Here is a 56841-nt window from a genome sequence, read left to right as displayed (position 1 = left end):
CATGGCCGGACTGGTCGTCTGCACCCTGGCCTGGGCCGGCAATGCGCTGGTCGCCCGGGCCAGCGCTGGGATGCTGCCGCCAGTGGGGCTGTCGTTCTGGCGCTGGTTCACTGCACTGTGCCTGGTGTTGCCTTTCACCGCGCGTGGTCTATGGCGTTACCGCGAGGTATTGCTCGCGCACTGGAAGCAGATTGTCGTGCTGGCTGCGGCCAGTATCACCAGCTACAACACGCTGTTGTATCTGGCGGCGCAGAGCACCACGGCGATTAATATCACGCTGGTCAATACCGGCTTGCCGGTATCGGCGTTTATCTGGACGCTGATTCTCCTGCACCAACTGCCCACGCGCGCTACGCTGCTGGGCACCCTGCTGTCGTTCATTGGCCTGCTGGTCATTCTCACCACTGGCGATCCGTCCCGCCTGCTGGCCCTGGAGTTCAACACCGGGGATTTGATCATGGTGATAGCAGTGCTCACCTGGGGCCTTTATTCAGTATTGCTGAGGCGCTGGCCGATGCCGTTGCCTGGCTTGATTCAACTGGCCGCCATGTTGCTATGTGGCGTGCCGCTGCTCTTGCCGTTTTACCTGTGGGAGTACAGTCAGCTGGGCGGCATGCCGCTGACCTGGCACGCCGCCGGTGCGATAGCCTATACCGCCGTCATAGCTTCGCTGGTTGCCTATCTGGCCTGGAATAATGGTGTGAAGGTGCTTGGTCCTGCTACCGCTTCGCTATTCAGTTATCTGATGCCGGTATTTGCGGCGCTGCTCGGCGTTGCGCTATTGGGTGAGTCGTTGCATTGGTATCACGTTGTGGGTGGCGCGTTGACCTTTCTTGGATTGGTGCTGGCTACGTGGGAAGGGCGCCGGTCATGACGCGTTTATGCGTCATTCCCGGCGATGGCATTGGCCCGGAAGTCGTGCCGGTGGCGGTGAAGGTATTGGAGCGGTTATTACCCGACCTGCAGGTTATAGAGGCCGAGGCCGGCTGGGAGTGTTTCAAGCATCACGGTCAATCGGTTCCGGAGTCCACCTTGCAGACCATGCGCGATTGCGGCGCCGGCCTGTTTGGCGCTGTGTCGTCACCTCTGCAAGCCGTCGCTGGTTACCGCAGCGCGATATTGACCTTACGTCAGAAACTGGCATTGGCCGTCAATCTGCGGCCGGTACGCAGTTGGCCCGGCCTTTCGGAAAAGCTCGGAGTGGACCTGCTGATCCTGCGCGAGAACAGTGAAGGGCTCTACGTTGGCAAGGAATACATGGCGAGCGCAGACTTGGCCATCGCCGAACGCCACATCAGTCGTCAAGCCAGCGAGCACATCGCCCAGCGCGCCAGCGATATCGCCAGATTGCGCGGCAGCCGGCGCATTACCTTAGTGCACAAGGCTAACGTGCTGCCGTTGACCTGCGGCTTATTCCGCGATAGCTGCCGCAAGGTGCTGGAAGCGAATGGATTATCTGCCCTGGTCGACGAGCGTCTTGTCGATGTGGCGGCTCTGCAACTGGTCGAGCGGCCCGAGGAGTTCGATCTGATCGTCACCACCAACCTGTTTGGCGACGTGCTGTCGGATCTGGCCAGTCATTGGGGTGGCGGCTTAGGTCTGGCGCCGTCGCTGAACTGGGGGCAGGGCATTGCCTTGGCCGAACCGGTGCATGGTAGCGCGCCGGATATCGCTGGTAGCGGCCGGGCGAATCCGCTGGCCGCAGTACTCAGCGCCGGCCTGCTGTTGCGTTATCACTGGCAACGCATTGAGCAGGCGGACCAGCTTGATCAGGCAGTCGCGAGTTTATTGCAAGAGGTTGGCAAGGCGGACTGGGGCGAACAGACCACCCGGCGGTTCGAGCAGGAGCTGCTGGCGCGGCTTTAGCTGATAAAAGCGGCACGTAAAAAAAAGGGCTAGCCGAAGCTAACCCTTTGAAATTGTTGGTGGCTACACCTGGACTTGAACCAGGGACCCCAGCATTATGAATGCTGTGCTCTAACCAACTGAGCTATGTAGCCATCCGAGGCTGCGCATTATTCAGTTGCGCGGGATGAAAGTCAAGCGCTCCGGGCGTTTTATTTGCGTGTCTAATCAATCGGTTAACTTTGCAACCACAGCAGTGTGATGGCGGCGGTGCGGGCGTGCGGGTATTGACTAGTCGCTGCCCAATTCCAGCTTGGTGAACACTTGGTCGCCTTCCGCTTGAGCCTGGGTGCCCACATCCAATAGATAGACGCGAGAGGCTTCCAGGCCGGCGTTGTCGACTAGGTAGGCCTTGATAGCATCGTTGCGCTGCTGGGCCAGTCTGCGCAGAATGGCGGTGTTCTGGCCCCATTGGGAGGTGATCGCCTGACGCAGATTGTTTTCGCGCTCTTCAGTTGACAAGGCCTGCCAAGCGTCGGGAATCTCCTGCTTCAGCCTGGCCTGGTAGATGTCTTCGAGCATGTCACTTTTGTCTTTATCGGCCACGCTGATGTGGCTGGCGTCCTCGGGTACTTGTTCGCCGCGCTCCTGGAGTTGACGGAACCAGCGTTGCTGGAACTCGCGCTCCAGGCGCTGCTCGCCCAGCAATGGGCCGTCGTGCGCCGGGGCGCTCATGCCTTCGATCTCAAGCAGCAAGCCTGGACGGTCCCGCAAGGCGATCGCTAGCGTGTCCAGCGACTGTCTTGCCTGGTCATCCAGTTCTGCGCTGCCGGGTTGGAAGCCGATCTGGCTGAGATCGGCGTCGCTGCCGCCACTGACTAGGCCGGCAAGCAACTTGAAGGGTGCTTGCACGGCTCGTTGCATCAGGTTGCCGAGGGCTTGCCAGACAATCGGCAAGACGCTGAATTCCGGGTTGTTCAAGTCGCCGCTGATCGGTAGCTCGATATCGATGTTGCCACGCGAATCCTTGAGCAGTGCGATAGCTAGGCGCACCGGTAGATCAATGGCGTCGGGGCTATCGACCCGCTCACCCAGTTGCAGGTCTTCGAGCAGTAGTTTGTTTTCGGCGCTGAGGAGGCCTTGCTCGATGCGGTAGTGCAGGTCGAGATTAAGGCGGCCTTTGCGGATGCGGTAACCGGCGAATTTGCTGGAGTAGGGCGTTAGGGTAGTGAGTTCGACGTTGCGAAAACGGGTGGTGATGTCTAGGCTGTTTAGTGGATCGAACGGCGTGACACTGCCCTGGATGGTGACGGGCGCATAGCGGTCGACATTGCCGGTGATATCAACCTCGGCTGGCCGGGTACTTTGATTGTCCAACGTCCCTATCTGGCCGTTGAGCTGCTCGACAGCGGTGCCAAAGGGCGGGCTGAGACTGAAGTCGGCGAAGTTGGCGGAACCATCCTCGATCTGAATGCTGCCGATGCGCAAGGCCAGTGGCTCGGCAGCGCCCTGTGGCTCTTGCGTGTCGGATCGGTCAATGATCAGCGCGGCGATATTGGTGCTCAGATCCTGGTTGATGATGAAGCGCCCGTAGGGCTGTCGCAGGCTTGCGCGTTCTATCGCCAACCTATTGTCTGCATAGTCGATGCCGAAGAGTTGCAGTGCGTCCCATTTGAGCAGGTCGCGGTTGGCTATGGTATCCAGGACGTGTAGCTGATTCACTGTCGCGGTCCCGGTGACGCTTAAGTCCAGAGGTTCAACGGCGGCCAGTGTTACATCCAGCGCGCTGTCCAAACGGCCGCTGCGCAACTCCATTCGGACGAAGGGGGCCAGGTAAGTCTGGGCCAGACGCAGGTCAAGGTCCTGGGTAGATACGTTCAAACGCGCGTTTGCTGGGTTAATCTGCGCCTGACCTGTGGCGCTGAGCTTGCCGCGTTGGCCGACGCCGGTGTTCAGCTCCAGATTGAAGGGGGTGTCGCCCTGGCTGTCGAACTGACTGAGGGTCAAATCCAGCGGACCCAGCTCCAGCTCCACATTATTATTGGGCTGCTGATCACGCAGATGCAGTTGATATTGACTCAGTTGTGCCTGATTCACTTGCACGCGCCAGGGGGCTCGAGCTGAATCCCCCTTGGTGGTGGGCCGAGACTCGAACAGGCTCAGCCAATTCAGTTCGCCATTTTCAGCGCGCTCAATCCAGGCTTCCAAGGCGGTACTGCGCACTGCGCCAATGCGGACCTGGCGGCTGGCCAGGTCGACCGCTGTATCAGCGATCTCGACACGTTCCAGCTGCAGCAGGGGCGCCTCGTCAGTGGTCTGCAGGGCAAGGTCGTGCAGGTGCAGCCTGGCATTGTCTAGCCTGAGTTCAAGGGTACTCGACAGGTCTAGCTCATAGTGGCTGCTGAAGCCAAATAGACCGTCTACAAGCCTCAATGGCAACTGATCGCGTGCGTAGGGCCAGAAGGTGCGCAGTTCAGTGTCGGCTATGCTCAGGTGCCCTCTGGAAGCTAGCGGGATCAAACTCAAACTACCTTGCCAATCCAGCTCGGCGCCGTCCGGGCCGCTGGCAGTGAGAGACATTTCGGCATTATCTTCGGACGCCGTGCTCAGGTGCTGCAGTTCCAGATTGATGCTGTCGTAGGTGAAGGTCACGGGTTCCGAGGGGCGCCGGTCGCGAAAGTGAAGTCCGTTCTCCACCAGAATGAGGCGTTCTATGCGCACCGGGAAGGGTTCGGCTGGAACGGCCTCTTCCTCGAGCGGTTCTGAGCGGGCGTCGGGCTCGGAAGGCTGCAGCATCTGCGTCAGGTTCAGATTACCCTGCTCGTCAAAGAGTATCCGGACCTGGGCGCGCTCCAATCGCAGATCTGCCAGGTGCAACGCACCCGTCCACAGTGATTTCCATTCCAGGTTGGCGTAAAGCCGCCGCCAGACCAGATCCGGCTCTGCGTCGTCCCCAATATGCAGCGAGCCCGCGTCAAGCTCCAGGGTAAAGGGGTTGAATTCCAGGCTCTTAAGCTGCGCAGGCGCTGATACGCGCTGCTGCAATTGCTGATTGATCAGATGCAATGCGGCGCCGGGCAACAGCAGAAAACCTATCAATGAGTAGATAAACAGGCCGATCACTAGTGATACGGCAATAGTTTTTGCTCGTTTTGGCATGGAGTGCTGACAACCTCTAGGCGCAAATGTAGGCGAAGTATGGCACGGGTTGCTCTAGGCTGCGGTTGTGCGGGCAAAAAAATCCCCCGCAGCAAAGGCGGGGGACGGGTTACTGCGAGGCTGCAGGTCAGACGTTGAAACGGAAGTGCATTACGTCGCCGTCCTTGACGATGTATTCCTTGCCTTCCAGGCGCCATTTGCCGGCTTCTTTGGCGCCAGCTTCGCCGTTGTACTTGATGAAGTCCTCATAGGCGATGACTTCGGCACGGATAAAGCCTTTTTCAAAATCGGTGTGAATCGCGGCGGCCGACTGCGGCGCAGTGGCGCCGACCTTGACGGTCCAGGCGCGGACTTCCTTCACGCCGGCGGTAAAGTAAGTCTGCAGGTCCAGCAATTGGTAACCGGCGCGTATCACGCGGTTCAGGCCAGGCTCTTCCAGGCCCAGGGATTCGAGGAACATGTCCTTTTCCTCGCCATCGTCCAGCTCGGCGATTTCTGCTTCGATCTTGTTGCACACCGGCACCACGATCGCGCCTTCTTCGGCTGCGATGGCGTTGACCACGTCCAGGTGTGGATTGTTCTCGAAGCCATCTTCGGCCACGTTGGCAATGTACATGACCGGCTTGCTGGTCAGCAGGTGGAAGCTCTTGATCAGCTGCTTGTCTTCCGCACCCAGATCCTTGATCAGTGAGCGGGCAGGTTTGCCTTCGCTGAAGTGCGGGATGAGCTTTTCCAGCAGGGCTTTCTGCGCTACTGCTTCCTTATCGCCACCCTTGGCGTTGCGCGCGACCTTGTACAGCTGCTTTTCGCAGCTGTCGAGGTCGGCGAAGATCAGTTCAAGGTCAATGATTTCGATGTCGCGTTTGGGGTCGACGCTATTGGACACGTGGATGACGTTGTCGTCTTCAAAGCAGCGTACCACGTGGGCGATGGCGTCAGTTTCGCGAATATTGGCGAGAAATTTGTTGCCCAGGCCCTCGCCTTTTGAGGCGCCCGCCACCAGGCCGGCGATGTCGACGAACTCCATGGTGGTCGGCAGGACTTTCTGCGGCTTGACGATGGCAGACAGGGCGTCCAGGCGTGGGTCGGGCATGGGCACGATGCCGCTGTTCGGCTCAATGGTACAGAAAGGAAAGTTTTCTGCTGCGATGCCGGATTTGGTCAGCGCATTGAACAGGGTGGATTTGCCAACGTTAGGCAGACCGACGATACCGCAATTGAATCCCATACTGGTGTCCTCTGCCGCACGGCGGCGAATAATGTAATCAGGCTTTGAAGCTGTGTAGGCGCTGCATGACCTTGGTCCAGTCGCCATCGATAATGCCTGGAAGTTCGCGGATGGCTTCATCAACGCAAGCTTCCAGGGCTTCCTGTTCGGCTTTGGGCGCGCGGCCCAGTACAAAGCCGGTCACCTGCGAGCTGTGGCCGGGATGGCCGATGCCGAGTCGCAAGCGATAAAAGGTATTCTGATTGCCCATGCGGGCAAGTATGTCTTTCAGACCGTTGTGCCCACCGGTGCCGCCGCCCTGTTTGCACTTGACCACGCCAGGTGGCAAGTCCAGTTCATCATGGGCAACCAGTATTTCTTCGGGGGCAATGCGGTAGAACCCAGCCAGCGCGGCGACAGCCTGACCGCTGCGGTTCATAAAGGTGGTGGGAATGAGCAGGCGTACATCCTGACCCTGGAGGCTCAGGCGGCCAGTCAGCCCGTAGAACTTACTTTCCATACGCAGGGCGACATTATGCTTGTCTGCCAAGCGCTCAATAAAAAGGGCGCCAGCGTTGTGACGGGTCAGTTCATATTCAGGTCCTGGATTTCCCAGGCCGACGATCAACTTGATTCCCTGTGTCACAACGCGGCGCCCCTCTGGGTATCAGCGGGAAATTACTCCGCAGATTCCTCGCCTTCAACCTTCGGTTCGCTCGCAGTGCTGTCTTCTTCGTCAGACACAACACGTGGCGCGTGAACGTTGGCTACTGGCAGATCGTGATCTGTGCCTTGAGCCAGAGCAACAATGCTCACGCCCTTTGGCAGTTGCAGATCGGTCAGGTGAACGATGCCGCCCAGCTCGATCTTTGCCATGTCCACTTCGATGAACTCAGGCAGGTCTTTCGGCAGGCAAGTCACTTCCACATCAGTCATGGTGTGAGAGATGATGCCGCCGCCTTGCTTGATGCCAACGCAGGTATCTTCGTTGATGAAGTGCAGGGGTACATGCACGGTCACTTCGTGGCCGGCAACAACGCGCAGCAGGTCAGCGTGCATCACGTGGCCTTTGGCCGGGTGACGCTGCAGAGCCTTGATCAACACGTCCTGCTTCTTGCCATCAACGTTCAACTTGATGACGTGTGAAAAGAAGGCTTCGTTTTCAAGCGCTTTCTTCAGTTCACGGGCTTCCAGGGAAACGCTCTGGGGAGCCTTTTCGCCACCGTATACAATGGCAGGTACCATATCGGCGTTACGACGCAGGCGGCGGCTCGCACCTTTCCCCAGATCATCACGCGCTATCGCTTTAAGAGTGAAGTCGACCATAGTTAGTCTCCTTGCTGAACATCCGGGCACTTGCGACCAGCGCGTCGGATGATTGATATAAACCCGGCTGTCATCAGCCGGGCTGTTTACCCAGTGCCCTGTTCCTAGCGGAACATGGCACTGATGGATTCTTCATTACTGATTCGGCGCATCGCCTCGGCGATAATCGGTGCCATATCCAGCTGGCGAATACGGTCACAGGCTGCGCTTGGACCGGTCAGCGGGATAGTGTTGGTCACGACCAGTTCGTCGAGCATTGAATTGGTAATATTATCTATCGCCTTGCCCGAGAGGACGGCATGCGTGGCGTAGGCAAAGACTTTGTCTGCGCCGTGGTCCTTCAGGGCCTTGGCTGCATGACACAAGGTGCCGGCAGTATCGACCATGTCGTCGATCAGAATGCAATTGCGGCCTTCCACATCGCCGATGATGTGCATGACTTCAGACTGGTTGGCCTTGGGTCGACGTTTGTCGATAATCGCCAGGTCTGCACCGATCTGCTTGGCTACAGCGCGGGCGCGGACTACACCGCCGATATCTGGGGATACGATCATCAGATTATCGTGACGCTGACTGATCAGGTCGTCGACCAGTACCGGTGAGCCATAGATGTTGTCGACGGGGATATCAAAGAAACCCTGAATCTGGTCAGCGTGCAAGTCGACGGTGAGAACTCTGTCGACGCCGACGGTGCCGAGCATGTCGGCCACCACTTTGGCGCTGATGGCAACGCGCGCCGAACGCGGACGGCGGTCTTGGCGGGCGTAACCGAAGTAGGGCATAACGGCAGTGATACGTGACGCCGAGGAGCGGCGCAGGGCATCGGCCATGATCACCAGTTCCATCAGGTTGTCATTGGTCGGTGCGCAAGTGGGCTGGATGATAAAAACATCCTTACCGCGAACGTTTTCGTTAAGCTCGACAGTGACTTCACCGTCGCTAAAGCGACCAACCGAGGCGTCGCCTAGGGGAATGTGCAACTGACGCACGACGCGTCGTGCCAGATCGGGGTTGGCGTTCCCCGCAAAAACCATCATCTTGGACACGCTGCATTACCTTTTTTGGGTAGTGGTCAGTGCGAATGAATCCGCGGCACGGCCATGCAGATGCATTGGACCCGAAGCGGATTCAAAATGTAGTGGTTGCTGCCGGAAAAAATGGCAGGGGCGGCTGGATTCGAACCAACGCATGGCGGGATCAAAACCCGCTGCCTTACCGCTTGGCTACGCCCCTGTAACTGTCCGGATGCACGGCTGCATCCTTATTGCGCGTCTTTGTTGAGCATTTGGTGTAACGGTGATCTGTTACATCCGTGTGCGACAAAGCTTTGCAGAGTGGCTGGCAACCGGGCGCGAACTTTATCAGCTTCGCGTTCGTTTGGGAAGGCCCCAAACACACAACTGCCAGTTCCGGTCATCTTAGCCTCACAATAATTGTTTAGCAAGATCAAAGCGTTACGTATTTCAGGATAACGCTCTTCCGCGACCGGCAGGCAATCATTACGACCGCCTTGTTCTCGGAAGGCCGCTAATGTAATGGGCTGGGTATCACGCGTCAACCTTTGATCAGAAAATATCTCTGCGGTGCTGACCTGGCAGGCCGGCACAATGACCAAATACCAGGGCTCATCGAGCTCTACCGGGGTGATTTTTTCGCCCACCCCTTCCGCCCAAGCGGCGCTGCCAAGCACGAAAACCGGCACGTCGGCGCCCAGTTGCAGGCCTAGTACAGCAAGCTCTGCGGGTGTTACGCCGGTCTGCCACAGGTGATTGAGACCGACCAGTGTGGTTGCGGCGTCCGAACTGCCGCCGCCGAGTCCTCCGCCCATCGGCAAGCGCTTGTGCAGCACAATATCAGCACCCAGTGATGTGCCTGTGTGTTGTTGCAGCAGGCGGGCGGCACGGGTGATGAGGTTGTCGTCCGTTGCTACGCCTGCCAGCTCGCTGTGAAGCAGAATCTGATTATCTGAGCGGCAGGTGATGTCCAAGGTGTCGGCGATGTCCAGAAACTGAAACAACGTCTGCAGGGTATGGTAGCCGTCGGCGCGGCGCCCGGTGATATGCAAAAACAGGTTGAGTTTGGCTGGTGCTGGCAAGCTCAGAGAGGTGGGGCTCATGGCAGCGTGCGTGGCTCCCAGCTGGTGACTACCAAGGTCAGCAGCACGTCATGGCCGGATAACTGCATGCGCTGTGGCAACTGCATATTCCCGACTGTTTGATAACGGCTATATTCGATCGTCCAGCCGGACTGATTGAGTCTTGCCAGCCGACTGTCTGTATCAAGCTGCAAGCGGCTCGGGCTATCAGGCGCGGGCAGGCCGCGGACCCACCAGAGCAGGTGCTCGACCGGCAGCCGCCAGCCTATCTGTTGTTCGAGTAGCTGTTCCGCCGAGGCGGCGCGCATGGTGGGCTGGCCGGCGATATCCAGGACGATACCGTTACTATCGCCTTGCAGTTGCGTCGCGCCACGGCCCAGCGGGCCGGACAGGCGGATGTCGTAGCGCTCCTGCTGTTGCTCCCAATACAGGGTGCCGCTGCCGGACTCTTGGGGTGAGCGTACGCCGAGCTTACCGTGGATCAGCCAGGCGTCGAGTGATACCACGCTCTGGCGGTGTAGCTGCCAGGCTTGGCTGTCACCGCCCAGTTCGAGGGTTTCGCGTTGATGCAGGTTGCTACAGGCGGCGAGGGTGGTGATTATTATCAGCAGTGACAGGTTACGAAGCAGGCGCATGGGCTCAGTGGCTTTCCAGACGTTGGCGAGTAGCGGGGACAATGTCATTCTCCGGATCGGCTTTCAGGGACTTGTCCCAGATTTTTCGGGCTTCCCTGTGTTTGCCTTGGGCCCAGAGAACTTCTCCCAGGTGTGCGGCCACTTCCGGATCGGGATAAGCTGTGTAGGCTTTGCGCAGATACTCTTCGGCAAGTTCAAGATTGCCCAGGCGGTAATGTACCCAACCCAGGCTATCGGTGATCGCCGGGTCGTCGGGGTTAAGCGCGGCGGCCTTCTCAATCAACTGCAAGGCTTCATCCAGACTCTCATTACGATCAGCCAGCGTGTAGCCCAGCGCATTTAGCGCCATGCTGTTCTCCGGTTCGCGCTCAATGATCGTGCGTAAATCGACTTTCAGTTGCTCAGGCTGGCCTACTTTTTCTGCCAGCATGGCGCGGGTGTACAACAGGTTACTGTCAAACTCATAGCGTTGCAGGGCGTCGTTTGCCCGCTGCATCGCCAGGGCCGGGTTGCTCGGTGCGAGCGACTCTATCTCGATCAAATACAGCTGCAAGGCCGCATCTGGCCTGGCTGCGCGGTCGGCTTCCAGGCGCGTGGCGAGCTCGTCGACACGCCCTTGATCAGCCATCAGTTGGCTGATGCGCAAGCGAGAAGTGAGAAAATCACGTTCACCCTGAACGCCCTGCCACGCCTCTAATGCTTTTTCTGGCTGGTCCAGCTGCTGATAGGCGATACCCAGATGGTAGCGCGCCGTATCGTTGTTCGGATCAGCGTCCAGTAAGCGTTCAAAATGCTCAGCTGCGGCGGCAAATTGCTCCCCTTCCAAGTTGATCAGGGCCAGGGACAGCAGCAGATCCAGGTCGTCAGGGTTGTGTTGTGTGAGCAGTGTGAACTGCGCAGCGGCAGCATCCAGCTCACCTTCGGAGACCAGCAGGCGGGCTAGCAGTAGGCGCATGCGGCTGTCGTCCGGACTCTGTCTCAAGCCTTCCTGAAGCAGGCTGATGGCCTCATCAGTTTGGCCGTCGGCAGCGAGTAGGCGGCTGTGCAGCATTAATGCTTGCGGGGCGGAGGCGGCGACCGGGTTACGGTTTAGTAGCACCAGCGCTTCATCCTCACGTTCATCCTGTTGCAATAGCAAGGCATTGGCGAACAGCAACTGAGCGTTCTCCGGGTTGGCTGCCACCAGCCGTTCAATGCTGTGCAACAACGCTTTGCGCGTGTGGCTATCGCTTTGGGCCGCCGCCAGGGCGAGAAAGTCAAAATGGGTTTCGCCCTGCATGGCCAGCACTGTCTGCATCGCCTGCATGGCCTCTTCATGCTGGCCGGCGCGGGCCAGATGCAAGGCAGCAGAGCGGAATGCGTCGGGATTCTGTGGGTCTACGTCGGTCCAGAGCATGGCCATATCCAACGCCGGACGATGGGCGCCTAGAAATTCGGCCACCCGCATGGCTCGCTCGACCACACCGGGGTCACGGGTTTGCTCCGCTTGCAGCAGGTAATTACCCAGCGCCACGTCATATCGATTACGCTGCCCGGCAATTTCCGCCGTCAGCAGGTCATAAAGCGTATCCTTGCGGAAGTTGCCATAGACGACAGGCGCTTCAGCGGCCTTGATCTCTTCGGCCTGACTGGTAGGCGCGGGCTCAGGTGCCGTCGGGCTGGTGCCTGTTGCGGCGCAGCCGGTCAGAATCAGGCCCAGGCCGAGGCTCAGCAACGGGCGTTGGAGGACTGCCTTGATGGGTTGGCTCATGCGTACTCTGGAGTTGTTCGGCGGAGACTTCATCATGACACAGGATCTGTTGCAAACCCACTGGGTCAAGGGAATTGATCGCCACCGGTATACATAGGACAATTGCACGTTATGTGGAGATAAACGGGATACCATGGGCTTCCTCGCGTTCGGGATCAATCACAAGACTGCAGCTGTCGATCTGCGTGAGCGGGTGGCGTTTGCCCCCGAGCAACTGGCTGGTGCGTTGCAGCGGCTGCGTGATGAGACTATGACCCAAGAAGTGGCGATTCTATCCACGTGCAATCGTACTGAAATATATTGCTCGCAGGATCACCCCGACGCCGAGCGCTTACTCGCCTGGTTTGCGGCCTTCCACGGCTTGACGATTGACGAGCTGCGCGGTTGCAGTTACCTGCACAGCGATGCTGGCGCGGTGACGCATATGATGCGCGTCGCTGCCGGGCTGGATTCGATGGTGTTGGGCGAACCGCAAATTCTCGGGCAGATGAAAGATGCCTGGCAGTCGGCGCGCACCGCCGGCACCTTGGGGCCTTATCTGGATCGGCTGTTCCAGAGCACCTTCAACACCGCCAAGCAGGTACGCACCGATACGGCTATAGGCGAGAACCCGGTGTCGGTGGCTTTTGCTGCCGTCAGCCTGTCACGGCAGATATTCAGTGATCTCAAGCGCAGCACTGCGCTGCTTATCGGTGCTGGGGAAACCATTGCGCTAGTCGCCAGGCATTTGTTCGAGCAGGGCGTAGGCAGGATCATTGTGGCCAATCGGACCCTGGAGCGTGCCGAACTGCTCAGCGAGCCGCTGGGCGGCCAGGCGATTTTGCTTAACCAGATCCCGGATTTTCTTGCCCAGTGCGACATCGTCATTAGCTCCACCGCCAGCCCGCTGCCGATTCTGGGTAAGGGTGCGGTTGAGCGTGCGCTGAAGCAGCGTCGGCATAAACCTATGTTTATGGTGGATATCGCCGTGCCGCGGGATATCGAGCCCGAGGTCGGCGGTCTGGCGGATGTCTATTTGTATACCGTTGACGACCTGCACGAGGTGATTGAAGACAACCTGCGCTCACGTCAGGATGCCGCAGAAGCCGCCGAACGGCTGATTGATTTGGGTACTAATGAATTCATGCAGCGCCTGCGCGCCCTGGCAGCGGTGGACGTACTGCGGCGCTATCGGCTCAAAGCTGAAAGCCTGCGCGATCAAGAGCTGGCCAAGGCCCAGGCGCGCCTGGAACGCGGTGCTGACGCTTCAGTGGTGATGGCCGAAATGGCCCGTGCGCTGACCAACAAACTGCTGCACGATCCCAGTGTGCAGCTGAAACAGATGAGCGCCGAGGGCCGTGCCGAGGCCCTGGCGCTGGCCCAGGAGCTGTTTGCCCTGGACGATGTGACTACCACGCAAGGCAAACCATGAAGGCATCTTTATTAAATCGGCTGGATATCATGCAGGAGCGCTTCGAGGAACTCTCGGCGCAGCTCAGCGATGCCGAAGTGATCAGCGATCAGACCCGTTTTCGCGCCTATTCCAAGGAATATGCCGATCTGGACGCGACCATCCAGTGTTATATCGGTTGGCAGAAGGTACAGGCTGATCTGCTCGAAGCACGCAGCCTGCTCAAGGACAGCGATCCGGACGTGCGCGAGATGGCCGAGGAAGATGCCGCCGACTGCGCTTCGCGCCTGGAAGCAATCGAAGAACGGCTGAATTTTCTGTTGCTGCCCAAAGATCCCAACGACGAGCGCAACGTGTTTCTCGAAGTGCGCGCCGGGACCGGCGGTGACGAGGCGGCCATTTTCGCCGGTGATTTGTTCCGCATGTACAGTAAATACGCCGAGCGGCAGGGCTGGCGTATTGAGATACTCTCGGAGAATACCGGTGAGCATGGCGGCTATAAAGAAGTCATCGCCCGGGTGGAGGGGCAGGGCGTGTATGCCCGTTTGAAATTCGAGTCCGGTGCCCATCGCGTACAGCGCGTGCCCGAGACTGAATCCCAGGGCCGTATTCATACCTCGGCCTGTACTGTGGCTATCATGCCCGAGGCTGACGAGCAGGCGCAGATCGAAATCAACGCCGGGGACTTGCGCGTCGATACCTATCGCTCCTCAGGCGCAGGCGGTCAGCACGTGAACAAAACCGACTCGGCTATTCGCTTGACGCATTTGCCCACCGGTATTGTTGTCGAGTGCCAGGAAGAGCGCTCTCAGCACAAGAACCGGGCCAAGGCCATGAGCTTGCTGCAGGCCAGGCTGGATAACCGCCAGCGCGAGGCGCAGGAAAAGGAAATGTCTGATACGCGACGCTCGTTGGTCGGCTCGGGTGACCGCTCCGAACGCATTCGCACCTATAACTTCCCGCAGGGACGCCTTACCGATCACCGCATCAACCTGACCCTTTATAGCCTCGATGACGTAGTGCAGGGCAATCTGGATCAGGTGATCGAGCCGCTGCTGCGTGAGTACCAGGCAGACCAATTGGCTTCGCTGGAACAGGTCTAATGGCCTGCATTGCCGACGTGCTGGCGCAGGTAGCGTTGCCGGGTTCGACGACGCCGGATCTGGATGCGCAGTTGCTGTTGGCCAAGGTATTGGGCAAGTCGCAAAGCTATCTGCGAACCTGGCCGGAGCGTGAGCTGGATGCTGACCAGCTTGCGGCTTACGAATTGCTGATGGCGCGTCGGCGCGAAGGCGAGCCTGTGGCTTATCTGCTGGGCCAGCAGGGCTTCTGGAGTCTGGATTTACACGTCAGCCCGGCTACCTTGATACCCCGTGCCGATACCGAGCGGCTAGTCGAGCTGGCGCTGGAGCTGGGGCCTGCCGGCCATGCGCGGGTGCTGGATCTGGGTACTGGTACCGGTGCTATTGCCCTGGCGCTGGCCAGTGAACGCGCTGACTGGCAGATACTCGGCTGCGACAGCATAGCGCAAGCAGTGGAGTTGGCTGAACGCAATCGGCTGGCGCATCAGTTGGTTAATGCCCGCTTTGTGCAAAGCGACTGGTTTACTGCACTGACCGCAGAGGCTTTTGATCTGATTGTCAGCAACCCGCCTTATATCGCTACCGCAGACCCGCATTTGCAGCAAGGCGATGTCCGATTCGAGCCGGCCAGTGCGCTGGTCAGCGGTGTCGACGGGCTCGATGCCATCAGGCATATCGTCGATCAGGCGCCAGACTATTTGCAGCGCAAGGGTTGGCTGTTGATTGAGCACGGTTGGGACCAAGCTGCTGCGGTGCGCGAGCTGCTGCGGCAGCGCGAATTTGCTGCGGTGCAGTCCTGGCAGGATTTGGTTGGGCACCAGCGAGTCAGTGGAGGGCAATGGTGTGGATGATGAACAGCTGCTGCGTTACAGCCGGCAAATTCTGTTGCCGCAGATTGACATCGATGGCCAGCAACGGTTGCTCGACAGCCAGGTATTGATTGTCGGTCTGGGTGGCCTTGGTGCGCCGGTGGCTTTGTATCTGGCTGCTGCGGGGGTCGGGACCCTGGTGCTCGCGGATCACGATCAGGTCGACCTGACCAACCTGCAACGGCAGATCATTCATCATACTACCGATATCGGCCGGCCCAAGGTTGAGTCTGCATCTGAGCATCTGTTGGCGCTTAACCCGCAGATCCAGATTCGCCGCTTGCAGCAGGCGCTGGCCGATACGGCGCTGCATGACGCGGTCGCTGCGGTGGATCTGGTGCTCGATTGTTCGGACAATTTCTCCACCCGGCAGGCGGTCAACGCCGCCTGCGTAGCCCTGGGCAAGCCCCTGGTGTCCGGTGCCGCCATTCGGCTGGAGGGGCAGCTGAGCGTGTTTGATCCGCGCAACCCCGAGAGCCCCTGCTATCAATGCCTGTACGGAACCGGCGGCGAAGACGCGCTGAGCTGCAGTGAGGCGGGCGTGATCGGTCCGCTGGTGGGTCTTGTGGGTAGCCTGCAGGCGCTGGAAGCCTTGAAGCTATTGGCTGGTTTCGGCGAGCCGTTGGTGGGGCGTTTGCTGTTGATCGATGCGCTGAGCAGTCGTTTTCGTGAGATGCGCATTCGGCGCGACAGCGCCTGCGCCTGCTGTGGAGCTCGTCCGTGAATGCGGCCCCAGTAGGTGTATTCGATTCCGGCGTTGGCGGCTTATCGGTATTGCACGAAATTCGGCGACAATTGCCCAATGAATCGCTGGTATACGTCGCCGACAGCGGCTACGTTCCCTACGGAGAGAAAAGCCCCGAGCAAATACGTCAGCGCAGCCGGGCGATCGCCGGCTTTCTGCTTGGGCAGGGCGCCAAGGCCCTAGTCGTCGCCTGTAACACCGCCACCGCCGCGGCGGTAAATGATCTGCGCAGCCTTTATGACCTGCCGATCATCGGCATGGAGCCAGCGGTCAAGCCCGCGGCACAGGCGACGCGCAGCGGCATCGTTGGCGTGCTCGCGACCACCGGGACCTTGCAAAGTGCCAAGTTTGCCGCGTTGTTGGACCGCTTCGCTGGTTCGGTAAAGGTGATAACCCAACCCTGCCCTGGACTGGTTGAGCTGATCGAGCAAGGCGAGTTGCAAGGTCCACGGATCGAAGCCTTGTTGCGCGGTTTTACCGCACCTTTGCTGGCTGCTGGCTGCGATACGCTGATCCTGGGCTGCACTCATTACCCTTTTGTTCGGCAGGTTTTGCAACACTTGCTCCCGCCAGAGGTCAATCTAGTCGATACCGGTGCCGCCGTGGCCAGGTATTTGCAGGACAGGTTGGTGGAAGCCAATCTGCTCGCCGCCGGTCCAGCCGCAGTCGAGCGATTCTGGACCAGTGGCGATGTTAAGCTGATGCACAAGGTGTTGCCGGTGCTATGGGGGCGTGATGCCAACGTGGAATGGTTGCCGGTTTAAATTCGACCAAGCTTTGAGCATGAAGTCTTGGTCACTTTTGCCAAACGTCTCTTTAGGAATGGATAGATGAAGAAAAGCAGTCTTTGGGTAATGGCCGGCCTCAGCGCCGCGCTGCTGACACAGCCGGCATTTGCCGATCGCGGTTTTACCTTGGAACTGGGCCAGAGCTCGGAGTCCGAACTAACCTACCGAGCGGGTCTGGAATTCGACTTTGGGAAACCTATTTGGCAGAGTGATACTGGAGCGGTAGTGCTGGACGGATACTGGGATGCGGGTTTGACCTATTGGGATGGTATTGACGCGTTCAGCGCCTCTCTGGCTCCGATGTTTCAGTTTAATTTCCCCCGCGCCATGAATGATGTGACCCCTTTTGTCGAGGCGGGTATCGGCGCAGCGCTGTTCTCGAAGACCGATTTGGCTCACGGCGCTGACATTGGCTCGGCTTTTCAGTTTGAGGATCGTATCGGCCTGGGTATGCGTTTTGCTTCTGGCTCTGAGCTGGGCGTGCGCTACTACCATTACTCCAACGCCAGCCTCAAACAGCCCAATCAAGGTATCAACAAGACAGCGCTTTACTACCGGGTCAACTTCTAAGTTTGCCAAGCTGATTTCCGCCCGGCCAGCCGTTGATATTGCTGTGCCGAGGTGGGGCTCTTGCGGGAGATTACCGCCGCTTAGCGATTGTTCTGCACCTGCTGGCGTAGCCGAAGTTGCTCGCGATACAGATGCGAGAAGCCGTGCAATAGCGGGTAGATGACCGCCCAGCACAGTGCCAGGATAATCAAGCTGGTCTGGGTGCCGAGTGGCAATCCGACATCCGCCAGGCTTGCGCCGGCGAAGTATGAGAGCGGCCCGGCGATAGCGCCCAATAGGCAGGCGCGCCACACGGGTTTGGCACTCCAGGCCAAGCAATGATTCAGTGTGGTGCCCAGCATTGCCCAGAGCAGTACCAGCCACAAGGGTGCCAACAGTGGGTCACCAGAGAAGCTGAAAACCCCCATCTGCAGCAGAAACGAATCCACTGCAGTGCCTGCCAGCATGACGCTGACCACCAGTTTACCTTCCGCCGCCCAGGAGCTGATCCAGGTGAAGTGAATAATGAGCGCTGCTAGCGGAATCAGCAACCAGCCGCTGGTACCGCCCAGTACGCAGGCAAACCAGCCAGCCTGGAACAGCAGTGCATTGGCGATCAACTTCACGGGCATATATCAGGCTCCCAGATTGTACAGGTCGAGCTCCGGCCGGGCGTCGGGCTTGCTCAGTAGTATCTGCGCTGTGCCGATCGAGCGCTCCAGAAAGCCACCCTCGCAGTAACACAGGTAGAATTCCCAGAGCCGGAAGAAGTAGTCATCATACCCCAGCTGCTCAAGGTGACTGCGCGCGGTTTTTAGATTCTCGTGCCAGAAGCGCAGGGTGCGGGCGTAGTGGCTGCCGATGTCTTCCAGGTGCAGCATGGACAGATCCGTGTGCTTGCGAGTCAGTTCACCAATCAGGCTGACCGAGGGCAGTGAGCCGCCGGGAAAGATATAGCGCTGGATAAAATCGACGCTGCGTCGAGCTTGATCGTAGCGCTGATCGCGTATGGTGATCGCCTGCAGTAGCATCATGCCGTGGGGCTTGAGCAATTTAGCGCAGGTTTCGAAATAGGTACGGAAGTACTCATGGCCGACCGCCTCGACCATTTCGATCGAGACCAGCTTGTCGTACTCGCCGGTTAGCTCGCGGTAATCTTTAAGCAGCAGGGTGACCCGGTCCTGCAGTCCCAGCTCCTCGACCTTGGCGCTGGCATAAGCCAATTGCTCTTTCGACAGGGTCGTGGTCGTCACGCGACAGCCATAATGCTGAGCCGCATAGATGGCCATAGTGCCCCAGCCGGTACCGATCTCCAGCAAGTGGTCGTCCGCGCTCAGCTCGAGTTTACGGCAGATGCGTTGCAGTTTGTTGAGTTGAGCCTGTTCCAGATTGTCGCCCTGCGGCGGGAAGACCGCGGCGGAGTACATCATGGTCGGGTCGAGAAAGTTCTCGAACAACTCGTTACCCAGATCATAGTGAGCCTGAATGTTGCGCCGTGAACCGCTTAGCGTATTGCGATTGAACCGCTGCAGGGCTTTGAGCGCGGGCAGGCCTAGCCGGGCAACGCCTCTCTCCATCGCGTCAAGCACCTCCAGATTGCGCACGAATATCTTGCTCACGGCGGTCAGGTCGGGCGTAGTCCAAAAGCGATGAATGTAGGCTTCCCCCGAGCCGATGCTGCCGTTGGTGGCAATCATCGGGTATGCCGCATGGCTGTGCATATGGATCTCGGCATGCAGACCATCCACGTCAGGTTGGCCGAAATGCATGATTTCGCCCTGATCATGCACAGTGATGGTGCCGCGTTGGATGGCCTTGAGCTGCTTGAGAACCAGCGTGCGGCTCAGGCGCACCAGCCAGCTGCGCCGGGTCTTGTCTTCCTCGTTGAGGTTGCGGGTATTGCCCAGTAGTGCCCGGGTACGTTCACCGACATCGGGGCTGATGGGGTCACAACAGCTGGCGGTTGACTCACATCGGCTATTTTTCATCGGACTGCTCCTTTACCTGAGTCGCTGAGGCTGCCGCCGTCCGTGTGGAGGGCGCGCGATGATCGAAAATGGGAATCCGCTTGAAGGCCAGACGCACCGCCTGCCAGTAAATCCCCAGTACGGTTTTGCTGACCATGAAGGGGAAGGACAATGCTTCGCGGCGCAGCAACGCGGCGCTGAGCGGCTGACGTGAGAGTGTCAGAGTGGCGTCGAACAGCCGTGTCTCGTGTTGCCAGTCTTCCATGTGCACCATCAGCGTTTCGGCTGGCTGATTGAAGCGCATGCGATAGGTCAGTTCCTGGGGCAGAAAAGGCGATACATGGAAGGCTTTGTCCAGCTCGAAATACTGCAGCGGCTGCGCCGGATTGGTTGCCATGACGTAGCAGAAACGCTCGCGCCACGGTGTGTTGGAGACTTCGGCGATAATCGCCTGCAGTTGGTCTTGGCAGTCGTGGCAATAAAAAAACGAGACGGGGTTGAACAGCATGCCGAAGCTGCGAACCTGCGTCAGCAGTCGAACCGGTCCGTCAAGCTGCTTGCCTAGGTGCTCGCTAACCAGGCGCCGCGCGGCATCACTCAGTGTTTCACCGGCAGCACGCTGGTTTTTGAGGTAATCACGTTCGCGAAAGCACATGGGTGACCACCAGCGCCCTGACCATAGCCCGCTGATCGAAAATACGCGCTGTTGCTCGCTAAGGTCTAGCCAAAGCAGGCTGATCCGGTAGCGGAAATGGTGCTCCTGCGGGGCGTGTCGCCGGTGGCGAATTACCCCGGTGTAGAGCGCGCTGTGCAGGGACATTACAAGGTCTCCCCTAAGGCTTCGGTTACCCGCAGTGCACTCATTACACCGTCTTCATGGAAACCATTGGCCCAGTAAGCACCGCAGAAATAGCTGTGGTTGGCGCCGAGCAATTCTTGCCAGCGCGCTTGTGCGGCAGCCGCCACCAGGCTGAACTGCGGGTGCGCATAGCTGAACTGGCCGAGTATTTTCGTCGGGTCAATGGCCGCGGTCTGATTAAGGCTGACGCAGAAGGTGGTGTCGGAGTCGATGCCTTGCAGGATGTTCATGTTGTAAGTCACGGCTGCGGCGCGTTGCTGCGTGCTGTTGGGCGTAGCGTCGAGGCGGTAATTCCAGCTGGCCCAGGCCAGCTTGCGGCGGGGCAGCAGGCGGGTATCGGTATGCAGCACCACGTCGTTATCGGCATAGCCGATGGCGCCGAGAATGGACTGCTCTGCTGCGGTTGGCTGGGCCAGCAGACGCAGCGCTTGACCGCTATGGCAGGCGAAAATGATCTTGTCGAAGCGTTCTTCCCCTCTCGGGCTGATCAGGCTGACGCCGTGCTTATCGCGAATGACGCTCTGCACGCGGCAATTAAGCCGGATCGCATCCTTGAACGGGGCTATTAGTGGCTCGATATAAGAGCGCGAACCACCGCTGATAACCCGCCACTGCGGCCGGTCGCTGACCGACAACAAACCATGATTCTTGAAAAAGCGAACGAAGAACGCGAGTGGAAACGCCAGCATATCGGCCAGTGACATTGACCAGATGGCGGCGCCCATCGGGATGATGTAATGGTTGATAAAGCGCTGCCCGTAACCTTTGGCCTTTAGGTAGTCGCCCAAGGTGGTTTCGGCGTGAATGCGGCCCGACTCCAGGTCGTCTAATGCCTCACGGTTGAAGCGCAGAATATCGCGGACCATGCCGATAAAGCCGGGCGAGAACAGGTTGCTACGCTGGGCAAACAGGCTGTTGATGCTGTGCCCGTTGTACTCCAATCCCGTGACGGGCTGGTTAACCGAGAAGCTCATTTCAGTTTCGTTCGATGCAACGCCCAACTGATCCATCAAACGAATAAAGTTCGGATAGGTCCAGTCGTTGAAGACGATAAAACCGGTGTCTATCGCGTAGCCCTTGCCATCGACTTCGACATCCACCGTATGGGTGTGCCCGCCGATCCAGTCTGCCGCTTCGAACACGGTAACTTCGTGCTGGCGGGATAGCAGACGGGCACTGACCAGTCCGGAAATACCGGAACCAACGACGGCGATACGCATTATGAGGCTTCCTTGTTTGAGGTCGGACGTGCCATGCCCTTGGTCAGCGCGAAACGCAGCCAATTGGGCAAGCGGCCCATTAGCTTGAGCACGGCAATGAAGGGGCCGGGGAAGCTGATTTCCCGCTTGCCCTGGTGCATGCCTTTGATAATGATGGCGGCGGCTTCGTCGCTACTGACCTGCATTGGCATGGGGAAGTCATTGGCTGCGGTTAGTGGTGTTTCCACAAAGCCGGGGCTGACCAGGGTCACGCCGATATTCCACTGGGCCAGGTCCAGTTCAAGTGACTGGAACAGATAGCGGATCGCCGCTTTGGAAGCACCGTAGGCAGCCGCGCGAGGCAGCGGACAGAAAGTCACGCTGCTACCAACCCCGACCAGGCGCGGCTGGATGCCTTTGCGTAGCAGGGGTAGAGCAGCTTCGATGCACTGCACTGTGCCCTGGACGTTAGCCTGCATGACGCGCTGAAACATTGCCGATTCGAAATTGGCGACGTCGACGTATTCACAGGTGCCGGCATTCAGGATTGCCCAGTCGAGTGCGCCCCAGGCCTGGGTGATCCGTTGTCCGACCTGTTGCACTGCCTCGACATCGGTCATGTCCACGGGCAATACCAATATCTGTCCGGGAAAGCGCTCGGCTAGTGCCTGAAGCGGCTCCGCGCGGCGTGCGCTAACCGCTAACAGATGACCCTTGGCGGCCAACTGCGCGGCAATGGCTTGGCCAATGCCGCTAGAGGCGCCCGTCAGCCAGATCCTTTTTTGTACGCTCATGCCAGTCTTCCTTTCAGCCAGTGGATGATTGGGCCCAGCACAGGAATATGCTCATAGAGCAGGGCGCCGGCATCGTAATAATCGATATGTCGAGATACGCGCTGATCGTGAAAAAAGAGGCAGCTGCAGCCTTCCACTTTTATTTCCCGGCCCTTGTTCAGGCGCGGGTGGCAAAAGGTCATGGTCCAGCGCAGCAGGGCCTGGCCCTCGCGCACGGTGTCGCATTGATGGAAATCAAAGCCGATATGCGTCACGTTGGCGTACATCTGTTCAAAGTATTCACGCATGGCATCCAGGCCGCGTACGTCGTGCAGCGGATCGGTGAAATGGATGTCAGCGGCATAAATGTCTGCCAAACGATCAAGGTTGTGCTTGTCCAGCTGGGCAAAGGTTTTGGCGAAAAACAGCGGAAAATCATGAGTCATGTTGTTCTCCCTGGCGCTTGAACACCTGCAGTGCACGTCTGCGGCTTTGACCCAGATCGACAATCGGAGCCGGATAAGTCGCTGTGGCAAATAAATCGGCTACGGGAGGTTGGTGAATCTGCTTGATGGAGAGGTGGCTGATCTCCGGCACCCAGGTGCGAATGAAGTCGCCCTGCGGGTCGAATTTGCGCGCCTGGGTAACCGCGTTGAATATGCGGAAGTAGGGTGCTGAATCGGTGCCGGTCGAAGCGCTCCATTGCCAGCCACCGTTATTGGCCGCCAGGTCGCCGTCGATCAGGTGCTGCATAAACCAGCGCTCGCCATGCTGCCAGTCGATCAACAGATTCTTGGTCAGGAACATGGCGGTCAGCATGCGCAGGCGGTTGTGCATCCAGCCGGTGGACAGCAGTTGGCGCATTGCCGCGTCAATGATCGGGATGCCTGTGCGCCCCTGCTGCCAAGCCGCCAACGATTGGGAATCATCTCTCCAGGGGATATGCTGCATATCCGGGCGAAAGGCACGGTGCTTTGACACACGGGGGTAACAGACCAGTATGTGCTTGTAGAACTCGCGCCACAGCAACTCGTTGACCCAGGTAACGGCACCCGGATTGCCCGAGTCGAATTCACCTTGGTTCGCGGCTAGCGCAGCATGCAGGCACTGACGCGGGGAGAGTACGCCTGAGACAAGATACGCCGAGAGGCGGCTGGTGCCGTCGATATCAGGGCGGTCGCGGGCGCTGTCATAGTCGGCCATGATCTGCTCGGCGAATAGCGCCAAGCGTTCGTTGGCTGCCGCTTCACCGGCCGGCCAAAGCGACTGTTGTTGGCTGCTGGCAGGCTGGTAACCAGCGATCTGCTCCGGCACCGCATCGGCCTGGATACCGGTAGCGGATTGTTCTTTCGGCGCGGGCAGGCAAGTGGGTAACCCGTTGTGCAGCCGTCGGTAAGCTTGTTTGCGGAATTGGCTGTAAACCTTGAACATGCTGCCGGACTGGGTCAGAAGACTGCCGGGTTTGAACAGAATCAGATCGGTAAAACGCTGGCAGGTCAGACCCTGTGCGCTAAAGGCGTCGGCTACTGCGTCATCACGTTGTTGTTCGTGCGCGCCATATTCGTTATTGAAAAACAGTGCCTGAGCATTCAACTCGGTTGCCAGATCCTGCAACTGCTGCGCTGCGGTTGCCCAGTTCTCGCCGTTAAGTACTCGTAGCGGAATGTTCAGGGCCTTGAGTTGCTCGCCGAGTTGCTGCAGATTGCGCCGCCAGAAGTCGACTTTTACCGGTGCGTCATCATGCTCCAGCCAGGTGCTCGGGGTCAGCAAGCAAACCACCACTACCGGACCGCTTTGGCTGGCATGCCAGAGAGCGTGGTTGTCATGCAGGCGCAGATCGTTGCGCAGCCAGCATAGTTGTATTGCACTCATTGTAATGTCCGCAGTTGGTCAAGCAGAAGAGGGTAGGCCAGGCTGGCGCGCTCCGGCAGGGTCAGAACGCCGAGCTCCATGAGTACCTGTTGATGAATCGCAGCAGCAGGGCCAGCGAGCATGACCGGGAGAGGTTGGTGCTGAACCAGTTTGGGTAATTGCCGGCGTAATTGGTGGGCGGATAATGCACGGCCACTGAAAAGCACTATGGCCGCAGCGCTGCAACGCTCGGTTATTAACGACAGCTCGCTTGCCGGCACTTCCCATTCGAGCATCGCATAGCGGATGCCGTCGGCATTCAACATCATGGCCAACAGCCAGAGGCTCGGCTCACAGGGTTGTTCGGACAAATTGACCAGCAGTACCGGCTCTCCGCACAGCTGTTGATTGATTTCGTATAACTGGGTGGCCATGCGGTTGTGTAGCCAGGTATGGCAGAAGACCTCTTCAAGATGGCTACCAAATTGCCCCTGCCAACGTTGATGCAGATGCTGCAGTACGGGTTCTAACAAGTGATGAGCGACCTGCTGGGCACTGAAGGTGCGCATGGCATGGCTGAATATCTGCTCCAGCATGGGCGCATCGAAGGTTAGCAAGGCATCGATAAAGTCCTGTTGCCGCTCATGCCAAAACGAGTCGGCGGTACCTATCAAGGGTTGCGGCGCATGCAGCAGTTCCTTTACCTGGCCGACAGCCACACCACGGCTGAGCCAGGTGAGAATAGCCTGAATCTGCTGCACGTTTTCTTCAGTATAAAGGCGGTGGCCTTTGACGGTTCGGTGTGGGGTGATCAATCCATAGCGGCGTTCCCAGGCACGCAGCGTAACCGCGTTGACCCCGGTCACTCGGGACACCTCCCTGATCGGTAGTAGGGCCTCTGGTGAAGCGCTCATGGCTTCACCGTTAAGGCAGGTGCCAGGCAGTGTGATAGCTGAATGGTTAAACAGCGAGACGGGGGCATAGCAACTCCTTCTTATACAGCTTTTTGTCTCTGTATAAGAATTAGTGTACACCAGTTGCTATTTTGTACAAGTATTTGATCGTTTGGCCGCTCAGCGCCAACCCGTCAGCCACAGACTAGAGTCTTGTAGTGCTCGCCATGGCAGGTGCTGACTGCGCTTGGTGAGCACAGCTTGCAGTTCGACGCTGACCACCAGGTCGTGCTCGTCCAGTTGGCACTCAATAACGATAAAGTGCTTTTCTCGGTTGATTGGCTGGCTGGCAGTCCATTTCGACAGTAGCAGCTTGCGCGGGTTGATCTGGTTCACCGCTTGTCCATTAGCGTGCGTGCGGCTTGCTGGCCGCTCAGCCAGGCGTTTTCTATACGTCCGCCGAGACACCAATCACCGCACACGTACAAGCCTTTCTCAGGAGCAGCGAGGGCTCCCCATTGGCAGGGTTCTGTTGGTCGTGCGTATAGCCAGCGGTGAACATGGAGGAAAGCGGGCTCAGGAATCGGGCCTCCGATGATCTGGTTGAACGCCGCGAGCATCAGCCTGGAGACCTCTGATTTGTCTGTCTCCAGGTGGGCGAGCGCCCATTCGGGAGTAGACTGCAGCACCCAGCTGTCCTGGGTGGAGCGTCCAGGTTTGCTACTATTACGCGAAATCCAGTCCAGCGGCCCGGCTCTGACAAAACAGGCTTCGACAGGCGTATTCAGCGGCGTATGGAAAGCCACTGCTAACGTCCAGCCGGGGTCCATCTGGACCTGCGATACCGTGTGTGCCAGTTGCGGCGCCTGTTCGAGCAGGGGGATGGCCTGGGGCGCCGGGGTGGCGACAATAACGCGCTCGAAGGGCCCATGCACTTGATCCTGGTCATCTATCAAAAGCCAGCCACTCTGGTCGTCCTGCCGCAGACGGCTGATGTGGGTCTGACTGACCAGATTTAACCCTGCCAAAAGTTCACGAGACAGCCCGGTCATGCGCGGGTTGCCGACAAAGCGTTGTAGGTCGTCGCTTGAACTATGTAATCCCTGATCATCGTAGGAATACATCGCCGGGTCCCATTCACTCACCCAGCCCTTATCCAGCCAGTCGCGTAACTCGTGGCGAAAATGCGAATCCCGGGCGGTAAAGTATTGGGCGCCCATATCCAGGTCGCCGAACTCTGTCCGTTTGCTACTCATACGCCCACCACTACCACGGCTTTTGTCGAATAACGTGACCAGTTGACCTTCAGCGGCCAGCGCAGTGCCTGCGCTAATGCCGGCCAAGCCTGCGCCAATGATGGCAATAGAGTGAGTGTGCGTCATATCGGTCTGTGTCCTGGCTGGCCAGCGTTTGGAATACGTCGCTGTATGCTTGTTGGTAATTAGTCTCTATTCTACTTAACTTGTACATTAATTAAAGCTTGTATAGCATCGCGCAATTGTGAACTCTGTGCAATTGACCGTAGAGATTGGCTGCTATGCTAGGCGGCGACACTCATTTCGCTGCATATTCAAGCCTTTTACCTTGGCTGGGCACTTCGTACAGTGATGGCCTATGTGACAAGGGCCTGTAAACAGGGCAACGTGAGCAGACGACGGTAGCGAGCTTTCATTTTTGATTACAAGGAGTTGCCATGCGCGTACTCATAACCGGCGGGACAGGGCTCATTGGCAGCGTACTCTGTGGTCGTTTGTTGGCTGACGGTCATCAGGTCACAGTCTGGAGCCGCTCTCCAGATACAGTCAAGGCACGTTGCGGGGAGGCGGTAACGGCTATTGGCGCGCTTGAGGAAATGGACGGTACCCCGGTTCAGGCGGTCATCAATCTGGCGGGTGAGCCCATCGCGGATAAACCCTGGACAGCCAAGCGCAAGGCCGCTTTATGGGCAAGCCGCGTGACTTTGACCGAACAGTTGGTGGCCTGGATGGGGCAGCAAGTGGTCAAACCGCAAGTGCTGATCAGCGGCTCGGCCGTAGGTTGGTACGGCGACGGCGGGGAAAAACGCATCACTGAAGAAAGTTCGGCACGGGCCGAATATACTCATACGCTCTGTGATGCCTGGGAGTCGGCGGCCAAGCGTGCTGCCGCTCACGGCATTAGAGTGTGCCAGCTACGCACCGGGCTGGTGGTAGCGCCCGGCGGTGGATTTTTGCAGCGGCTGTTATTGCCGTTCAAGCTTGGATTGGGTGGCCCCATAGGCTCAGGCCAACAGTACATGCCCTGGGTACACCTTGATGACATGCTCGGGATTATCTTGTTTTTGCTATATCAGGACCAATGCAAGGGGCCTTTTAATGCGACGGCACCCCACCCGGTCACCAATCGCGAATTTGCCAAAACGCTCGGCAAAATGCTCAAACGACCGGCCTTTATGCCGTTGCCGGGCTTTATCCTGAAGGCGACGTTGGGTGAGATGGCTGGGTTGTTGTTGACCGGTCAGAATGCTGTACCTGACAAGCTGCTGAAGGCCGGGTATGTCTTCCAATTTGAATATCTTGATGCGGCCCTGGCCGCCGTTTTAAAAACCGAGGAGTAATTGATGTCTGATCGTGCGGTCTTGCTTGCCAACCTGGGCTCCCCTGCCAGCCCCGAAGTGGCTGATGTGCGCCGTTATCTCAACCAGTTTCTGATGGACCCTTATGTGATTGATCTGCCTTGGCCCGTTCGCCGGCTATTGGTCGGGCTTATCCTGCTGCTGCGGCCAAAGCAGTCGGCTGCCGCCTATGCGTCGATCTGGTGGGAAGAAGGCTCCCCGCTGGTGGTGATCAGCCGGCGTGTACAGCAGGCGCTGCAAGCCAGGCTGGATATGCCGGTTGAATTGGCCATGCGCTACGGCCAGCCGTCGATTGAAAAGGGTTTACTGGCGCTGGCCGCGCGTCCAGGGGTGAAGGAGGTATTGTTCATGCCACAGTACCCTCAGTTTGCCGACAGCACGGTGACGACTTCAATCGTGGAGGCGCGGCGCGTGGTGGCCGAGCATAAACTCGACATCAAGCTTACGGTTGTGTCTTCGTTTCATGACAAACCCGGTTATATTGATGCGTTGGTGGCCAGTGCCGCGCCCCATCTGGAGCAAGGCTTCGACCATCTGTTATTCAGCTACCACGGACTGCCGGAGCGCCATTTGCGCAAAGCGGACCCCACGGGCTCCCACTGCCTGGCCTATCCCGATTGCTGTGACCGTCCATCACCCGCGCACGCTACCTGCTACCGCGCGCAGTGTGTCTCGGTCACCCGCGCCTTCACCGAGCGTTTGGGTTTGCGCGATGGGCAGTGGTCACTGGCCTTTCAGTCGCGGCTGGGCAAAGACAAATGGATCGAGCCCTACACCGAGGCGAGGATTGACGAACTCGCAGCGCAGGGCGTCAAGCGTTTGCTGGTCATGTGCCCGGCCTTTGTCGCCGACTGCATCGAAACCCTGGAAGAGATCGGCGATCGGGCGCGCGAACTGTTTATTGAAGCCGGTGGCGAAGAGCTGGTGTTGGTGCCTTGCTTGAATGACCATCCGCAATGGATCGACACCCTGGCGCACTGGTGCCAGACCGAGCCGAGCGCGGCCTGAATGCTCAGAGTGGTTGGGGCCCGCGCTTCAGCCACTCGCTTAATACCAAGTGCAGGCCAAGGCCGATCAGCACCGTGCCCATCAGACGATCAAACCAGTGCCCGAGTTTACCAAAGCCTTGGCGTACCCGAGCGTGGCTGAACAACAGCGCTACCAGGCAGAACCAAGCGGCGGTTGCCAGTGCCAGATAGAGGCCGTAAAACGCCTGGATGCCCATCGGGGTGAGCGGGCTGATGATCAGGGTAAACAGCGAAAGAAAGAACAGGGTCGCTTTGGGGTTCAGGCCGTTGGTGATAAATCCGTTGGCGAAGGCTTTGCGCGATGAGAGGGTTGACGCTGCCGGCACATCACTATTGAGTGGCTGGGGTCGTGAACGCAGCGCTTTGACGCCCAGGTAGAACAGATAACCAGCGGCCGCGAGCTTGAGCAGATTGAAAAGCCAGGTGGATTGCGAAACGATCAGGCCAATGCCTAGAAGCGAATAGGCTACATGCACCAGAATTCCACAGCCTACCCCCAGGGCAGTGGTTAGGCCGGCTTGCCGGCCGGCACCGACGCTATTGCGAATGACCACAGCGAAGTCCGGCCCAGGACTCATCACCGCGAGCAAATGTACCAGCGCAACCAAAAGAAATTCGTTCAGGTACATGGACGCCCCCGGTTAAAATCGCCATTCTAGACACTGACCTCTCAGCCAAACAGATACAGTCAGCATGAATAATTCGTCTTCCGTTGTTTTTCTCGACCTGGCCTCCCTGGACAAGGATGACCTGGATACCAGTGCATTGCGCCAACGCTCGGCGGAATTCAAGGCCTACCCCAGTACTGCGCCTGAGCAGGTACAGGAGCGTATTGCCGGTCGTACTGTAGTGATTACCAACAAGGTGGTTATCGATGACGCAGCGATGCAGAGCAACCCTGCGCTGCGGCTGATCCTGGTGGCCGCAACCGGTACCAACAATATCGATTTGGTGGCTGCCGAGCGGCTGGGTATTCAAGTGCGCAATTGCCAGGCCTATGGCACGCCTGCGGTAGCACAGCATACGCTGATGCTGATGTTGGTATTGATCACGCGTTTTGAGTCTTATCGTCAGGCAGTGAAAGACGGAGCCTGGCAACGCAGCAGCCAGTTCTGCCTGTTGGATTATCCCATCGCCGAGCTGGCTGGCAAGACCTTGGGGATTCTTGGTTATGGCGAGCTGGGACAGGCGGTTGGTCGTCTGGCCGAGGCGTTCGGTATGCACGTGATTGCCGGCGCGCTGCCGGGCCGCCCGCATGCGGACCGGCCTGAGCTTGCTGCATTACTGCCTCAGGTGGATGTTCTCAGCCTGCATTGCCCGCTTACGGAGCATACCCGCAATATGCTTGATGCCCAGGCGCTGGCGCTGATGAAACCCGGCAGCCTGCTGATCAATGCTGCCCGCGGCGGCCTGGTAGATGAGCAGGCACTGGTTGATAGTTTGCGTAGCGGGCATCTGGGCGGGGCCGCCTGTGACGTACTGAGCGTTGAGCCCCCGGTGGATGGCAATCCGCTGCTGGCAAACGACATCCCCAACCTGGTAATTACCCCGCATTCTGCATGGGGCAGCCGCGAAGCGAGGCAACGTATTGTCGGCCAACTGGCAGATGGCCTGAGTACCGTTGCCGAGTAAAAGCCGCCGTAAAAGGTCTCAGTCATTAAACGCGCAACTGCGTTTTCAGCAGGGTTGCGCAAGTTCTATCTCACCCTTTTGGATGGTTGCCAACCCGTCTGTAAGACGCTAACGTTTTAGCCATCAAGGCCCTGTCGTAGTGTGTACAGGATGTAAATACACACCGTACGTAGCGTGCGCAGATGTCAGCCATGACATCACCAGCCACACCATCGCGTGCACTTCAAGGGACTGAACGATCATGCACGCAAGGATGCGTTCGACACCATATCGCTGCTATTTCTACCCTGGAATAACCTTGTTCCAGCGGTCGGCTGGGCGACAGCGCGGGGTCAGCCTGCTGGAAGTTATGATCGCCGTGCTGGTACTGGCGGTGGGCGTCCTGGGTGCCGCAACACTGCAACTCAATGCTATTCGCTACAACGCCAGTGCCGGTTACAGCACTCAGGCCAGCCTGATCGCTAGTGATCTGCTGGACCGGATGCGTGCCAACTCAGGGCAGTTGAGCCATTATGCGACTGCTTCGGTGGCGGGGGAGTGCACTGCGAGTTCCGGTGGTTCCAGCATTGTTTTGCGGGATATAGCGGATTTTATCGAGTCGGTCACCTGTCATTTGCCGAGGGGGGCCGGCAGCATTGCGGTCAGCGATAACCGGGTGATCATAACCGTCAGTTGGTCTGAAGCCAGGACCCAGACTGGTGAAGATGATACCCGCTTCGTTACTTCCTCGGTGGTCAGGTGATGATGCGCTGGGTCTGCCATCCATTGCACCCAGCACCGTGGCGGCTGGGTATACGCCCGGCAGGCTTCGGGTTGGTCGAGCTGTTGATCGCATTGGCCCTCGGGCTGGTGCTGGTGCTGGGTGTAGTGCAGGTGTTTCTCGCCAGCAAGCAAACATTCATGGTGCAACGCAGCGCTGCAATCTTGCAGGAGGATGCGCGTTATTTGCTGGGTCGCCTGAGCCGGGAATTGCGCATGCTGAACATGTACGGTTGTTTGGATCTGGCTCGTTTGCCGGCCAGTATCCGCGCTACCGTTCCGGCCGCGTTGGAAACGCCTCTTATATATTCCAGTGACAGCGGCCTGGATACTCTGACCCTGATTACCGCTGTGCCCAACAGCGAGTCCTTTATCGTATCGACCACCCGCCGGCCCGGCGATTATGGCGCCCGCTGGTTGATCGTGAGCAATTGTCGCGACACCGCAGATCTGCGTATCTCCGAAGCGGCTGATCTTGTGGTCAGGCCCGGTGATCTGGTTATTCCTCTGCGTCAGGTCGACTATCGGGTCAATGCTCATGCGCTGCAGATAAGGAATAACGGCGTGGGCAACTATCAGACCCTTCTGGATGGAGTGGCAAGCTTGTCCTTGAGCTTTGGATTGGCCGCCACGGCAGGGCAGCGTCAAGTCAGCGGGGCTTATGTGAATGAAGTGGCTGCCCACCAGGGCGAGCTGATTCGCAGTGTCAAGCTTGAGCTGCAGCTGAGCGACACGCCAGCGAGCCCTGAGCAGGGTAGGGTGCTGGCGCAGAATTTCAAGCAGGTGGTGGCTCTGCGCAACAGGATTGAGTAACCGGGATTGAGTAACAAGGACTGGAGCTGATTATGTGGGCAAGGATATTCGATAAAGAACAAGCAGGATCGGCGCTGATTGTCAGTCTGGTGTTCTTGTTGCTGCTGACCCTGGTGGGCGTGGCTGGCATCACCTCAGCGACTCATCAGGAACGCATGGCCGCCAACGTAAAACTCAAGAACGACAGCTTGCAGGCGGCGGAGGCGGCGCTGCAACTGATCCACCAGCAACTGGCGCAGGCAGTGCAGGAAAACAAACCTATGCCCAATCCTTGTCGCGCAGCCGACTGTGCGATCCCCTCGAGTGTGTTTGATATCGACTCCTTTGGCTCACCCGGTGCAGGTTGGGTGCAGATACCTACTTCTGTGGATACCAACCATATGCAGGTCTGGTATCGCATAACCGCTCTGGGCGAGACGCTGGCGCCGGCTCATACCCTGACGGCCAACCCCCCTTATGAGGGGCCGGGCAATCTCTATCGCATAGTGGTGGTGAGTTACCGAGGCTCAACCCGAACGGTATTGGAGGGTGTCTATGTGCATTACGCCGTCTGATCCGTTCTGCATCGCTGGTGTGGCCAGGGCTTGGCTCTGCGGCGCTGCGCTGGGTATCGCGCTGGCGCTGCCAGCGCAGGCGAGCTTCAACCCGCTCAGTGGGCCGATTCTGGCAGCTTCCGCAGTGGCGCCTAATGTGGTCATGGTGTTTGATAACTCATCGAGCATGGTCGTCAATCGCATCGATGGAGAAACCCGGCTGCAGATCGCCCGTGAGGTGGCCAAGGAGGTTATCAGCAATAACCGCGACGTGCGCTTCGGTCTGTTTAGCTTTCGCGAAACCGAGGGCAATGGCACCAGCCGGAATGCGCCGGGTGGTCAACTGCTGGTCGAAGTGGGGGATATTTCACCTGCAAGCAGTGCCGGAATCGCCCGATTCAATGCGTTAAACCGCCAGCTTGATGCCATCGACCCGAGCCCCCATGCTCCGTCGTACACCTATACGCCCTTGGCGGAAACCTACTATGAAGTGACACGCTACATGCGCGGGATGCGTGCGTTTTACCCGCAGTCTGCCAGCGAGGCGAGCCGCGAGCAGTTTTCCAGCCCGATCGAATACCGCTGCCAGAAGAGCTTTGGTCTGATTCTGACCGATGGTCTGCCCACCTACGACTCCGAATTTCCCAATAATGCAGGGATTGAACCGGATATCGACAATCCCGCAGTACCGGGCTCGGTCAATTTGCCGAACTGGGATGGTGATGACCGGGGCGACAGTACCGGTGGTCCTCTGGGGACGGAGGGGAGCCGCTTCTACCTCAATGACATTGCCCGGTTTGCCTATGATATTGATCTGCGTAATACCGATCGCCCTAGTGTAGATAAGGATGCTGCAGGTGCGGGCTGGGACGACCCGGATTACTCACGGCAGAACATGCGCACTTATACCCTGGGCTTTGCGCTGGATGATGCACGCCTACAGGGGGTGGCCGAGGCGGGTGGTGGGAGTTACTACACCGCGTCTGATCGCGAGCAACTGAATGTGGCACTCACCAGCGTATTGCAGGAGATCAATGCCAAGGCAGGCTCAGGCGGGGGCGGCGTTGCCAGCGGGCCAGAGTTGGTGGCTGGTTCGTGGTTTTACCGTTCTCACTATGACCCGCGTGACTGGAGCGGTGTGCTGGAGGCGCTGAGTCTCGATGCCCAGGGCCGGGCTGACAGCCTGGAGTGGACCAGCGATGTGACGGTCAATGCCAACGCCGCAGCGCGTTATCAGACTTGGCGACTGCCGCAGGGTAATAGCCCGGGCGCAGTCATCAGTCTCGGCACCAATACCTACGCGCGTCTCACCATTGGCCAGCGAGACCTGCTCGATCTGGCTGCCGGTGATCAATCAGGGCAGGCGTTGCTGGATTGGAGTCGTGGCGTGGAGGTGAGCGGCTATCGGTCCCGGACGCGTCTGTTGGGCGACGTGGTGAACTCGTCGCTGGTACTGGCTGATTCAGGAGCCGCGCTGACATCCGGGCGCCATGCTGGTTACGCCGATTATCTTGTGGCCAAGCAGAACCGAATGCGCTCGCTATTGCTGGCCGGCGCCAATGACGGTTTTCTGCATGTGTTGGCAGCCGATACGGGTGAGCATCGTTTGGCTTTTTTACCCGCCAGTGCCCACTCAGCCTTGGGTTCCAGGGCCAGGCTGGATGATCTACACGGCGCTCATGTGTCTGGGGTTGATGGCGCTGTAGTAGTAGCGGATGCACCGTTGAATGGGGTCTGGTCGACTTTGGCGGTCGCGGGTATGGGCGCTGGTGGGCGAGCGTTATTGGCACTGCGGCTATTTGACCAGTCGACGGGTAACGCTGCGCTGGGAGGCTTGTGGGAGATCACACCCGCAAGCAGTGGCTTTGACGAGTTAGGCTTCAGTTACGGTAAACCGGTTATCGCACGGTTAAACGGAGAGTCGGTGGCCATCGTCGGCAACGGCTACGGCGGGGCGTCCGGTCAGCCGGTTCTTTACGTGATCCGCCTCAGCGATGGGCTGTTGATCAGGAGCATTGTGGCGGCTGGAGCGAACTCGGCGTCTGGCAATGGCTTGTCCTCGGTGCAGGTGGTTAACAATAGTCTGGGCGAGGTGATAGCCGCTTATGCGGGTGACTTGCAAGGGCGACTGTGGAAGTTTGACCTTGAGGGCGCGCCCTCGGACTGGCGCGTGGCGCTGAATGGCGCACCGCTGTTTACCACTGGGCTGGCTGAGAACGCAATTCAGCCGATCACGGTGCAACCTGTAGTAGTCGAGCATCCGCAGGGCGGTCGAATGATAGTGTTCGGGACTGGCAAATTGATGGAAGCGGCCGACCGACAGGATACTCGGCTACAAGCGGTCTATGCCGTGTGGGATCGGCCTGGGGGCAGCGGAAATCTGACCGCAGCGACCTTGCAACCGCAGTATATTACCAGTGAGTCGAGCGTCGGTAATCGCCGGGTCAGAACCCTGAGCCAAAATCGAGTGAGCTGGAATGGGCCGCGCAGCGATGGCTGGTATCTGCCGCTGATGTTGGGCACAAACCCCCGGGGTGAGCGGGTGACGCGTAATCTGCTGGTTCGAGGTGGGCGGCTTCTATTCAATACCGCCTTGGTGCAGGACGATGGGGATCCCTGTATCCACACGGGCTCTGGCTGGCTGATGTCGATGGATCTGTTTTCCGGTGGCATGCTGCATGTGGCCACGCTGGACAGCAATGATGACGGCATTGTCGATAGTGCCGATACGCCGGTGGCGGGCGTGAGCATCGAAGGCGGTTTGCCAGGCGATCTGGTGGTGCTCGAACAACCGCGGATCCAGCCTGCTGGCGCAGATGAAGAAGCGAACCCGCTTGATCCTTCTGCTCCCGCCGTATGTGACGCGGCGACAACCTTCTGCCCGTGCGATCCCAAGGTGGATGATTGCCGCTGTCAGCCGGGCGATTCCGCGTGTCGGTTTATCTACTGTGGGCAAGAATACAATGTGGCGGCAACAACCACCTCGGTGGACCGAGTGATCGGCGCGGGCAACTGCCGTTTCAACCGCATTATGTGGCGGCAGTTGATGTGATGGCAGGCAGACAATATCAGAAGAGTAACGGCCGATGAACATGACCAGGCAAGCAGGCTTTACCCTGATAGAGCTTATGCTGGTAGTGGCGGTGGTAGGTATTCTGGCGGCTATTGCTTATCCGTCCTATCAGGAACAGGTAAGGCAGACCCGGCGCGCAGAAGTGGCCGCAGTATTGCTGGAAAATGCCCAGCTGTTGGAGCGCTTTTTTACCCGCCACGGTAGTTACGAAGAGGGTGCCGCTGCGCTGATTAGCCAGAGCCCCGCAGCGGGACAGGCGGTGTTTGTTATTACCTCAACGCTGGAGGTTGATACTTACCTGCTAAATGCGCGTGCGGTGCCGGGAGGCGTTATGGCCGGGGATGCCTGTGCGCAATACAGTCTTAATCAAGTTGGGCAGCGCACGCCAGCGGAGATCAAGTGCTGGCGACGCTGAGGCCGGTATTACTCGCCGAGATGGTCCGCGTTTGCCGCGGCGGGTGTCCCTTTGGGCAATACCAAATTGAGGATGATCGCCACTACGCCGCACAGGCTGATGCCCTGCAGACTGAAACTGTCGTTGCCGATAACCAGGCCGCCAATGCCGAACACCAGGGTCACCGATACGATGCACAGGTTGCGCGCCTGCGACAGGTCGACCTGGTGGCGAATCAGCGTATTCATGCCGACCACTGCAATCGAGCCGAACAGCAGGCAGAGAATCCCGCCCATAACGGGTACCGGCATACTCAGCAGCACGGCACCAAACTTGTCGACAAAGGCCAGGCCAATAGCAAAAAAAGCTGCCCAGATCATCACGTTGGGGTTGAAGTTGCGCGTCAGCATGACGGCGCCGGTGACTTCCGAGTAGGTGGTATTGGGTGGCCCACCGAGACAAGCGGCAGCCGAGGTGGCCAGACCATCGCCTAACAGCGTGCGCTGCAAGCCGGGTTTGCGTATGTAGTCCTTGCCGGTCACCGAACCGATCGCCAGTACGTCACCGATATGTTCAATCGCCGGAGCGATGGCCACAGGGATCATGAACAGTATCGCGGCGAGCTTGAATTCGGGGGTGACGAAGCCCGGTACGGCCATCCACTCGGCCTGATCCACGACGCTGAAGTCAACCACGCCCAGCAGCCAAGACAACCCGTAACCGACCAGTACCCCGGCGAGGATTGGAATCAGGCGGAAAATGCCCTTGGCAAACACCGCGACCAGTATCGTGGTAGCCAGTGCCGACATGGAAATAATGATCGCGGTAGAGTATTCGACCAACTGCACACTGCCGTCGCCGGCTTTTCCCATGGCCATGTTCACCGCGACAGAAGCCAGCCCCAAACCAATGACCATGATCACCGGGCCGACCACCACTGGCGGTAACAGGTGCTGGATAAACCCCGGACCGCGCAGGCGCACAATCAGGCTCAGGAGGATATACATGATCCCGGCCGCCAGCAGGCCGCCGAGTGTGGCAGGCAGCCCCCAGGTCTGGTTGCTGTAAAGAATAGGCGCGATAAAGGCAAAGCTGGATGCGAGAAATACCGGTACCTGACGCTGGGTAGTGAACTGGAAGATCAGCGTGCCGATACCCGCGGTGAACAGCGCCACACTGGGGTCCATGCCGGTGATTAGCGGCATCAGTACCAGCGCGCCAAAGGCGACAAAAAGCATCTGCGAACCGGCTAGCGCCGTGCGCCAGCCAGTGGTTTCCACTCCCTGCATCAGTGAATATCCTTCTGTTTGGTGCCGAAGATCTTGTCACCGGCGTCGCCCAGCCCGGGAATAATATAACCCTGCTCGTTCAGTCGCTCATCCACCGATGCGGTAAAGATCTGTACGTCAGGGTGGAGTTTGTTGACTCGAGCGATACCCTCAGGGGCGGCGACCAATACCAAGGCGCGAATCTCCCGAGCACCCGCGCGCTTGAGCATATCGATGGTGGCGACCATGGAGCCACCGGTAGCCAGCATTGGATCAATGATCAGCGCCATGCGTTGATTCATTTCGCCGACCAGTTTTTCCAGGTAAGTGTCCGCTTCAAGCGTTTCCTCGTTGCGCACCAAACCAATCACACTGACCTTGGCGCTGGGGATCAAGCTTAGAACGCCGTCCAGCATGCCTAAGCCGGCACGTAGAATAGGCACCACCGTGACCTTCTTGCCAGAGAGCTTTTCTACCTCTACCGTGCCGCACCAGCCTTCGATCTGCTGGGATTCGATCGGCATGTCCTGGGTCGCTTCGTAGGTCAACAGCGCAGCGACTTCCTGTGCCAGTTCGCGAAAGTTCTTGGTGCTGATTTCAGCACGGCGCATCAGACCCAGCTTGTGGCGGATCAGCGGGTGGCGTATTTCTTTAACATTCATCGGGAGTGGCTCTCGTGCGGGGCGCATAGATTGGGCATAGCCTAAACTAATGTCAGTTTGCGGTCATCCGTCTTTGGCTCAATTGGCGGGCGGCTTTGCTTGCGTTTGGCGACCAAGATCAGTATTTTGCGCAGCCTTTACTGCGCTTTGCACCCACCGGGAGTCCTGCATGTCCGTCGATCTGGATCACATTCGGAAAATCAAGGCCGAGGCCGATTGCCTGTTTACTGCGGCAGAGATACAAGCTGCCATGGATCGTATGGCGGCCGAGATCAATGCGGCGCTGTCCGAAGCCAATCCGATCGTCTACAGCGTCATGAACGGCGGGCTGGTGATCGCTGGGCAGTTAGTCACGCGCTTGGATTTCCCGATGGAAGTGGGTTATCTGCATGCCACGCGTTACCGCAACAAGCTGTCGGGGGGTGAGCTGTTCTGGAAGGCGCGCGCCGAGCATTCACTGGTGGGCCGTACGGTGCTGATTGTCGATGACATCCTCGATGAAGGTCATACTTTGGCTGCAATCACCGAGTATTGCCGCGACGCCGGAGCCAGTCAGGTATTGACCGCAGTGCTGCTCGACAAGCAACACGATCGCAAGGCCTATGTGGGTATGCGTGCGGACTTTACCGGACTGCAGGTGGTGGATCGCTATATCTTTGGCTTTGGTCTGGATTACAAAGGCTATTGGCGCAATGCCAATGGTATTTTTGCCATACCTGAGGCCTGACGCGGACGGCGGCGTATTCGCCTCAACTCACCGTTGAGGCGTCGGTCACGGCATCCCTGGCCAGTTGCTGACGAATTAGCTCGGCGGCCCGGTCCGGGCTGGCCACGTAGTGCCGGCGTCCTGGTAGCGCACCTACGCCGGCTCGTTTGAGCTTCAGGCGTACCGAGGCATTTACCCCGATCAGGTAGATCCGGATTCCCCGCCGGTCCAGGTCCTTCAGGGCTTTTTCAAATATCACCAGTGCGCTCATATCCATGCTTGGCACTGCCTGCATATCGATCGCCAGGAAGGCGATGTCTTCGTCATAGCGGCTCATGGCACTCAAGGCCTTGTCTGCGGCGGCGAAAAACAATGGGCCGTTGATCTGGTACAAGGCGACGCTATCGGGCAGCGTTGACAGGGCCAGATGCTGATGCCGGGGCATTTTGGCGCCCTGGCTCAAGTCGACCATGCGTTTAATAAACATCACCGAGGCCAACAGCAGGCCCACCCCGACCGCCAGAACCATATCGAAGAGTACCGTCAGCACCAGGCAGATCAGCAGCACCCAGACATCCTGACGCGGTCCGATGCGCAGCATATGTAGCACGTGAGGGACCTCGCTCATATTCCAGGCAACGATCAGCAGCATGGCGGCCAGCGACGCCATTGGCAGATAGGCGAACAAGTCCGCCAGCAGGACCACGGCGAGCAGAATGACCAGTGCGTGGAAGACCCCAGCCATGGGTGTGCGAGCGCCTGAACGCACGCTGGTCGCCGTCCGGGCAATGGCTGCTGTAGCGGTAATACCGCCAAAGAAGGGCACGACCATATTGCCCAGTCCTTGGCCCATCAGCTCGGCGTTAGGGTCATGGCGGGTATTGGCCATGCCGTCGGCGACCAGCGCACAGAGCAGTGATTCGATGGCGCCGAGCATGGCTACTGCCAGAGCAAACGGCAACAGCTCGCGCAACAGGTTGAAGTTCACCTGCAAAGGCGTGCCGTCGGCGCCGGGCAAGGTCCAGGGCAATAGCCACTGCGGCGCAAAGGGTGGAATGCCGGCGTGCGTTATGCCGTCTAGCTCGTAGCTGAAACGTGAGCCCAGAGTACTGACCTGTAGGTCTAACTGCAGTAAAAAGGCGGCCAGCAGGCTGCCCGCAAGCAAGGCCACCAAATGACCCGGCACGCGTCGAGTCAGATACGGCCAGCCGATTAGAATCAGCAGCGTAGCCAGACCGACCAGCGTGTCGCCAAGCTGAATGCTCGGTACAGCTGAGGCGAGCGCCTGCAGCTGGTCCAGATAGCTCTCGTGCTGGCCGACATTCTGCAGGCCGAAAAAATCCTTGATTTGTAACGTGGCTATCACAATGCCGATACCCGCGGTAAAGCCCATTACCACCGGGTAAGGCACGAACTGGATCAGATTACCCATACGAGCAAGACCCAATGCCAGCAGAATAACCCCCGACATGCCGGTCACCAGCAGCAGCCCGCCCAGCCCATAGCTCTGGGTGATGGGCAGCAGGATGACGACAAAAGCGGCGGTCGGCCCAGATATGTTGAAGCGTGAACCGCCGGCCAGGGCGATGATCAAACCGCCGATAATGCCGGTATATAGCCCATGCTGGGGCGCTACGCCAATGGCAATCGCCAGCGCCATGGCCAACGGAATGGCAATGATGCCGACAGTGATGCCGGCCAGTAGGTCACCGCGCAGCGTGCTCAGGCTGTAACCCTCCCTGAAGCTGTCGCGCAGGGCGGTAAACAGCGGCAATTTGAACGAGAAGGGTCTGGCCATGGATGTCCCGGATTGACAAGGTTCGGCAGGAGTGCCACAACAGATCTTTGTCTGTTTCAGGGGAAGTGCATGTTGATCGGTTCCAGACTACTTCTTAGCATACTCCTGGTGCTGCTGTGTAGCGCACCAATGGCTAATACGCTCGGCCTGCCGCATGACCAGTACATGCCGGATGACCTCTATGCGGCACGCCGTGACAAGCCCGATCAGATGCTCTTTGAGGTGGACAACTATCGCGTCACCCTCGGTACCGAGTATCGGCCCAATGCCTTACCTGCGCCGCAGTCTTCAGGTGTCTGGGTGTTCCTCGAAGGTCGTAGCTTGATCGCCGGTAGCCCGGTGCGCCAGGCCCGGATCGCTTTTGTCGAAGCTGGGAGCAAGACGCGTCCAGCCAGGCTCGAGAGTAAAACCCAAACGCTGCATATCGAGTATCCGTTAGCCCACCTGGAAGTCTTGATGCGCCTGCTTGAGCGCAACAGTCCGGCTTTTGTTCAGGCGCGATTTTATGGCAATGGGACGATTTGGGCGGATGTGCACGGCGGCGACTAGTGAGTACGCAGTGGCCTGGGTACAATGCGCACTTTGTCATCTGCTGAGTTGGGGGTAAGGGTGCGTAAAGATAAAGAAAAGGTCATTGGCGAGTCGATGACCGATGAGCAGGTAGCCGCTTTCCTTCAGGCGCGACCCTATGCCGGAGAATCGCTTGAACAGCACATTCTGACGCGCGCCTATCGGGGCTTGCGCGTGCAGGATTTCGAGCGCTTCTTAGCGATGTTCAAGGCGCAAGGGTTTGATCTGGATGCGGCAGACGCTCAGGGCAATACGTTTTTGCACAGAATCAGCGCCCATGCTCAGGCGCAGGCCTATGTCGAGGCGCTCAAGGCCGCTGGCGCTAAAAGCTGATCAACCGCTGAATGGCGCTTGGTTGACCTGTGGGCGCCTGAAGATCTGCCCGTGCATCACGGGGCAGGGGCCGGCCTAGCCAATGCGGATTGAGTTCAGTCACCTGCACCCAATGCCCGGTATCGGGTGATTGGTCCAGCGCCCACAGGGCCAGGCAGTTGTCGTGTGCATCGAGTTGGGCGAAATAGTGCGCCGGGGATGCTTGGCGTTTGAAAAGTCTTGAGATGAGCATAGCTGTCCTCCAACGGAGGCTTAAGTATGCTTGTGCAGTATGTCAGTAATATGATGCTTTGCGCCTCAGCGTTCAGGCTGGAACCAGCGTATGCTGAGCGGGTCCAAGCTGCCATTATGGGCACTATTTCGTGGTAGTTTCATTGATCATTTTTCAGGAGAGTTGAATATGCTTAATCGTCTGGCAATGCTGGTCGTTGCCGGGGCCGCCTTGGTCCTGGTTGGCTGTGCGCACAGCCCGCAACAGCTCAATGTGCAGCCTCAGGTTCAGGTCCCGCTCAATCCAGTGGCAAGTGCGCAGCCAGTGGTGGTAGTGGTTCAGGATACGCGTCAATCCAAGGTGCTGGGGACGCGCGGTGGCATGTACCCGAACTCGAGTAACATCACCATCAGCGATCAGGCGCTGCCACAGATCAAGCAGCAGGTTGAACAATCATTGCGTCAGTTGGGTTTTAATGTGGTTGCCGAGGGCACGCCCAATGCCAATCGCCTGACTGTCAGCCTTGCCGAGTTGCGATATCAGTCGCCGACGTCCACTACCTATGTGACTGAGGCGGATATCGGTGCCACTTTTGCAGCTGAAGCGCGCGGGATGAACAAGCAGTATCAGGGCCGCTATGGCGCATCGGCCAACCACCGCTTTGGCTACGCGCCCAATCAGGCGACCAATACCCGCCTGGTGACTGAGGTGATGAGTGATGCACTGACGCGTGTGTTCAGAGACCCCGAGATCGTTCGCGTATTACAGCAGTAAGTACTGCAGGTAAGTCTAAAAAGCCCGATCGGCACAAGCCGATCGGGCTTTTTAGTATCAGGTGGCGGGTTTTTCTACGGGTACGTCATGCAGCATCTCGTCGTGCTCAGCCATGTTCCAGGGCAGGCTGCCGGGAGATATATGCAGGAAGTGCAAGTACTTTTCAAAGTGGTCGAGAATATCGCCGATCAACTCCTGCGGATCATAGCCATAGACATCGTAAGTCTGGCCACCACGGCGCAGGAATACCTCCGCGCGGTAGTAGAACTCCTCGGCGTCACCGGGGCGACTCATTTCTGGAAAGGCGAAGCTAGGCCGGGCGTACTCACGCATGCGGATCTCGTAGATAAAGTCCGCCTCGCCCTCCTTGATAATCTCGATATAAACGCGGCCATGCTCGGCATCGGCTTGTACGTCCGCCGTCCAGCCCTGCTCGACCATATTCTGTTGCAGGCCTTGCATAGCCTCCAGCGCAACGCCGTTGATGAATGCCTCCACCTGGGTCTTGTCTGGAAAGTTGACGATCCCGGCAAGGCGTTTCTTCCAGGCCGTGGTCGGGTTACCGGTATTGTGCCGGGTGCCCTGCATGGGGTGCAGCAGGCTCTGATCGCGGTGGCCCTCTATGACCAATGCGCGCCACATACCAATCGCGGCAACGATCATGATGATCGAGAAAGGCAGGGCACTGGCAATGGTCATGGTTTGCAGTGCGCTGAGACCGCCAGCCAGGAGTAGAACCGACGCCACGACCCCTTCAAGTATCGCCCAGAACGCGCGCTGCCAGGCAGGTGTCTGCATCGCCCCGCCGGAGGCCAGCGAGTCAATCACCAGCGACCCTGAGTCGGAGGAGGTGACAAAGAAGGTGATGATCAGAATGACCGTGATAAACGACACTATCGAGGTCAGCGGTAAACGTTCATAGAGTTTGAACAGGGCGATAGCGGTATCGTTCTGCACTTCGGTGATCAGCGAGGTGTAGCCCTCGTTCATGATCAGATGCAGAGCGGTATCGCCAAAGATCGAGAACCACAGGAAGGTGAAGATGGTGGGTACCAGCATCACACCCATGACGAACTGGCGGATGGTGCGGCCGCGGCTGATCTTGGCGATGAACAGACCGACAAAGGGTGCCCAGGCGATGGTCCAGCCAAAAATGAACAGCGTCCAGTTGCCGATCCAGTCACCGCGGCTATAGGCCTGCAAGTTGAAGGTGCGCTCGACAATATTGTTCAGATAGCTGCCGGTATTCTGCAGGAACGTCTCCAGAATCATGATCGACGGCCCTACCGCGAAGACAAAGATCATCAATGCTACGGCCAGGGCCATGTTGAGGATCGACAGGTTCTTCACGCCCTTGTCCAGCCCCGCCACGACAGAGATCAGCGCTAAGGAGGTAATCACCGCGATAGCGATGATTTGCACCGTCACATTCACCGGAATACTGGGCCACAAGTAATTCAAGCCAGCGTTGATTTGTGACACCGAGAGCCCGAGCGTGGTGGCGATGCCGAACAGGGTGCCGAGGATCGCAAACACATCCACGGTATGACCTATGGGGCCGTAGATACGATCACCAATCAGCGGATACAGCGCGGAACGCATCGACAGCGGCAAGCCATGCCGAAAGGAGAAATACGCCAGGACCAGCCCGACCAGCCCGTAAATGGCCCAGATGTGGAAACCCCAGTGGAAGAACGCAATCTGCATCGCCTGCTTGGCCGCATCGACGGTCTCAGCGGCACCTGCTGGCGGGGCTGCATAGTGCAGCACTGGCTCGGCCACGCCGAAGAACAGCAATGCGATCCCGTAACCAGCTGAAAACAGCATGGCAAACCAGGCGGGGAAACTGTATTGCGGTTCCGAGTGATCAGGCCCAAGTTTTATGCTGCCCCATTTGCTAAAGGCGATCATGACAATGAAATCAGGAACATCGCCACTGCCAGCATATAAAACCAGCCGAAGGTGGTGGTGATATAGGCCAGCGTGCTGCTGAACGCCTTGCCTGCCAGTTCCGGGTTGCTAATGGTGCCTATCACCAGCAGCAGTGTGATGATCACCGCTGGGGCGAATACCGGGATCAGTATCGTGTTGTTCCAGAGGCGTTTCTTTGCAGTGGTGTTGTCAGCCGTCGTGTGGTCAGACATGGTGCCGTCCTTTTAGCTGTTTGGCAGAGTAGCGGCGCTGGGCTGGGAGTGGGGATGGGATAAAAATAGTAGAGTGCCTTCTGGTTAGGTGTCGGATCGAGTATAGACCCTAAGTTGGCCAAGAGGTGCCTGCGAAGGGGGATCAGCCCTCAGTTAGCGCGTTTCAGGAGTCGCCGGGGGTCAGGAGTCTTCGTCATCGCTGCAGAGGGAGAGTCTGACGCGAGCGATGCCGCGTCTGACCATATCCAGTTCCACCGCCGCCTGGCGGGAAAGATCAATGACTCGATTGCCGGTAAAGGGCCCGCGATCATTGATCCGCACGATGGTATCCTTGCCGTTATACAGATTGGTTACGCATACCCTGGTACCGAAGGCCAGGCTGGGATGGGCTGCCGTTAGCTCGGTCTGATCATAGCGCTCGCCGTTGGCGGTATGCCGGCCATGCAACCGGGCGGCATAAAAGGATGCCTGGCCGGTTTCCTGCCAGATGGCGTCCTCTATGTCCTCGGCGGCATCGCTGATATCGGCCACGCCCACGGGGGTGACGAATAGCAGTAAAGGTACCGCCAGCATGGCAATCCAGGGCATGACAATTCTCCAACTGGCAAACGGCAGCTGATCGGCGCATAACCACCTCGGCTGCCACACAGTGTCAGCCCTGCAGTTTCTGGCGTAGCAATTCATTGACCTGCTGCGGGTTGGCCTTGCCCTTGGACGCCTTCATCGCCTGGCCGACAAAGAAGCCGAACATCTTGCCGCGCTTGTTCTCGTCACTGGCGCGGTATTGCTCAACCTGTTCGGCGTTGGCCGCCAGTACTTCATCGAGCATGGCTTCGATCGCGCCACTGTCGGTGACCTGTTTCAGGCCCTTGGCCTCAATGATCTGATCGGCACTGCCATCGCCGGCGGCCATGGCCTCAAAGACCATCTTGGCGATTTTACCGGAGATAGTGTTGTCCTTGATCCGCGCAATCATGCCGCCTAGTCGCTCGGCGCTGACGGGAGATTGTTCGATATCCAGATCCGACTTGTTCAACAAGCTGGACAGGTCGCCCATCACCCAGTTGGCTGCCAGCTTGGCGTCGCCACAGACGCGCTGCACTTCTTCGAAGTAATCGGCCAGCTCACGCTGCGCGGAGAGTACGCTGGCGTCGTAAGCGGAGAGCCCGAACTGGCTTTCAAAGCGCTCGCGTTTCTGTTGTGGCAGCTCCGGTAGCTCAGCGCGCACCTCTTCGATAAACGCCGGCTCGATAACCACCGGCAGCAGATCGGGGTCGGGGAAGTAACGATAGTCGTTGGCTTCTTCCTTGCTGCGCATGGACCGGGTTTCGTCCTTGTTCGGGTCGTACAGGCGTGTTTCCTGGGTGACCTTGCCGCCATCTTCAATCAGTTCGATCTGGCGCTGCACTTCGGTATTGATGGCTTTCTCGATAAAGCGGAAGGAGTTGACGTTCTTGATCTCGCAGCGAGTGCCGAACTCGGCCTGGCCTTGCGGGCGGATGGATACGTTGCAGTCGCAGCGCAGCGAGCCTTCGGCCATGTTGCCATCGCAGATGCCCAGATACCGCACCAGTGAGTGAATCGTCTTGGCGTAGGCCACAGCTTCCTTGGCGCTGCGCATGTCCGGTTCGGAGACGATCTCCAGCAACGGGGTGCCGGCGCGGTTCAGGTCGATGCCGGTCATGCCGTGGAAGTCTTCATGCAGACTCTTGCCCGCATCCTCTTCCAGGTGCGCGCGGGTGACGCCAACACGCTTGATGGTGCCGTCGTCCAAGGTGATGTCGAGAAAGCCCTTGCCCACAATCGGCAAGTCCATTTGACTGATCTGGTAGCCCTTGGGCAGGTCGGGATAGAAGTAGTTCTTGCGCGCGAAGACGTTAGTGCTGCTGATCTCAGCGTCAATCGCCAGGCCAAACTTGACCGCATTGCGTACCGCCTGGGCATTCAGTACCGGCAGAGTGCCGGGCATGCCCAGGTCGATCAGGCTGGCCTGGGTGTTGGGCTCGGCGCCGAAGGCGGTGGGGCTGCCGGAGAAAATCTTCGAGGCGGTGGTGAGCTGGGCGTGGATTTCCAGCCCGATTACGATTTCCCATTGCATAGTCTGTTCTCAATCCTCTCAGTAGCCGGCCGGCGCGCGGCTGTGCCAGTCGGTAATCTGCTGATATTGATGCGCGATGTTCAGCAGGCGCGCCTCACTGAAATACGGGCCAAGCAACTGCATGCCCAGCGGCAAGCCGTTGGCAAAGCCAACTGGCAGCGCAATGCCGGGGACGCCCGCCAGGTTGGCGGTGATGGTATAGATGTCAGTCAGATACAAGCTGACCGGATCATCGATTTTTTCACCAATTTTGAACGCCGGGGTCGGCGAGGTCGGGCAGAGAATCACATCGACCTGTTCGTAGGCAGCCATAAAATCATTTTTGATCAGGCGGCGAATCTTCTGTGCCTGCAGATAGTAGGCGTCATAGTAGCCGGCGGACAGCGCGTAGGCGCCGACCATGATGCGACGCTTCACTTCCGCGCCAAAGCCTTCACTACGCGAGCGCTTGTACAGGTCGGTGAGGTCGGCCGGATGCTCGCAGCGGTAGCCGAAACGCACACCGTCAAAGCGCGACAGGTTGGAGGAGGCTTCGGCCGGCGCGATGACGTAATAGGCTGGGATGGCCAATTCGGCATTCGGCAGGCTGATCTCCTTGACCTCGGCGCCCAGCGCCTGGAACTGCTTGACTGCCGCCTGGATGGCGTCGGCGGTGGCGGCATCCAGCCCGCTGGCGAAGTATTCCTTCGGCAGACCGATGCGCAAGCCTTTGAGCGAGTCGTTCAGGCTGGCACTGTAATCGGCTACCGGCTGATCGACACTGGTGGAGTCCTTGCTATCGAAACCGGCCATAACCTGCATCATCAGCGCGCAATCTTCGGCAGTGCGCGCCATCGGGCCGCCCTGGTCGAGGCTGGAGGCATAGGCAATCATGCCCCAGCGCGACACCCGGCCGTAGGTTGGCTTCAGGCCGGTCAGGGCGGTAAAACCGGCCGGCTGGCGGATCGAGCCGCCGGTATCGGTCCCTGTTGCTGCAGCGCACAGGCGCGCCGCCACGGCCGCCGCTGAGCCGCCCGACGAGCCGCCGGGTACGTGCTCAGTATTCCAAGGGTTACGCGTTGGGCCGTAAAAGCTCGACTCGGTGGAAGAGCCCATGGCGAACTCGTCCATGTTGGTTTTGCCCAGCGTCACCGCGCCAGCTTCAATAAAGCGTGCGGTCACGGTCGATTCATAGGGCGCGATAAAGTTGTCGAGCATCTTTGAGCCGCAGCTGGTGCGTAGATCCTGGGTGCAGAACAGGTCCTTGTGGGCCAGCGGAATGCCGGTCAACGCGCTGGCGCTGCCATCCGCCAGGCGCTGGTCGGCGGCCTTGGCCTGGCTCAGGGCCAGCTCCGGAGCGACGGTAATAAAGCTGTTAAGCGTGCCATCGAACTGTTCGATGCGCTTGAGGTAATGCTCGGTCAGCTCGACGCTAGAGATCGTCTTGCTGTGCAGGGCCTGTGATAGCTCGGCCAGGGTTTTCTCATGCATGGGAAATTCTTCTCGTGTCTTGGCGAGTGCTGCGCGTGTTACCGCGCTATTCAATGGCTGTTATTCAATAGCGGCTATTCAATAACCCTAGGCACCAGGTACAAGCCCTCTTCGGTGGCTGGGGCTATGGCTTGATAGGCGTCGCGTTGATTGGTCTCGGTCGCCTCATCATTGCGCAGCCGCTGCGTGGTTTCCAGCGGGTGCGCCAGGGGTGCAATACCTTGAGTATCCACCGCCTGCATTTTGTCGATCAGGTCAAGAATGCCGGACAGCTTCGCCGTGGTGGCGGGAATGTCCTCTTCGTTCAGAGCGATTCTGGCCAGGTGGGCGATCTTTTCCACCTCTGTGCGGTCTAATGCCATGTGCTGTTCTCCGTGAAGCAGGGGGCGATGCGTCTGAATGTAACCGATGTGTTTGACATAAGGTGATTTTGTCGCGGAAATCAAGACAAAGGGGCGAATTTACCACAGACGCGCCTTGCCCAAAAACCCCGCCGTTGTTAGAGTTGCGACACTTCCGGAAGTACCGATTAGTTACCTGCGCATTCGAGTTGGCCTATTGGTCATTTCGCCTCAGAAAGTCTTGGTGAAGATGGCCGGTATTCCAGACAGGTAGTTTATCAGTGTTTCTTATACGATTAACCCACGCGTACCAGGGTGTACTTACCGCATGTTCAAAAAAATTCGTGGCATGTTCTCCAGTGATTTATCCATCGATCTGGGCACAGCCAACACGCTAATCTATGTTCGCGACCGCGGCATTGTTCTGAATGAGCCCTCGGTTGTGGCCATTCGCACCCATGGCAACCAAAAGAGTGTTGTCGCCGTTGGTACTGACGCCAAGCGTATGCTGGGTCGGACTCCGGGCAATATTCAGGCGATTCGTCCGATGAAGGATGGGGTGATTGCCGACTTCAGCGTCTGTGAAAAGATGCTGCAGTACTTCATAAACAAGGTCCATGAAAACAGTTTTATCCAACCCAGCCCCCGCGTCCTGATTTGTGTGCCGTGCAAGTCTACCCAGGTTGAGCGGCGTGCCATTCGCGAGTCAGCACTGGGTGCCGGTGCCCGTGAAGTCTTTCTGATTGAAGAGCCGATGGCTGCAGCGATCGGTGCCGGTCTGCCGGTAGAAGAGGCGCGCGGATCGATGGTGGTGGATATCGGTGGTGGTACTACCGAAATCGCGCTGATCTCGCTCAATGGCGTGGTTTATGCCGAATCAGTCCGGGTCGGTGGCGATCGCTTCGATGAAGCCATTGTGACCTACGTGCGTCGCAACTATGGCAGCCTGATCGGCGAGTCCACTGCCGAGCGTATCAAGCAGGAAATCGGCGTGGCCTTCCCCGGCGGCGAAGTGTTGGAAGTTGACGTTCGTGGCCGCAATCTGGCCGAAGGCGTACCGCGCGCCTTTACGCTGAACTCCAATGAAGTACTCGAAGCCCTGCAGGAGTCCTTGGCGACTATCGTGCAGGCGGTAAAAAGCGCGCTGGAACAGTCGCCGCCAGAACTGGCCTCGGATATTGCCGAGCGTGGTCTGATTCTCACCGGCGGGGGTGCTTTGCTGCGTGATCTGGACAAGCTGCTGGCGCAGGAAACCGGCCTGCCGGTCATTGTTGCCGAGGAGCCTCTGACCTGCGTGGCCCGTGGCGGTGGCAAGGCGCTGGAAATGATGGATCAGCACACCATGGATCTGCTCTCTACCGAGTGAGCAGATTGCAGGCAGGGTGTTGGGTTCGCCCCGAGCACCCTCGCCCATCTGGGTTGCTGACAGCCTGAAGCTTGTCGCTGCGAGGAGCTCGCCATCAAACCGCTTTTCATCAAAGGCCCATCCCTGGGCGTCAGAGTTCTGGTTCTATCGGTGCTGGCTATCGCGCTGATGGTGGTTGATGCGCGTATATCAACACTACAGCCGCTGCGCTCGTATCTGAGTTTGATTCTTACCCCAATCTATTATGTCGCCGATTTGCCGGTGCGGTTCTGGGACACTGCTTATCAGCAGGTCACCAGCCGGGCCGATCTGTTGGCGGAAAACGAGCGTTTGCGCGCCGAAGCACTGCTTAGTCAGCGCAAGCTGCAGAAACTCGCCACGTTGACCGAACAGAATGTGCGTTTGCGCGAACTGCTCAACTCGTCTTCGCTAGTAGATGAGCGTGTGCTGGTAGCTGAGTTGGTGGGCGTGGATCCTAATCCCTACACCCAACGGGTGCTGATCAATAAGGGTGAGCGCGACGGGGTGTTCCTCGGCCAGCCGGTGCTGGATGCTACCGGCCTGATGGGGCAGGTAGTCGAGGTGACACCTTTCAATGCTCGGGTGCTGCTCATTACAGACAGCTCGCATAGTCTGCCGGTGCAGGTCAATCGCAACGGCCTGCGGGCTATTGCCAGTGGCGCCGGTAATAACGAATGGTTGGAGCTGCGTTTTGTTGGCGATACCGCCGATATTCGAGTGGATGACATTCTGGTCAGCTCCGGCCTTGGGCAACGCTTTCCTGCTGGTTACCCGGTGGGCCGGGTATTGTCCGTGGAGCAGGACCCGGCGCAGCCCTTTGCCGATGTAAAAGTCGCGCCTACTGCCCAGTTGAACCGTAGCCGCTATATGCTCCTGGTGTTCAGTGCCGAATCGGGTTACGGCGAGTTGGTGCCCGCGCTGGAAGAAGACGGCGAGCTGAATGACGCCGAGGTGCAGGCCGTCGAGGCAGCGCTACAGGACGACGTTTCTCAGCCGGGTATTGACGGGGAGGGTGACGATGAGAACTAATCTGATCGTCGCGTTTACTATTGTTGTAGCGCTGTTGTTAAGCGTTATGCCCATGCCCGCGCCGATGGATCTGGGCCGGCCTATGTGGCTGGCCATGGTCGTAGGCTACTGGGTGATGGCTTTACCGCACCGCATTGGTCTGCTCACTGCCTGGGTCGCGGGCCTGGCCACCGATGTATTGTATGGCCAGTTATTTGGCCAGCACGCCCTGTTCATGACGCTGGTCGCCTGGATGATGCTGTTGCTGCACCAGCGCATCCGCCGCTTTCCGCTGTGGCAGCAAAGTCTGGTGATGCTGCCGGTGTTGGGTATCGCGCAGATGGTGCTGCTATGGCTGAACAGTCTCACAGGCAGCCGCCCACCGATTCTGTTGTTTCTGCTGCCAGCACTGGTCAGTGCGATACTCTGGCCTTGGGTATTTTCAGTGTTGCGCGCGATCAGGCTGCGCTTTCATGTACTCTGAGCCTATAGCGGGCAGCCTGTATCTAGCCTCTGCATCGCCCAGGCGCAGTGCGCTGCTCACGCAAATTGGTGTGCTGCATCGCCAGTTTGCCTGTGATGTTGATGAACAAGTGCTTGCTGACGAGTCAGCCGCTGCTTACGTTGAGCGAGTCACCCAGGCCAAGGTACTGGCTGGCCAGCAGCGGGTCGCGGTAGACGCAGTGGTGCTGGCGGCAGATACGGTGGTGGTTGTGGATGGTCGTATCCTCGGCAAGCCAGCCGACCAGGACGACGCTAGGAATATGTTGCGTAGTTTGTCGGGTCGTGCACATCAGGTGATGACAGCGGTCGCCGTTGCCAGTGGCCCACGTAGCGAGCTGATCAGGGTAGATAGTCAGGTTTTTTTTAGATGTCTTGGTGAAGCAGAGATAGCCGCTTATTGGGCGACGGGTGAACCTGCAGATAAAGCGGGTAGTTACGCTATCCAGGGGTTGGCCGCCATTTTTGTCGAGCGGATCGAAGGTAGCTACAGCGCCGTAGTCGGTTTGCCGTTGATGGAAACAGCCAGTTTGCTGGCCAGTTTTGGGATCGCCCGTTGGCAGCAGCCCTGAAATGGAATTCCGATTTCCGGTATTCTGAAGCACAGTGTCCAGGCCGTTGAAAGGATCGCGAGCGAAGTCGCATTTCGGCGATCTGGTTTGGAGAGCGCATGAGCGAAGAAATACTGATCAACGTGACGCCGATGGAAACCCGGGTCGCCCTGGTGGAAAACGGCGTGCTGCAGGAAGTGCATATCGAGCGCACACTGCGCCGTGGTATCGTCGGTAATATCTACAAGGGCAAGGTGGTCCGGGTGTTACCGGGGATGCAGGCTGCTTTCGTCGATATCGGTCTTGAGCGGGCGGCTTTTATCCACGCCTCCGAAGTCTCCGAGCGCGAAGGATCGGCGGTGGAGCCGATTAACGCGTTGCTGCATGAGGGCCAGGCTTTGGTGGTGCAGGTGACCAAGGACCCGATCGGAACCAAGGGTGCCCGCTTGACTACCCATCTGTCGATTCCATCGCGTTTTCTGGTCTATATGCCGCGCACGCCGCATGTGGGTATTTCCCTGAAGATCGAGGAAGAAGCCGAACGCGACCGGCTTAAACAGATCGTTGCCGATTGCGTTGCCTCCGAGGGTATTGAAGAAGCAGGCGGTTTTATTCTGCGCACCGCTGCCGAGGCGGCCCGTGAGAGTGAAATTCTTGCCGATATTCGCTACGTCCGTCGCTTGTGGTTGCAAATTTCTCAGCAAACCCAAGCGGCCGCTTCCCCCTCAGTTATCTATGAAGACCTGTCGCTGGCGCTACGTACCTTGCGCGATCTGGTCAGCCCGCGAACGGAAAAAGTCCGGGTTGATTCGCGCGAAACTTTCCAGAAAATCGAGTTGTTTGTTCAGGAGTTGATGCCTGCGGTATCCGGCTTCCTTGAGCACTACCCAGGTGAGCGGCCGATTTTCGATCTCTATGGTGTTGAGGACGAAATCCAGAAAGCGATGGATCGCCGGGTCATGCTCAAGTCGGGTGGCCATCTGGTGATTGACCAGACTGAAGCGATGACGACGATTGATGTGAACACCGGTGCTTTTGTGGGTCACCGTAATCTTGAAGAAACGATTTTCAAGACCAATCTTGAAGCGGCCACGGCCATCGCCCGTCAGCTGAGATTGCGCAACCTCGGTGGGATCATCATTATCGATTTTATCGATATGGAAGATGAAGAGCACCAGCGCCAGGTATTGCGCACGCTGGAAAAGCAACTGGAGCGTGACCACGCCAAGACCAATATTATTGGCATTACCGAGCTCGGTCTGGTGCAGATGACGCGCAAGCGCACCCGGGAAAGTCTTGAACAGATTCTCTGTGAGCCTTGCCCATGTTGTTTGGGCCGTGGCATTCAGAAAACGCCGGAAAGCGTGTGCTACGAAATTTTCCGTGAAATCCTGCGTGAGGCGCGTGCTTATCAGGCGGGGGCTTATATGGTCCTGGCCTCGCAATCGGTGATCGACCGGTTGCTGGACGAAGAATCCGGCCATGTGGCTGACCTCGAAATTTTCATCGAGCGCCCGATCAAGTTCCAGGTAGAAACGGTTTATACCCAGGAACAATATGACGTGGTGCTGATGTGATGATGGGCTGAATCGCCATGCACTGGCAACGCTGGTTAAAGCGTACTCTGGATGGGTTGATCGTGCTGCTGGTGGTCTGGTTGCTGCTGGTGGCCGCGTACGTCAGCCTTGGACGCCAGTTTGTGCCGGCGGTCGCGGACTATCAGGTCGAATTGCTGGACTGGGTCCAGGAGAAAACCGGTCGCTATATTCTGCTCGATAAGCTCGAAGGAGAAATGCAGGGAGCTCAGCCGGTGTTGACCTTGCACGGTTTGCAGGTGCACGCCGACGCCAATCCAGCCAGCCCTGTGCTGTTTGCACTGGAAGACGTTATCGCGCGGGTTGATATCTGGTCCAGCCTCTGGCAACGGCGGCTGGTCATGGATGCCTTGCAGATCGAGGGTCTAGCTCTTGAGCTAGTCGAAGATGGCGAAGGCCGTTGGCAGCTTTATGGTCTTGGCGATCGAGATGTCGGTGAAACAGGGCTGGATGATGCGCTGGAAGTGCTATTGGATCAGCGGCGCATCACCCTGCTGAATACGCGCATTCAGATCAGTCCGCATGAGCAACCGCAGTGGTTGTTTCGCGAGGGTGACCTGACGCTGCTGAATGCTGCCGATGGGCATCGCCTTGATGCCCAGGTGAAGCTGCCGGATGGCCAGCTAGTCCGTTTGCAGGCGAGTGCAGCGAGCTTGGGAAGGCATTGGCAAGACCTGACGCTGGGCTTTTTTCTGGAGCTGCCAGCCATCGACTGGGCTCGTTACCTTCCGGCGCCATTGCTGGAAACGGCGCGTCTTCAGGAACTGGTGGCCGGGGGGCGCTTCTGGGGGCGTTGGGGCGAGCGGCAGTTGCAGGCCTTGCAAGGGCAATTGATCGCTCCTGTGGTCGTTCCCGCAGTGGACCCGTTGCCCGATCAGAGCGTAGCGCAAATACGTGATTTGCTTGCCGACTTCCAATTGCAGCTGGGGGCGGAGCAACGCTTGCAAATCGACAATCTTACCCTGCGTCTGAATGATCGGGTTTGGCCCCGCACCCGGCTGCAAGGAGAGCGGAATGAGCAAGGACATTGGGCCTTGCGCATGGACCTCCTGCCCTTGGCGCTCGTCAGCCAGGGTCTAGCACCGCTCCTTACCAATGAGGTGCACCGTCAGCAGCTGGCAACCTTGGCTCCGGAAGGATTTCTGCGCGATATTCATCTGCGTGGCGGCGCTGATCCTGGCGATCTGGATAGCCTGCATCTGAGTGCGACCCTTGATCGGGTGGGTATAGCAGCCTGGGAAGGTGTACCTGCGCTGCAGGGTATCAGTGGCACGATCGAAGGCAGCCCTGGCGCAGGACAGCTGCGCGTTGACAGTCAACGTTGGGGAATGCATCTACCGCGCCTGTTCCCCCAGCCATGGGCATATGCTCGGCTGCAGGGGCAGATGGGCTGGCAATGGACCCGCGAGCTTGGCTTGAATCTGGATGCCCAGGGGTTAAAGGTGACCGCCGAAGAAGGCCCGGTCGCGGTGAATCTGGGCCTGCATATTCCGCCTGCCGGGGGGGTGCCGAGCATGAGTCTTCAAGTGGCGCTGCGCGATAGTGATGCCGTCTATGCCGAGCAGTATCTGCCGACGCGGGCACCGGCTTTTAATCCCGCTCTGGTAGATTGGCTGACGGCCGCCGACTTTCAGGGCCAAGTGCCGCTGGCGATCTTTCAGTTTGAGGGCTCGCTGCTCCGCGAGGCCACCCGTGATGAGCGGCAACTGGATCTTTATCTGCAGGTCGAGCAGGGCAGTTTGAACTTCCAGCCGGGTTGGCCGAGGCTGGAGCAGGTGCGCAGTGTGGTGCGGCTAAACAACACCGATCTGACTATTCAACCGGCCGAAGCGCGACTACTGAACACGCAACTGAGCAAGGTGGTAGTCACTACTGGCCGAGCCAGCGCAGCAGAGCCGCTGATGCTGACGGTTGCCGGGCATGCAGAGGGCCCTTTGGCCGATGCGCTGACGGTCATGCAAGATACACCGCTGGCACAAACCTCGGGGGACCCCTTGGCTGGCTGGCAGGGCAGTGGCCAGTTGGCAGGCGATCTGTCTCTGGCTTTCCCGCTCAACTCCGAGCAATCGCCGCAGATCCGAGTCAATTGGCAGGCGCAGGTGCAACAGCTACAGATCCCGCCTTTGCAGACACCGCTGACTAACCTGACAGGTGACTTCGAGTTTGATCTGCAGCAGGGTCTTAAAGCCCGCAACCTCAAGGCCGATGCGCTGGGCGGGCCGGTCACTGGCAGCATAGAGCAGGTGTCGGACGAACAGCGCATCCAGCTCAGCGGCCGACATAGTATCGATCAACTGCGCGCCTGGCCGCTGTTGGATGATCTGCCGGATGATCTGTTGGATAGTCTGGCGAAAGGTGCCGCAGAATGGCGAGCTGCCGTCACGCTGGGTGCCGGGCAACAGCGTATTGAGGTCAGCAGTAACTTGCAGGGCATTGCCCTGAACCTGCCTGGACCGCTAGCCAAACCCGCTGACCGGAGTCTACCGAGCAGCCTAATACTAGAGCTGGATGACCAGCGTCAGCGCTGGAGCTTCAACTTGGGCGAGGAGCTGAATGGCCGTTTGCGCACGGGTGCAGGGGAGCTCAGCGGCGATATCAGCTATCGGCGGAGCCCGGTGGAGGCGGCCAGCGTATCGGGGTTGAGTATCAGGGCAGGATTTGACCAGTTGAATCTGGATGAGTGGCAACGCTGGGTTGAAACGCACAGTGCCGCTGCCGGGGAAGTCCAGACCGCGCAGACCCTACGCGGTACCGCGACTGATCTGGTCAGTAGCATAGATCTGCGCGCGGCACGCTTTTCCGGGTTTGGTCAGCAGCTGGAGGGCTTGGCGGTGACCGGGGCGCGGGTGGATGACGTTTGGCTGTTCGATATCGATCAAGCACGCATTCGCGGTCAAGTAACGCTGCCTGATGTTATCGCCGAGCCGGTGTTGGTCAACCTGCAGCGTCTCCAGCTGGAACGGCCGGCCGAGGCGCCGATGGTCGATGCCCTGGCCAAACCCCTGTTGCCAGAGGATAGCCTGCGCTTGTTCAAGCCCAGCACGTTGCCGCCGGTGGACCTGCATATTGATCAGCTCTACTGGGCTGGAGACCCGGTGGGCGCGGTGGACATGCGCTTGAGGCCCGATAACTCAGGGGCAAAAATCCATGATCTGGACGTGAACCTGCGCGGGCTACAGCTGAGCGGCGAGCTGGATTGGCGCGACAGCGGGCCGCGCAGCCATTTCAAGGGGCAGATGCTGGCCGGCAATATGGGTGAGATACTGAAAGCCTGGGGTTATGCGCCCACTTTGACCAGCGATAGTTTCGCCATGCAGGCTGACTTGAGCTGGCCAGGTTCACCGATCTTTTTCGCCCTTAGCCGCAGTACCGGGCAACTGCAACTGCAGGCTAAGGACGGCGCATTGCAAAGCGGCGAGACCGGCGCGGATGCATTGCGCATTTTCGGCCTCTTGAACTTCAACGCCTTTACCCGGCGTCTGCGCCTGGACTTCAGCGATCTGTTCGGCAGTGGTACTGCCTATGATACGTTGAAAGGCGATATGGTCTTTACCGACGGCGTGATGTACACCGTCAGCCCGCTGGTGATGGATGGC

At 58.5% G+C, this 56841-nt stretch carries 53 protein-coding genes, 2 tRNA genes and 1 pseudogene (1 of these 56 running past the window's edge); 26 read left to right on the top strand and 30 right to left on the bottom strand.

Features of this window, described 5'->3' with window-relative positions; genetic code table 11:
- The first annotated feature begins 1 nt into the window (after window position 1).
- Together K787_RS0102700 and K787_RS0102695 are read left to right on the top strand one after the other, a co-directional pair.
- Window positions 2–874 (top strand): DMT family transporter, encoded by an 873-nt coding sequence (locus K787_RS0102700; protein WP_040640756.1) that lies wholly within the window; start codon window positions 2–4, stop codon window positions 872–874.
- Window positions 871–1866: an isocitrate/isopropylmalate dehydrogenase family protein gene (locus K787_RS0102695; protein ID WP_022961246.1), complete on the top strand. Its 996-nt coding sequence runs from the start codon at window positions 871–873 to the stop codon at window positions 1864–1866. The genes K787_RS0102700 and K787_RS0102695 overlap by 4 nt, the downstream gene beginning before the upstream one ends.
- A 57-nt stretch (window positions 1867–1923) precedes the next feature.
- On the opposite strand, the gene K787_RS0102690 is transcribed toward K787_RS0102695, so the two are convergent.
- The 10 genes from K787_RS0102690 to K787_RS0102645 all read right to left on the bottom strand — a co-directional run bounded on the left by K787_RS0102690 (window position 1924) and on the right by K787_RS0102645 (window position 12017).
- Window positions 1924–2000 (bottom strand) — tRNA-Met (locus K787_RS0102690).
- A 136-nt stretch (window positions 2001–2136) separates the two neighbouring features.
- Complete coding sequence (locus tag K787_RS0102685; RefSeq protein WP_022961245.1) at window positions 2137–5004, bottom strand: DUF748 domain-containing protein; 2868 nt, start codon at window positions 5002–5004, stop codon at window positions 2137–2139.
- 127 nt (window positions 5005–5131) lie between these two features.
- Window positions 5132–6232, bottom strand: coding sequence for a redox-regulated ATPase YchF (gene ychF / locus K787_RS0102680; RefSeq protein ID WP_022961244.1), 1101 nt, complete (start codon window positions 6230–6232; stop codon window positions 5132–5134).
- 37 nt (window positions 6233–6269) lie between these two features.
- Window positions 6270–6857 (bottom strand): aminoacyl-tRNA hydrolase, encoded by a 588-nt coding sequence (gene pth / locus K787_RS0102675; RefSeq protein WP_022961243.1) that lies wholly within the window; start codon window positions 6855–6857, stop codon window positions 6270–6272.
- Window positions 6858–6889: 32 nt separating this feature from the next.
- The gene (locus K787_RS0102670) at window positions 6890–7537 is read right to left on the bottom strand and encodes a 50S ribosomal protein L25/general stress protein Ctc (RefSeq protein WP_022961242.1); all 648 of its coding nucleotides are present in this window, start codon (window positions 7535–7537) and stop codon (window positions 6890–6892) included.
- Window positions 7538–7641: 104 nt separating this feature from the next.
- Window positions 7642–8583 (bottom strand): ribose-phosphate pyrophosphokinase, encoded by a 942-nt coding sequence (locus tag K787_RS0102665; protein ID WP_022961241.1) that lies wholly within the window; start codon window positions 8581–8583, stop codon window positions 7642–7644.
- A gap of 112 nt (window positions 8584–8695) precedes the next feature.
- Window positions 8696–8770: transfer RNA gene (locus tag K787_RS0102660), tRNA-Gln, on the bottom strand.
- 28 nt (window positions 8771–8798) lie between these two features.
- Complete coding sequence (ispE, locus tag K787_RS0102655; RefSeq protein ID WP_022961240.1) at window positions 8799–9653, bottom strand: 4-(cytidine 5'-diphospho)-2-C-methyl-D-erythritol kinase; 855 nt, start codon at window positions 9651–9653, stop codon at window positions 8799–8801.
- On the bottom strand, window positions 9650–10267 hold the full coding sequence (gene lolB / locus K787_RS0102650; protein WP_022961239.1) for a lipoprotein insertase outer membrane protein LolB: 618 nt from the start codon (window positions 10265–10267) through the stop codon (window positions 9650–9652). The genes ispE and lolB overlap by 4 nt, the downstream gene beginning before the upstream one ends.
- Window positions 10268–10271: 4 nt before the next feature.
- Window positions 10272–12017, bottom strand: coding sequence for a tetratricopeptide repeat protein (locus tag K787_RS0102645; protein ID WP_022961238.1), 1746 nt, complete (start codon window positions 12015–12017; stop codon window positions 10272–10274).
- Window positions 12018–12150: 133 nt separating this feature from the next.
- On the opposite strand from K787_RS0102645, the gene hemA reads away from it, so the two are divergent.
- The 6 genes from hemA to K787_RS0102615 all read left to right on the top strand — a co-directional run bounded on the left by hemA (window position 12151) and on the right by K787_RS0102615 (window position 17461).
- Window positions 12151–13428 (top strand): glutamyl-tRNA reductase, encoded by a 1278-nt coding sequence (gene hemA, locus K787_RS0102640; RefSeq protein ID WP_022961237.1) that lies wholly within the window; start codon window positions 12151–12153, stop codon window positions 13426–13428.
- Entirely contained in the window at window positions 13425–14510 is a 1086-nt protein-coding gene (prfA, locus tag K787_RS0102635; RefSeq protein WP_022961236.1) for a peptide chain release factor 1, read from the top strand. Before hemA ends, prfA begins: the two co-directional genes overlap by 4 nt.
- The gene (gene prmC / locus K787_RS0102630) at window positions 14510–15340 is read left to right on the top strand and encodes a peptide chain release factor N(5)-glutamine methyltransferase (protein WP_022961235.1); all 831 of its coding nucleotides are present in this window, start codon (window positions 14510–14512) and stop codon (window positions 15338–15340) included. The genes prfA and prmC overlap by 1 nt, the downstream gene beginning before the upstream one ends.
- Window positions 15333–16082 (top strand): molybdopterin-synthase adenylyltransferase MoeB, encoded by a 750-nt coding sequence (locus K787_RS0102625; RefSeq protein WP_040640754.1) that lies wholly within the window; start codon window positions 15333–15335, stop codon window positions 16080–16082. Before prmC ends, K787_RS0102625 begins: the two co-directional genes overlap by 8 nt.
- Window positions 16079–16867 (top strand): glutamate racemase, encoded by a 789-nt coding sequence (gene murI, locus K787_RS0102620; RefSeq protein WP_022961233.1) that lies wholly within the window; start codon window positions 16079–16081, stop codon window positions 16865–16867. Before K787_RS0102625 ends, murI begins: the two co-directional genes overlap by 4 nt.
- 66 nt (window positions 16868–16933) lie before the next feature.
- Window positions 16934–17461 (top strand): acyloxyacyl hydrolase, encoded by a 528-nt coding sequence (locus K787_RS0102615; RefSeq protein WP_022961232.1) that lies wholly within the window; start codon window positions 16934–16936, stop codon window positions 17459–17461.
- Window positions 17462–17541: 80 nt separating this feature from the next.
- Here K787_RS0102615 and K787_RS0102610 read toward each other — a convergent pair whose 3' ends face one another.
- The 10 genes from K787_RS0102610 to K787_RS0102565 form a co-directional block, all read right to left on the bottom strand.
- Window positions 17542–18072 carry a DUF2878 domain-containing protein gene (locus tag K787_RS0102610; RefSeq protein WP_022961231.1) on the bottom strand — a complete coding sequence of 177 codons (531 nt, stop codon included), beginning with the start codon at window positions 18070–18072 and terminating at the stop codon, window positions 17542–17544.
- Between the two features lie 3 nt (window positions 18073–18075).
- Window positions 18076–19428, bottom strand: coding sequence for an SAM-dependent methyltransferase (locus K787_RS0102605; protein ID WP_022961230.1), 1353 nt, complete (start codon window positions 19426–19428; stop codon window positions 18076–18078).
- Window positions 19418–20221, bottom strand: coding sequence for a DUF1365 domain-containing protein (locus K787_RS0102600; protein ID WP_028614520.1), 804 nt, complete (start codon window positions 20219–20221; stop codon window positions 19418–19420). Before K787_RS0102600 ends, K787_RS0102605 begins: the two co-directional genes overlap by 11 nt.
- Before the next feature lie 5 nt (window positions 20222–20226).
- Window positions 20227–21486 (bottom strand): NAD(P)/FAD-dependent oxidoreductase, encoded by a 1260-nt coding sequence (locus tag K787_RS0102595; protein ID WP_022961228.1) that lies wholly within the window; start codon window positions 21484–21486, stop codon window positions 20227–20229.
- Complete coding sequence (locus K787_RS0102590) at window positions 21486–22259, bottom strand: SDR family NAD(P)-dependent oxidoreductase (protein WP_022961227.1); 774 nt, start codon at window positions 22257–22259, stop codon at window positions 21486–21488. The genes K787_RS0102595 and K787_RS0102590 overlap by 1 nt, the downstream gene beginning before the upstream one ends.
- Window positions 22256–22684 carry a nuclear transport factor 2 family protein gene (locus K787_RS0102585; protein WP_022961226.1) on the bottom strand — a complete coding sequence of 143 codons (429 nt, stop codon included), beginning with the start codon at window positions 22682–22684 and terminating at the stop codon, window positions 22256–22258. Before K787_RS0102585 ends, K787_RS0102590 begins: the two co-directional genes overlap by 4 nt.
- Window positions 22674–24101, bottom strand: a complete 1428-nt coding sequence (phrB, locus tag K787_RS0102580) for a deoxyribodipyrimidine photo-lyase (RefSeq protein ID WP_028614519.1) — start codon at window positions 24099–24101, stop codon at window positions 22674–22676. The genes K787_RS0102585 and phrB overlap by 11 nt, the downstream gene beginning before the upstream one ends.
- 5 nt (window positions 24102–24106) lie before the next feature.
- Window positions 24107–25003, bottom strand: a complete 897-nt coding sequence (locus K787_RS21965) for a MerR family transcriptional regulator (protein ID WP_022961224.1) — start codon at window positions 25001–25003, stop codon at window positions 24107–24109.
- A gap of 159 nt (window positions 25004–25162) precedes the next feature.
- Window positions 25163–25378 (bottom strand): TIGR02450 family Trp-rich protein, encoded by a 216-nt coding sequence (locus tag K787_RS0102570; RefSeq protein WP_022961223.1) that lies wholly within the window; start codon window positions 25376–25378, stop codon window positions 25163–25165.
- Window positions 25375–26364, bottom strand: a complete 990-nt coding sequence (locus tag K787_RS0102565; protein ID WP_022961222.1) for an NAD(P)/FAD-dependent oxidoreductase — start codon at window positions 26362–26364, stop codon at window positions 25375–25377. Before K787_RS0102565 ends, K787_RS0102570 begins: the two co-directional genes overlap by 4 nt.
- Window positions 26365–26675: 311 nt before the next feature.
- On the opposite strand from K787_RS0102565, the gene K787_RS0102560 reads away from it, so the two are divergent.
- Both K787_RS0102560 and hemH read left to right on the top strand, forming a co-directional pair.
- A complete protein-coding gene (locus K787_RS0102560) occupies window positions 26676–27578 on the top strand; it encodes a TIGR01777 family oxidoreductase (protein WP_022961221.1) in 903 nt (300 codons plus the stop codon).
- A 3-nt stretch (window positions 27579–27581) separates the two neighbouring features.
- Window positions 27582–28604, top strand: coding sequence for a ferrochelatase (gene hemH / locus K787_RS0102555; protein ID WP_022961220.1), 1023 nt, complete (start codon window positions 27582–27584; stop codon window positions 28602–28604).
- Window positions 28605–28608: 4 nt separating this feature from the next.
- On the opposite strand, the gene K787_RS0102550 is transcribed toward hemH, so the two are convergent.
- Window positions 28609–29253, bottom strand: a complete 645-nt coding sequence (locus tag K787_RS0102550; RefSeq protein WP_022961219.1) for a LysE family transporter — start codon at window positions 29251–29253, stop codon at window positions 28609–28611.
- Window positions 29254–29317: 64 nt separating this feature from the next.
- On the opposite strand from K787_RS0102550, the gene K787_RS0102545 reads away from it, so the two are divergent.
- The 6 genes from K787_RS0102545 to K787_RS0102520 all read left to right on the top strand — a co-directional run bounded on the left by K787_RS0102545 (window position 29318) and on the right by K787_RS0102520 (window position 35849).
- Complete coding sequence (locus K787_RS0102545; protein ID WP_022961218.1) at window positions 29318–30256, top strand: 2-hydroxyacid dehydrogenase; 939 nt, start codon at window positions 29318–29320, stop codon at window positions 30254–30256.
- 298 nt (window positions 30257–30554) lie between these two features.
- Window positions 30555–30998, top strand: a complete 444-nt coding sequence (gene pilV, locus K787_RS0102540; RefSeq protein WP_022961217.1) for a type IV pilus modification protein PilV — start codon at window positions 30555–30557, stop codon at window positions 30996–30998.
- Entirely contained in the window at window positions 30998–31828 is an 831-nt protein-coding gene (locus K787_RS21960) for a PilW family protein (RefSeq protein ID WP_022961216.1), read from the top strand. Before pilV ends, K787_RS21960 begins: the two co-directional genes overlap by 1 nt.
- 32 nt (window positions 31829–31860) lie before the next feature.
- A complete protein-coding gene (locus K787_RS0102530) occupies window positions 31861–32382 on the top strand; it encodes a pilus assembly PilX family protein (RefSeq protein WP_022961215.1) in 522 nt (173 codons plus the stop codon).
- Window positions 32363–35413: a PilC/PilY family type IV pilus protein gene (locus tag K787_RS21955; protein ID WP_022961214.1), complete on the top strand. Its 3051-nt coding sequence runs from the start codon at window positions 32363–32365 to the stop codon at window positions 35411–35413. Before K787_RS0102530 ends, K787_RS21955 begins: the two co-directional genes overlap by 20 nt.
- A 40-nt stretch (window positions 35414–35453) precedes the next feature.
- The gene (locus K787_RS0102520) at window positions 35454–35849 is read left to right on the top strand and encodes a type IV pilin protein (RefSeq protein WP_040640750.1); all 396 of its coding nucleotides are present in this window, start codon (window positions 35454–35456) and stop codon (window positions 35847–35849) included.
- An 8-nt stretch (window positions 35850–35857) separates the two neighbouring features.
- Here the strand turns inward: K787_RS0102520 and K787_RS21950 are convergent, their stop codons facing one another.
- Both K787_RS21950 and upp read right to left on the bottom strand, forming a co-directional pair.
- Window positions 35858–37117, bottom strand: coding sequence for a uracil-xanthine permease family protein (locus K787_RS21950; RefSeq protein ID WP_022961212.1), 1260 nt, complete (start codon window positions 37115–37117; stop codon window positions 35858–35860).
- Window positions 37117–37758 carry a uracil phosphoribosyltransferase gene (gene upp / locus K787_RS0102510; protein ID WP_022961211.1) on the bottom strand — a complete coding sequence of 214 codons (642 nt, stop codon included), beginning with the start codon at window positions 37756–37758 and terminating at the stop codon, window positions 37117–37119. Before upp ends, K787_RS21950 begins: the two co-directional genes overlap by 1 nt.
- 169 nt (window positions 37759–37927) lie before the next feature.
- Between upp and K787_RS0102505 the strand changes: the two genes are divergently transcribed.
- Window positions 37928–38485: a hypoxanthine-guanine phosphoribosyltransferase gene (locus tag K787_RS0102505; protein WP_022961210.1), complete on the top strand. Its 558-nt coding sequence runs from the start codon at window positions 37928–37930 to the stop codon at window positions 38483–38485.
- A 22-nt stretch (window positions 38486–38507) separates the two neighbouring features.
- Here the strand turns inward: K787_RS0102505 and dauA are convergent, their stop codons facing one another.
- Window positions 38508–40262 (bottom strand): C4-dicarboxylic acid transporter DauA, encoded by a 1755-nt coding sequence (dauA, locus tag K787_RS21945; protein ID WP_022961209.1) that lies wholly within the window; start codon window positions 40260–40262, stop codon window positions 38508–38510.
- 69 nt (window positions 40263–40331) lie between these two features.
- On the opposite strand from dauA, the gene K787_RS0102495 reads away from it, so the two are divergent.
- Both K787_RS0102495 and K787_RS0102490 read left to right on the top strand, forming a co-directional pair.
- On the top strand, window positions 40332–40811 hold the full coding sequence (locus tag K787_RS0102495; protein WP_022961208.1) for a hypothetical protein: 480 nt from the start codon (window positions 40332–40334) through the stop codon (window positions 40809–40811).
- A 60-nt stretch (window positions 40812–40871) separates the two neighbouring features.
- Window positions 40872–41165, top strand: a complete 294-nt coding sequence (locus K787_RS0102490) for a PA4642 family protein (protein WP_022961207.1) — start codon at window positions 40872–40874, stop codon at window positions 41163–41165.
- Here the strand turns inward: K787_RS0102490 and K787_RS21940 are convergent.
- Complete coding sequence (locus K787_RS21940; protein ID WP_022961206.1) at window positions 41155–41397, bottom strand: hypothetical protein; 243 nt, start codon at window positions 41395–41397, stop codon at window positions 41155–41157. The two genes, K787_RS0102490 and K787_RS21940, sit on opposite strands and share 11 nt — an antisense overlap.
- A gap of 168 nt (window positions 41398–41565) precedes the next feature.
- Between K787_RS21940 and K787_RS0102475 the strand changes: the two genes are divergently transcribed.
- Window positions 41566–42150, top strand: a complete 585-nt coding sequence (locus K787_RS0102475) for a YajG family lipoprotein (protein ID WP_028614518.1) — start codon at window positions 41566–41568, stop codon at window positions 42148–42150.
- 57 nt (window positions 42151–42207) lie between these two features.
- Here the strand turns inward: K787_RS0102475 and K787_RS21935 are convergent.
- The 5 genes and pseudogenes from K787_RS21935 to gatC all read right to left on the bottom strand — a co-directional run bounded on the left by K787_RS21935 (window position 42208) and on the right by gatC (window position 48224).
- A pseudogene (locus tag K787_RS21935) lies at window positions 42208–44294 on the bottom strand (BCCT family transporter).
- Window positions 44295–44474: 180 nt separating this feature from the next.
- On the bottom strand, window positions 44475–44882 hold the full coding sequence (locus tag K787_RS0102465; RefSeq protein WP_022961204.1) for a septal ring lytic transglycosylase RlpA family protein: 408 nt from the start codon (window positions 44880–44882) through the stop codon (window positions 44475–44477).
- Window positions 44883–44946: 64 nt separating this feature from the next.
- The gene (gene gatB, locus K787_RS0102460) at window positions 44947–46392 is read right to left on the bottom strand and encodes an Asp-tRNA(Asn)/Glu-tRNA(Gln) amidotransferase subunit GatB (RefSeq protein WP_022961203.1); all 1446 of its coding nucleotides are present in this window, start codon (window positions 46390–46392) and stop codon (window positions 44947–44949) included.
- A gap of 18 nt (window positions 46393–46410) precedes the next feature.
- Window positions 46411–47862, bottom strand: a complete 1452-nt coding sequence (gene gatA / locus K787_RS0102455; RefSeq protein ID WP_022961202.1) for an Asp-tRNA(Asn)/Glu-tRNA(Gln) amidotransferase subunit GatA — start codon at window positions 47860–47862, stop codon at window positions 46411–46413.
- Between the two features lie 74 nt (window positions 47863–47936).
- Window positions 47937–48224 (bottom strand): Asp-tRNA(Asn)/Glu-tRNA(Gln) amidotransferase subunit GatC, encoded by a 288-nt coding sequence (gene gatC, locus K787_RS0102450; protein WP_022961201.1) that lies wholly within the window; start codon window positions 48222–48224, stop codon window positions 47937–47939.
- A gap of 307 nt (window positions 48225–48531) precedes the next feature.
- Here gatC and mreB point away from each other — a divergent pair, with 307 nt between their 5' ends.
- The 6 genes from mreB to K787_RS0102420 all read left to right on the top strand — a co-directional run.
- Complete coding sequence (gene mreB / locus K787_RS0102445; RefSeq protein WP_022961200.1) at window positions 48532–49569, top strand: rod shape-determining protein MreB; 1038 nt, start codon at window positions 48532–48534, stop codon at window positions 49567–49569.
- Between the two features lie 138 nt (window positions 49570–49707).
- The gene (mreC, locus tag K787_RS21930; RefSeq protein WP_235801893.1) at window positions 49708–50619 is read left to right on the top strand and encodes a rod shape-determining protein MreC; all 912 of its coding nucleotides are present in this window, start codon (window positions 49708–49710) and stop codon (window positions 50617–50619) included.
- Window positions 50609–51082 carry a rod shape-determining protein MreD gene (gene mreD / locus K787_RS0102435; RefSeq protein ID WP_022961198.1) on the top strand — a complete coding sequence of 158 codons (474 nt, stop codon included), beginning with the start codon at window positions 50609–50611 and terminating at the stop codon, window positions 51080–51082. The genes mreC and mreD overlap by 11 nt, the downstream gene beginning before the upstream one ends.
- The gene (locus tag K787_RS0102430) at window positions 51072–51671 is read left to right on the top strand and encodes a Maf family protein (protein ID WP_022961197.1); all 600 of its coding nucleotides are present in this window, start codon (window positions 51072–51074) and stop codon (window positions 51669–51671) included. Before mreD ends, K787_RS0102430 begins: the two co-directional genes overlap by 11 nt.
- A 98-nt stretch (window positions 51672–51769) precedes the next feature.
- Complete coding sequence (rng, locus tag K787_RS0102425; protein WP_022961196.1) at window positions 51770–53227, top strand: ribonuclease G; 1458 nt, start codon at window positions 51770–51772, stop codon at window positions 53225–53227.
- A gap of 17 nt (window positions 53228–53244) precedes the next feature.
- A protein-coding gene (locus tag K787_RS0102420; RefSeq protein WP_022961195.1) for a YhdP family protein crosses the window boundary here: on the top strand, window positions 53245–56841 show its 5' portion. The gene runs 282 nt beyond the window's last position; the window shows 3597 of its 3879 coding nt (coding positions 1–3597); the start codon lies at window positions 53245–53247; its stop codon lies beyond the right edge, outside the window.

The organism is Halopseudomonas pelagia CL-AP6 (assembly GCF_000410875.1).
In the GTDB taxonomy this organism is placed as follows: Bacteria; Pseudomonadota; Gammaproteobacteria; order Pseudomonadales; family Pseudomonadaceae; genus Halopseudomonas; species Halopseudomonas pelagia.
This window is presented reverse-complemented; position numbering and strand designations above follow the sequence as displayed.

Excerpts from the sequence above, each read along its gene's own strand:
- K787_RS0102685 (WP_022961245.1), bottom strand. The coding sequence starts at position 5,004 with ATGCCAAAACGAGCAAAAACTATTGCCGTATCACTAGTGATCGGCCTG.
- K787_RS0102585 (WP_022961226.1), bottom strand. The coding sequence starts at position 22,684 with ATGACTCATGATTTTCCGCTGTTTTTCGCCAAAACCTTTGCCCAGCTG.
- K787_RS0102595 (WP_022961228.1), bottom strand. The coding sequence starts at position 21,486 with ATGCGTATCGCCGTCGTTGGTTCCGGTATTTCCGGACTGGTCAGTGCC.
- K787_RS0102505 (WP_022961210.1), top strand. The coding sequence starts at position 37,928 with ATGTCCGTCGATCTGGATCACATTCGGAAAATCAAGGCCGAGGCCGAT.
- K787_RS0102610 (WP_022961231.1), bottom strand. The coding sequence starts at position 18,072 with ATGCCCGTGAAGTTGATCGCCAATGCACTGCTGTTCCAGGCTGGCTGG.
- K787_RS0102565 (WP_022961222.1), bottom strand. The coding sequence starts at position 26,364 with ATGACGCACACTCACTCTATTGCCATCATTGGCGCAGGCTTGGCCGGC.
- rng (WP_022961196.1), top strand. The coding sequence starts at position 51,770 with ATGAGCGAAGAAATACTGATCAACGTGACGCCGATGGAAACCCGGGTC.
- K787_RS0102520 (WP_040640750.1), top strand. The coding sequence starts at position 35,454 with ATGACCAGGCAAGCAGGCTTTACCCTGATAGAGCTTATGCTGGTAGTG.
- K787_RS0102615 (WP_022961232.1), top strand. The coding sequence starts at position 16,934 with ATGAAGAAAAGCAGTCTTTGGGTAATGGCCGGCCTCAGCGCCGCGCTG.
- K787_RS21940 (WP_022961206.1), bottom strand. The coding sequence starts at position 41,397 with ATGCTCATCTCAAGACTTTTCAAACGCCAAGCATCCCCGGCGCACTAT.
- K787_RS21950 (WP_022961212.1), bottom strand. The coding sequence starts at position 37,117 with ATGCAGGGAGTGGAAACCACTGGCTGGCGCACGGCGCTAGCCGGTTCG.
- lolB (WP_022961239.1), bottom strand. The coding sequence starts at position 10,267 with ATGCGCCTGCTTCGTAACCTGTCACTGCTGATAATAATCACCACCCTC.
- gatC (WP_022961201.1), bottom strand. The coding sequence starts at position 48,224 with ATGGCATTAGACCGCACAGAGGTGGAAAAGATCGCCCACCTGGCCAGA.
- K787_RS0102430 (WP_022961197.1), top strand. The coding sequence starts at position 51,072 with ATGTACTCTGAGCCTATAGCGGGCAGCCTGTATCTAGCCTCTGCATCG.
- K787_RS0102590 (WP_022961227.1), bottom strand. The coding sequence starts at position 22,259 with ATGAGCGTACAAAAAAGGATCTGGCTGACGGGCGCCTCTAGCGGCATT.
- dauA (WP_022961209.1), bottom strand. The coding sequence starts at position 40,262 with ATGGCCAGACCCTTCTCGTTCAAATTGCCGCTGTTTACCGCCCTGCGC.
- K787_RS21955 (WP_022961214.1), top strand. The coding sequence starts at position 32,363 with ATGTGCATTACGCCGTCTGATCCGTTCTGCATCGCTGGTGTGGCCAGG.
- K787_RS21960 (WP_022961216.1), top strand. The coding sequence starts at position 30,998 with ATGATGCGCTGGGTCTGCCATCCATTGCACCCAGCACCGTGGCGGCTG.
- hemH (WP_022961220.1), top strand. The coding sequence starts at position 27,582 with ATGTCTGATCGTGCGGTCTTGCTTGCCAACCTGGGCTCCCCTGCCAGC.
- K787_RS0102645 (WP_022961238.1), bottom strand. The coding sequence starts at position 12,017 with ATGAGCCAACCCATCAAGGCAGTCCTCCAACGCCCGTTGCTGAGCCTC.
- K787_RS0102465 (WP_022961204.1), bottom strand. The coding sequence starts at position 44,882 with ATGCCCTGGATTGCCATGCTGGCGGTACCTTTACTGCTATTCGTCACC.
- hemA (WP_022961237.1), top strand. The coding sequence starts at position 12,151 with ATGGGCTTCCTCGCGTTCGGGATCAATCACAAGACTGCAGCTGTCGAT.
- gatA (WP_022961202.1), bottom strand. The coding sequence starts at position 47,862 with ATGCATGAGAAAACCCTGGCCGAGCTATCACAGGCCCTGCACAGCAAG.
- K787_RS0102475 (WP_028614518.1), top strand. The coding sequence starts at position 41,566 with ATGCTTAATCGTCTGGCAATGCTGGTCGTTGCCGGGGCCGCCTTGGTC.
- K787_RS0102670 (WP_022961242.1), bottom strand. The coding sequence starts at position 7,537 with ATGGTCGACTTCACTCTTAAAGCGATAGCGCGTGATGATCTGGGGAAA.
- K787_RS0102700 (WP_040640756.1), top strand. The coding sequence starts at position 2 with ATGGCCGGACTGGTCGTCTGCACCCTGGCCTGGGCCGGCAATGCGCTG.
- K787_RS0102695 (WP_022961246.1), top strand. The coding sequence starts at position 871 with ATGACGCGTTTATGCGTCATTCCCGGCGATGGCATTGGCCCGGAAGTC.
- upp (WP_022961211.1), bottom strand. The coding sequence starts at position 37,758 with ATGAATGTTAAAGAAATACGCCACCCGCTGATCCGCCACAAGCTGGGT.
- K787_RS0102545 (WP_022961218.1), top strand. The coding sequence starts at position 29,318 with ATGAATAATTCGTCTTCCGTTGTTTTTCTCGACCTGGCCTCCCTGGAC.
- ispE (WP_022961240.1), bottom strand. The coding sequence starts at position 9,653 with ATGAGCCCCACCTCTCTGAGCTTGCCAGCACCAGCCAAACTCAACCTG.
- prmC (WP_022961235.1), top strand. The coding sequence starts at position 14,510 with ATGGCCTGCATTGCCGACGTGCTGGCGCAGGTAGCGTTGCCGGGTTCG.
- gatB (WP_022961203.1), bottom strand. The coding sequence starts at position 46,392 with ATGCAATGGGAAATCGTAATCGGGCTGGAAATCCACGCCCAGCTCACC.
- mreB (WP_022961200.1), top strand. The coding sequence starts at position 48,532 with ATGTTCAAAAAAATTCGTGGCATGTTCTCCAGTGATTTATCCATCGAT.
- K787_RS0102605 (WP_022961230.1), bottom strand. The coding sequence starts at position 19,428 with ATGAAAAATAGCCGATGTGAGTCAACCGCCAGCTGTTGTGACCCCATC.
- mreD (WP_022961198.1), top strand. The coding sequence starts at position 50,609 with ATGAGAACTAATCTGATCGTCGCGTTTACTATTGTTGTAGCGCTGTTG.
- K787_RS0102560 (WP_022961221.1), top strand. The coding sequence starts at position 26,676 with ATGCGCGTACTCATAACCGGCGGGACAGGGCTCATTGGCAGCGTACTC.
- ychF (WP_022961244.1), bottom strand. The coding sequence starts at position 6,232 with ATGGGATTCAATTGCGGTATCGTCGGTCTGCCTAACGTTGGCAAATCC.
- K787_RS0102550 (WP_022961219.1), bottom strand. The coding sequence starts at position 29,253 with ATGTACCTGAACGAATTTCTTTTGGTTGCGCTGGTACATTTGCTCGCG.
- prfA (WP_022961236.1), top strand. The coding sequence starts at position 13,425 with ATGAAGGCATCTTTATTAAATCGGCTGGATATCATGCAGGAGCGCTTC.
- K787_RS21965 (WP_022961224.1), bottom strand. The coding sequence starts at position 25,003 with ATGAGCGCTTCACCAGAGGCCCTACTACCGATCAGGGAGGTGTCCCGA.
- K787_RS0102495 (WP_022961208.1), top strand. The coding sequence starts at position 40,332 with ATGTTGATCGGTTCCAGACTACTTCTTAGCATACTCCTGGTGCTGCTG.
- K787_RS0102530 (WP_022961215.1), top strand. The coding sequence starts at position 31,861 with ATGTGGGCAAGGATATTCGATAAAGAACAAGCAGGATCGGCGCTGATT.